47 protein-coding genes (1 of these 47 running past the window's edge) are annotated in these 57,671 nt (G+C 68.6%); 22 read left to right on the top strand and 25 right to left on the bottom strand.

Annotated elements, in window-relative coordinates; all coding sequences use genetic code 11:
* The 3 genes in view from IU459_RS06795 to IU459_RS06785 are tightly spaced (at most 27 nt apart) and all read left to right on the top strand, a layout consistent with a single transcriptional unit that may run on beyond the window.
* A protein-coding gene (locus IU459_RS06795; protein WP_195128620.1) for an urease accessory UreF family protein crosses the window boundary here: on the top strand, positions 1 to 383 show its 3' portion. 283 nt of this gene lie to the left of the window's left edge; only the last 383 of its 666 coding nucleotides appear in the window; its start codon lies beyond the left edge, outside the window; the stop codon is at positions 381 to 383.
* A gap of 27 nt (positions 384 to 410) precedes the next feature.
* Positions 411 to 1,130 (top strand): urease accessory protein UreG, encoded by a 720-nt coding sequence (ureG, locus tag IU459_RS06790; RefSeq protein ID WP_195128619.1) that lies wholly within the window; start codon positions 411 to 413, stop codon positions 1,128 to 1,130.
* 9 nt (positions 1,131 to 1,139) lie between these two features.
* Positions 1,140 to 1,796 carry an urease accessory protein UreD gene (locus tag IU459_RS06785; protein ID WP_195128618.1) on the top strand — a complete coding sequence of 219 codons (657 nt, stop codon included), beginning with the start codon at positions 1,140 to 1,142 and terminating at the stop codon, positions 1,794 to 1,796.
* 140 nt (positions 1,797 to 1,936) lie between these two features.
* On the opposite strand, the gene IU459_RS06780 is transcribed toward IU459_RS06785, so the two are convergent.
* Both IU459_RS06780 and IU459_RS06775 read right to left on the bottom strand, forming a co-directional pair.
* Complete coding sequence (locus IU459_RS06780) at positions 1,937 to 2,797, bottom strand: hypothetical protein (RefSeq protein WP_228837512.1); 861 nt, start codon at positions 2,795 to 2,797, stop codon at positions 1,937 to 1,939.
* Between the two features lie 115 nt (positions 2,798 to 2,912).
* Positions 2,913 to 4,346 carry an NAD(P)/FAD-dependent oxidoreductase gene (locus IU459_RS06775; RefSeq protein ID WP_195128617.1) on the bottom strand — a complete coding sequence of 478 codons (1,434 nt, stop codon included), beginning with the start codon at positions 4,344 to 4,346 and terminating at the stop codon, positions 2,913 to 2,915.
* 229 nt (positions 4,347 to 4,575) lie between these two features.
* Here IU459_RS06775 and IU459_RS06770 point away from each other — a divergent pair, with 229 nt between their 5' ends.
* Positions 4,576 to 6,072 carry a cytochrome P450 gene (locus IU459_RS06770; RefSeq protein ID WP_195128616.1) on the top strand — a complete coding sequence of 499 codons (1,497 nt, stop codon included), beginning with the start codon at positions 4,576 to 4,578 and terminating at the stop codon, positions 6,070 to 6,072.
* Positions 6,073 to 6,194: 122 nt separating this feature from the next.
* Here IU459_RS06770 and IU459_RS06765 read toward each other — a convergent pair whose 3' ends face one another.
* A complete protein-coding gene (locus IU459_RS06765) occupies positions 6,195 to 7,079 on the bottom strand; it encodes a tat pathway signal sequence (protein ID WP_324198774.1) in 885 nt (294 codons plus the stop codon).
* Positions 7,080 to 7,205: 126 nt separating this feature from the next.
* On the bottom strand, positions 7,206 to 7,412 hold the full coding sequence (locus IU459_RS06760; protein WP_195128615.1) for a hypothetical protein: 207 nt from the start codon (positions 7,410 to 7,412) through the stop codon (positions 7,206 to 7,208).
* A 228-nt stretch (positions 7,413 to 7,640) separates the two neighbouring features.
* Here IU459_RS06760 and recC point away from each other — a divergent pair, with 228 nt between their 5' ends.
* From recC to recD, 3 genes are all read left to right on the top strand, one after another.
* Entirely contained in the window at positions 7,641 to 11,015 is a 3,375-nt protein-coding gene (gene recC / locus IU459_RS06755) for an exodeoxyribonuclease V subunit gamma (RefSeq protein ID WP_195128614.1), read from the top strand.
* Between the two features lie 235 nt (positions 11,016 to 11,250).
* The gene (locus tag IU459_RS06750) at positions 11,251 to 14,652 is read left to right on the top strand and encodes a UvrD-helicase domain-containing protein (RefSeq protein WP_440446466.1); all 3,402 of its coding nucleotides are present in this window, start codon (positions 11,251 to 11,253) and stop codon (positions 14,650 to 14,652) included.
* A complete protein-coding gene (recD, locus tag IU459_RS06745; protein WP_195128612.1) occupies positions 14,649 to 16,553 on the top strand; it encodes an exodeoxyribonuclease V subunit alpha in 1,905 nt (634 codons plus the stop codon). Before IU459_RS06750 ends, recD begins: the two co-directional genes overlap by 4 nt.
* Positions 16,554 to 16,730: 177 nt before the next feature.
* On the opposite strand, the gene IU459_RS06740 is transcribed toward recD, so the two are convergent.
* The 7 genes from IU459_RS06740 to IU459_RS06710 are packed head-to-tail and all read right to left on the bottom strand — an operon-like array spanning position 16,731 to position 25,038.
* Complete coding sequence (locus IU459_RS06740; RefSeq protein WP_195128611.1) at positions 16,731 to 18,845, bottom strand: MMPL family transporter; 2,115 nt, start codon at positions 18,843 to 18,845, stop codon at positions 16,731 to 16,733.
* A complete protein-coding gene (locus tag IU459_RS06735; RefSeq protein WP_195128610.1) occupies positions 18,842 to 20,041 on the bottom strand; it encodes a peptide synthetase in 1,200 nt (399 codons plus the stop codon). Before IU459_RS06735 ends, IU459_RS06740 begins: the two co-directional genes overlap by 4 nt.
* A 26-nt stretch (positions 20,042 to 20,067) precedes the next feature.
* On the bottom strand, positions 20,068 to 21,114 hold the full coding sequence (locus tag IU459_RS06730) for an NAD-dependent epimerase/dehydratase family protein (protein ID WP_195128609.1): 1,047 nt from the start codon (positions 21,112 to 21,114) through the stop codon (positions 20,068 to 20,070).
* Positions 21,111 to 21,392, bottom strand: a complete 282-nt coding sequence (locus IU459_RS06725) for a hypothetical protein (protein WP_195128608.1) — start codon at positions 21,390 to 21,392, stop codon at positions 21,111 to 21,113. Before IU459_RS06725 ends, IU459_RS06730 begins: the two co-directional genes overlap by 4 nt.
* A 3-nt stretch (positions 21,393 to 21,395) precedes the next feature.
* Entirely contained in the window at positions 21,396 to 23,069 is a 1,674-nt protein-coding gene (locus tag IU459_RS06720; protein WP_195128607.1) for a fatty acid CoA ligase family protein, read from the bottom strand.
* Entirely contained in the window at positions 23,066 to 23,980 is a 915-nt protein-coding gene (locus tag IU459_RS06715; RefSeq protein ID WP_195128606.1) for a hypothetical protein, read from the bottom strand. Before IU459_RS06715 ends, IU459_RS06720 begins: the two co-directional genes overlap by 4 nt.
* An 8-nt stretch (positions 23,981 to 23,988) precedes the next feature.
* Positions 23,989 to 25,038: a 3-oxoacyl-ACP synthase III family protein gene (locus IU459_RS06710; RefSeq protein WP_195128853.1), complete on the bottom strand. Its 1,050-nt coding sequence runs from the start codon at positions 25,036 to 25,038 to the stop codon at positions 23,989 to 23,991.
* A gap of 584 nt (positions 25,039 to 25,622) precedes the next feature.
* On the opposite strand from IU459_RS06710, the gene IU459_RS06705 reads away from it, so the two are divergent.
* Together IU459_RS06705 and IU459_RS06700 are read left to right on the top strand one after the other, a co-directional pair.
* Positions 25,623 to 27,116: a flavin-containing monooxygenase gene (locus IU459_RS06705; RefSeq protein ID WP_228837511.1), complete on the top strand. Its 1,494-nt coding sequence runs from the start codon at positions 25,623 to 25,625 to the stop codon at positions 27,114 to 27,116.
* A 185-nt stretch (positions 27,117 to 27,301) separates the two neighbouring features.
* On the top strand, positions 27,302 to 28,288 hold the full coding sequence (locus tag IU459_RS06700; protein WP_228837544.1) for a diacylglycerol/lipid kinase family protein: 987 nt from the start codon (positions 27,302 to 27,304) through the stop codon (positions 28,286 to 28,288).
* Here the strand turns inward: IU459_RS06700 and IU459_RS06695 are convergent.
* Both IU459_RS06695 and IU459_RS06690 read right to left on the bottom strand, forming a co-directional pair.
* Positions 28,256 to 28,951, bottom strand: coding sequence for a phosphatase PAP2 family protein (locus tag IU459_RS06695; RefSeq protein WP_195128604.1), 696 nt, complete (start codon positions 28,949 to 28,951; stop codon positions 28,256 to 28,258). The genes IU459_RS06700 and IU459_RS06695 overlap by 33 nt on opposite strands.
* Positions 28,952 to 29,373: 422 nt before the next feature.
* Entirely contained in the window at positions 29,374 to 30,036 is a 663-nt protein-coding gene (locus IU459_RS06690; RefSeq protein WP_195128603.1) for a TetR/AcrR family transcriptional regulator, read from the bottom strand.
* 257 nt (positions 30,037 to 30,293) lie between these two features.
* Here IU459_RS06690 and IU459_RS06685 point away from each other — a divergent pair, with 257 nt between their 5' ends.
* A complete protein-coding gene (locus IU459_RS06685; protein WP_195128851.1) occupies positions 30,294 to 31,223 on the top strand; it encodes a short-chain dehydrogenase/reductase in 930 nt (309 codons plus the stop codon).
* A 13-nt stretch (positions 31,224 to 31,236) separates the two neighbouring features.
* On the opposite strand, the gene IU459_RS06680 is transcribed toward IU459_RS06685, so the two are convergent.
* Positions 31,237 to 31,920, bottom strand: a complete 684-nt coding sequence (locus tag IU459_RS06680; protein WP_195128602.1) for a TetR/AcrR family transcriptional regulator — start codon at positions 31,918 to 31,920, stop codon at positions 31,237 to 31,239.
* Between the two features lie 148 nt (positions 31,921 to 32,068).
* On the opposite strand from IU459_RS06680, the gene IU459_RS06675 reads away from it, so the two are divergent.
* Together IU459_RS06675 and IU459_RS06670 are read left to right on the top strand one after the other, a co-directional pair.
* On the top strand, positions 32,069 to 33,640 hold the full coding sequence (locus IU459_RS06675) for a succinic semialdehyde dehydrogenase (protein WP_195128601.1): 1,572 nt from the start codon (positions 32,069 to 32,071) through the stop codon (positions 33,638 to 33,640).
* Positions 33,641 to 33,672: 32 nt separating this feature from the next.
* Positions 33,673 to 34,503: an SDR family NAD(P)-dependent oxidoreductase gene (locus IU459_RS06670; RefSeq protein ID WP_195128600.1), complete on the top strand. Its 831-nt coding sequence runs from the start codon at positions 33,673 to 33,675 to the stop codon at positions 34,501 to 34,503.
* Positions 34,504 to 34,927: 424 nt separating this feature from the next.
* Here IU459_RS06670 and IU459_RS06665 read toward each other — a convergent pair whose 3' ends face one another.
* Complete coding sequence (locus IU459_RS06665; protein ID WP_195128599.1) at positions 34,928 to 35,782, bottom strand: putative protein N(5)-glutamine methyltransferase; 855 nt, start codon at positions 35,780 to 35,782, stop codon at positions 34,928 to 34,930.
* 47 nt (positions 35,783 to 35,829) lie between these two features.
* Entirely contained in the window at positions 35,830 to 36,699 is an 870-nt protein-coding gene (locus IU459_RS06660) for a YdcF family protein (RefSeq protein ID WP_195128598.1), read from the bottom strand.
* A gap of 451 nt (positions 36,700 to 37,150) precedes the next feature.
* On the opposite strand from IU459_RS06660, the gene IU459_RS06655 reads away from it, so the two are divergent.
* The gene (locus tag IU459_RS06655; RefSeq protein WP_195128597.1) at positions 37,151 to 38,005 is read left to right on the top strand and encodes a bifunctional 5,10-methylenetetrahydrofolate dehydrogenase/5,10-methenyltetrahydrofolate cyclohydrolase; all 855 of its coding nucleotides are present in this window, start codon (positions 37,151 to 37,153) and stop codon (positions 38,003 to 38,005) included.
* A 59-nt stretch (positions 38,006 to 38,064) separates the two neighbouring features.
* On the opposite strand, the gene IU459_RS06650 is transcribed toward IU459_RS06655, so the two are convergent.
* The 3 genes from IU459_RS06650 to IU459_RS06640 all read right to left on the bottom strand — a co-directional run bounded on the left by IU459_RS06650 (position 38,065) and on the right by IU459_RS06640 (position 40,389).
* Positions 38,065 to 38,823 carry a hypothetical protein gene (locus IU459_RS06650; RefSeq protein ID WP_195128596.1) on the bottom strand — a complete coding sequence of 253 codons (759 nt, stop codon included), beginning with the start codon at positions 38,821 to 38,823 and terminating at the stop codon, positions 38,065 to 38,067.
* A 201-nt stretch (positions 38,824 to 39,024) separates the two neighbouring features.
* A complete protein-coding gene (locus IU459_RS06645) occupies positions 39,025 to 39,777 on the bottom strand; it encodes a L,D-transpeptidase (RefSeq protein WP_195128595.1) in 753 nt (250 codons plus the stop codon).
* A 177-nt stretch (positions 39,778 to 39,954) separates the two neighbouring features.
* Complete coding sequence (locus IU459_RS06640; RefSeq protein ID WP_195128594.1) at positions 39,955 to 40,389, bottom strand: winged helix-turn-helix transcriptional regulator; 435 nt, start codon at positions 40,387 to 40,389, stop codon at positions 39,955 to 39,957.
* Positions 40,390 to 40,455: 66 nt separating this feature from the next.
* Here IU459_RS06640 and IU459_RS06635 point away from each other — a divergent pair, with 66 nt between their 5' ends.
* Positions 40,456 to 41,355 carry an NADP-dependent oxidoreductase gene (locus IU459_RS06635; protein WP_195128593.1) on the top strand — a complete coding sequence of 300 codons (900 nt, stop codon included), beginning with the start codon at positions 40,456 to 40,458 and terminating at the stop codon, positions 41,353 to 41,355.
* A gap of 13 nt (positions 41,356 to 41,368) precedes the next feature.
* On the opposite strand, the gene IU459_RS06630 is transcribed toward IU459_RS06635, so the two are convergent.
* Positions 41,369 to 42,028, bottom strand: coding sequence for a cyclodeaminase/cyclohydrolase family protein (locus tag IU459_RS06630; RefSeq protein ID WP_195128592.1), 660 nt, complete (start codon positions 42,026 to 42,028; stop codon positions 41,369 to 41,371).
* 152 nt (positions 42,029 to 42,180) lie between these two features.
* Here IU459_RS06630 and IU459_RS06625 point away from each other — a divergent pair, with 152 nt between their 5' ends.
* Positions 42,181 to 43,218, top strand: a complete 1,038-nt coding sequence (locus IU459_RS06625) for an LLM class F420-dependent oxidoreductase (protein ID WP_067477487.1) — start codon at positions 42,181 to 42,183, stop codon at positions 43,216 to 43,218.
* Positions 43,219 to 43,265: 47 nt separating this feature from the next.
* Here the strand turns inward: IU459_RS06625 and IU459_RS06620 are convergent, their stop codons facing one another.
* A complete protein-coding gene (locus IU459_RS06620) occupies positions 43,266 to 43,604 on the bottom strand; it encodes an STAS domain-containing protein (protein WP_195128850.1) in 339 nt (112 codons plus the stop codon).
* A 737-nt stretch (positions 43,605 to 44,341) separates the two neighbouring features.
* Positions 44,342 to 45,331: an alpha/beta hydrolase gene (locus IU459_RS06615; protein WP_195128591.1), complete on the bottom strand. Its 990-nt coding sequence runs from the start codon at positions 45,329 to 45,331 to the stop codon at positions 44,342 to 44,344.
* 228 nt (positions 45,332 to 45,559) lie between these two features.
* Between IU459_RS06615 and IU459_RS06610 the strand changes: the two genes are divergently transcribed.
* Positions 45,560 to 46,135, top strand: a complete 576-nt coding sequence (locus IU459_RS06610) for a TetR/AcrR family transcriptional regulator (RefSeq protein ID WP_195128590.1) — start codon at positions 45,560 to 45,562, stop codon at positions 46,133 to 46,135.
* A 44-nt stretch (positions 46,136 to 46,179) separates the two neighbouring features.
* On the opposite strand, the gene IU459_RS06605 is transcribed toward IU459_RS06610, so the two are convergent.
* Both IU459_RS06605 and IU459_RS06600 read right to left on the bottom strand, forming a co-directional pair.
* Positions 46,180 to 48,654 carry an FtsX-like permease family protein gene (locus IU459_RS06605; protein WP_195128589.1) on the bottom strand — a complete coding sequence of 825 codons (2,475 nt, stop codon included), beginning with the start codon at positions 48,652 to 48,654 and terminating at the stop codon, positions 46,180 to 46,182.
* Positions 48,651 to 49,349, bottom strand: coding sequence for an ABC transporter ATP-binding protein (locus IU459_RS06600; protein WP_324198772.1), 699 nt, complete (start codon positions 49,347 to 49,349; stop codon positions 48,651 to 48,653). The genes IU459_RS06605 and IU459_RS06600 overlap by 4 nt, the downstream gene beginning before the upstream one ends.
* Before the next feature lie 350 nt (positions 49,350 to 49,699).
* On the opposite strand from IU459_RS06600, the gene IU459_RS06595 reads away from it, so the two are divergent.
* The 5 genes from IU459_RS06595 to IU459_RS06575 all read left to right on the top strand — a co-directional run bounded on the left by IU459_RS06595 (position 49,700) and on the right by IU459_RS06575 (position 54,400).
* Positions 49,700 to 49,870 carry a hypothetical protein gene (locus tag IU459_RS06595; protein ID WP_228837509.1) on the top strand — a complete coding sequence of 57 codons (171 nt, stop codon included), beginning with the start codon at positions 49,700 to 49,702 and terminating at the stop codon, positions 49,868 to 49,870.
* Positions 49,867 to 50,220, top strand: a complete 354-nt coding sequence (locus tag IU459_RS06590) for a cation:proton antiporter domain-containing protein (protein ID WP_195128587.1) — start codon at positions 49,867 to 49,869, stop codon at positions 50,218 to 50,220. The genes IU459_RS06595 and IU459_RS06590 overlap by 4 nt, the downstream gene beginning before the upstream one ends.
* A 296-nt stretch (positions 50,221 to 50,516) precedes the next feature.
* Positions 50,517 to 51,377 (top strand): hypothetical protein, encoded by an 861-nt coding sequence (locus IU459_RS06585; RefSeq protein WP_195128586.1) that lies wholly within the window; start codon positions 50,517 to 50,519, stop codon positions 51,375 to 51,377.
* A 113-nt stretch (positions 51,378 to 51,490) separates the two neighbouring features.
* Positions 51,491 to 52,870 carry an MFS transporter gene (locus IU459_RS06580; RefSeq protein WP_228837508.1) on the top strand — a complete coding sequence of 460 codons (1,380 nt, stop codon included), beginning with the start codon at positions 51,491 to 51,493 and terminating at the stop codon, positions 52,868 to 52,870.
* A gap of 72 nt (positions 52,871 to 52,942) precedes the next feature.
* Complete coding sequence (locus tag IU459_RS06575) at positions 52,943 to 54,400, top strand: MFS transporter (protein WP_195128585.1); 1,458 nt, start codon at positions 52,943 to 52,945, stop codon at positions 54,398 to 54,400.
* Between the two features lie 136 nt (positions 54,401 to 54,536).
* Here IU459_RS06575 and IU459_RS06570 read toward each other — a convergent pair whose 3' ends face one another.
* Positions 54,537 to 55,961, bottom strand: a complete 1,425-nt coding sequence (locus IU459_RS06570; protein WP_195128584.1) for an MFS transporter — start codon at positions 55,959 to 55,961, stop codon at positions 54,537 to 54,539.
* 110 nt (positions 55,962 to 56,071) lie between these two features.
* On the opposite strand from IU459_RS06570, the gene IU459_RS06565 reads away from it, so the two are divergent.
* A complete protein-coding gene (locus tag IU459_RS06565) occupies positions 56,072 to 56,716 on the top strand; it encodes a TetR/AcrR family transcriptional regulator (RefSeq protein ID WP_195128583.1) in 645 nt (214 codons plus the stop codon).
* Positions 56,717 to 57,671 lie beyond the last annotated feature (955 nt).

Here is a 57,671-nt window from a genome sequence, read left to right as displayed (position 1 = left end):
GCGCCCGCGCGGCATCCCGCGCGCAGGGCCGCGGCCTGCTGCGCCTGGCCAAACAGCTGTGGCCCGAGCACGAGTGGTCGCGACTCGGCGCGACACCGCACCTGTCCACGGTTTTCGGTGCGGTCGGCGCGGCCGCCGCGGTGCCGCCGCAACAGATCGCGAACGTTGTCGTCTACACCACGCTCACCGGCGCGGCGACCGCCGCCCAGCGCTTGCTGGCACTGGACCCCGCCGCCATCGCCGCATGCACGATCCGCCTCGCCGACCTGTGCGACCGGGTCGCCGCAAAGGCGGTGACCGGCCTTGCCGCGGTGTCCGATCCACTGCAAGACGTGCTCGCCGAGCGTCACCTGCGCCGCGACATGCCACTGTTCGCCAGCTGAAGCCCCTCGAGCGAAGGAGACCGCGCCATGCCCCCGCACCTGATCGACGGCGAGCCGCACGACCACCGTCACGACCGGCCCAAGCGGACCCGGATCCCCGGCGAGGCGTTGCGCATCGGCATCGGCGGCCCGGTCGGCTCCGGCAAAACCGCATTGGTGGCCGCGTTGTGCAGGCAACTGCGCGACGAGCTGTCGCTGGCCGTGCTGACCAACGACATCTACACGACCGAGGACGCCGACTTCCTGCGCAGGCACGCGGTATTGCCCGACGAGCGGATCACCGCCGTGCAGACCGGCGGCTGCCCGCACACCGCCATCCGCGACGACATCACCGCCAACCTCGACGCCATCGACGATCTGGTCGCCGCCAACCCGCCGCTGGATCTGATCCTCGTCGAATCCGGCGGCGACAATCTCACCGCCACCTTCTCCTCCGGACTGATCGACGTGCAGATCTTCGTCGTGGACGTGGCGGGCGGCGACAAGGTACCGCGCAAAGGCGGCCCCGGCGTGACCTTCTCCGATCTGCTGGTGGTCAACAAGACCGATCTCGCGCCGCTGGTCGGCGCGGATCTGGGCGTGATGGAGCGCGACGCGACGCGGGTACGTGCCGGCCGCCCGACCGTGCTGGTCTCGCTCACCGAGGACCGGGCGGCGACGCCGGTGCTGAACTGGGTGCGCGAGCAGCTACGCGCGATCGCCGAGCAGGACCGGGCGGGCACCGGCGAATCCGCTGTCGCGCACTGAGTTCCGCTGTTGCGCACCGAGGTACGGATAGTCGCCACCGCCGCGGCACTCCCCGAGATCCATGCCGGCGGTGGACTGGCTGCTCGCCGCACCGGCCCGCGGACGGTTCATCTGATCGGCACCGCCGCCACGCCGCTCGGCGGTGACGAACTCGACATCGTCGTGGTGGTCGCGCCGGGCGCCGAACTGGTGGTGCGCTCGGCCGCGGCGACCCTGGCGCTGCCCGGCGCGACGACGCCACTGTCGTTCGCGCGGTGGCACCTCGAAGTCGGCAGCGGGGGAGCGCTGGATTTCGATCCCGAGCCGATGATCGTCGCGGGCGCCGCCCAGCACCACACCGTCACCACGGTCCAGTTGGCCTCTGATTCCCGGCTGCGCATGCGCGAACGTGTGCAGATCGGCCGCACGGGTGAGGACGCGGGCCAGTGGCGGGGAGACCTGATCGCCGATGTCGACGCCACACCATTGCTGCGCCACCGTCTCGAACTGGGCGTGGGGACATCGGCATACGACGCGCTGGCCGCTCCGCGCGCGTTGGAGAGCGAGCTCGTCTACCCCGACGGACGTCCGACGGCCACAACAGGTTTGACACAGACCCGGCTGCCACTCGCGGCCGGTGGCAGCTTGTTCACTCGCACCGGATCACTGCTCGCCGTCTCCGGGTGACACCGTGCCGAGCACGTCCTGTGGAATTCATCTAGTACGGGTGTAATCCGGCCGATCAGGGGAGAAAAGAAAGGGTGGGAGCCCGCCAGCGTCGTCGGGCTCCCACCCTTCCGGCTCGTCCCTGGGATGCGCCGGTCCGGTCAACCGTTGGCCCCCTCCAGGGCCGGATCGACCGGTGCGGTGTCGGTGGACTCCGGAGGTGTGCTGAGGGCCTGCGGTGGCGCGCTGAAGGCGTGCACCGCACCGAGTGCCGCACCGACGCCCGCGCCGATCGCCGCAAGGGGGACGGCCATGAGAGCCGCGCCGTAAGCGGCACCCATCGGCCCCGCGGCGAGACCTATCGGCGCGAACGGCAGGCCGATGGCCCCGCCGAGCGCACCGCCCATGGCGGCCCCGAACAGCGCGAACGGACTTGCCACCGCAGCGCCCGCGGCCGCACCGATCGCCGCGGCGCCCACCGTCTGGCCCGCGATGCGGTCGGACCGGGTGCGCTCCATGCCCACCGAGTCGAGGAATGTCGCCATCTCGGCCTCGACTCGTGCGGCGCCGTCATTGAGCTGGATCGCCTGCTCCCGGTACAGCCACTCCGGTGCGTCGACTTGCACGTCGCCGAAACGCAACTTCCCCGCCGGCGGCGCGATCGGCGGCACCGGGGCGACCGGAACGGGCAGGTGCAGCGACTCGATCGGGGCCAGGTATTTCTTCTCCGGCATCGGCCGCGCCCATTGCAGCGAGCTCAGCGTGTCCTCCGGAATATGCAGACCCTGGTATGGGCGCACATTCGGGGCTTCGGCCGCGGGCCACTCCACTTCGGCGGCCTGGCTTGTCTCGCCGGTCTGCTCCACTTGGTCGGCCGGACCCGCCGGAACAGACCGATCAGGCTCTGCGTCCGCGGTTCCGGGTCCCACCAGCGCGATTACCAGGGGGATCGCACCCGCGACGACGATCGAGCCCATCTTCTGTCGACGCGGGTCGGCTGCCCTGTGCTTGCCTGTGCCCATAGATCACCTTTCATCCGGAAGGAGACTTCGACGCCCCACATTCGGATTCGCTGGCGACCTGGATTGGTCGAGCTCGCTATCACAACACGAATTGAAATAACTGCGTGTTTGCTAGCTAACCCGCTTTGACGTTGGTACCGGCCTTGTCCACCGCGGCCCGGCTGTTGGTGGAGGCACCGAGCGCGGCAGCCAGTTGTTCGGCGTCTTCGTCGTCGCCGGTACTGATGGCCTCCAGGGCTAGTCGCGCGAACACCCACTGCTCGGTGGCCGCCATCTGTCCGCGGCTGCGGCCGAGGAAGGTGACGAACCACTGGATCACGGTGATGATCCGGCTGCGATACCCGACCAGGTAGTACAGGTGCAACGCCAGCCAGGCCAGCCACGCGATGAATCCGCCGAACTCCAGCTTGCCCACCTGGCACACGGCGCTGAACCGCGAGATGGTGGCCATGCTGCCCTTGTTGAAGTACTTGAACGGCTTGCGCTCCTGCGACGTCTGGCCTTTCAGACCGGCCTTGATCTGCTTGGCCGCGTAGGTCGCGCCCTGGATGGCGCCCTGCGCCTGACCGGGCACGTTCGGCACCGACATCAGATCGCCGACCACGAACACGTTCGGGTGGCCCTTGACGGTCAGGTCCGGCTCCACCACGACCCGGCCCGCGCGGTCGACCTCGGTGCCGTCGGACTGATCGGCGATCATCTTGCCCAGCGGGCTGGCCTGCACGCCCGCTGACCAGACCTTGCACGCCGACTCGATGCGCCGGATGGTGCCGTCGGAGTCCTTCACCGTGACGCCGAATGCGTCGACATCGATGACCATCGCGTTGAGCTGGATCTCCACGCCCATCTTCGCGAGCCGCCGTTCGGCTTTGCCGCCGAGCTTGGGCCCCATGGGGCCGAGCACCGCGCCCGCACCCTCGATCAGCACCACGCGTGCGTCGCGCGGATCGATGTTGTGGAAGGTGCCCTCCAAGGTGCGGTCGGAGAGTTCGGCGATCTGACCGGCCAGCTCGACACCGGTCGGGCCTGCGCCGACGATGACGAAGGTCAGCAGCCGGTCGCGCTCCTCCTGGGTGGTGGCCAGCTCGGCCTGCTCGAACGCGCCGAGGATCCGCCCGCGCAACTCCAGCGCGTCGTCGATGGTCTTCATGCCGGGCGCGAAGGTGGCGAATCGGTCGTTGCCGAAGTAGGACTGCTGCGCGCCGGTGGCGACGATCAGGCTGTCGAACGGGGTGACGGTGTCCTTGTCGAGCAGACGCGAGGTCACCGTCTTGTTGTGCAGATCGATGTCGGTGACGTCGCCGAGCAGCACCTGCGCGTTCTTCTGCTTGCGCAGCACGAGACGGGTAGCGGGCGCGATCTCGCCGACCGAGAGGATGCCGGTCGCGACCTGATAGAGCAGCGGCTGGAACAGGTGGGTCGAGGTCTTCGAGATGAGTGTGACGTCGACGTCGGCGCGCTTGAGGTGCTTGGTACCGAACAGGCCGCCGAAGCCCGAGCCGATCACCACCACCCGGTGACGACCGTTCCCGACAGTCTGACTGCTCATCGTGCTGCTCCTCGATGGACCTCGGGGGGCGTCCCCGGCGATGTTCCTGACACGCCCAACCGTAGCCGCCGCGCCGTGCACCGTCACGGCGAGATCCCCGTTCCTGGCGTGTTGCGGTGCGATGTCTCACCGTCGGCGAATCGCCGTGGGGAGGATCGCCGTGCCGGAACCGGCCGAGCGGACGCGGCGGAAAGCCTACGATGGACACTGTCGTTCAGGGAGGTTCGCCATGGTCGCCGGTGACCGCGTGATCGGCCGGAAACCCAGCGTGCAGGCCGAATCGGAGAACGTCGCGCTGATCGAGGTCCCGCACGATCATCTCATCGACCGTGCGCTGGGGTTACTGCCGGAACGGCGCCAGGTGCTGGCCACTCCGCCGCGCGGCAGCGACACCGTCGCCGTGCGCGGCGATGCCGGCCTGCCCTATCTGGGCCGGGCGTTGCATTACATGCGCTGGGGCCCGGCCGAGATGATGGAGCGTTACCGCCGCTACGGGCCGGTCTCGCTGAACACTTCGCTCGGCGTGGACCGGGTGCTGGTCGCGGGGCCGGACGCGCTCGACGAGGTGCTCGGTCACCGGCGCCGCGACTTCGGCCAGGGCTGGGACTATTTCATCGGCCCGTTCTTCCGGCGCGGACTGCTGCTGCTGGAATTCGAGGAGCACAAATTCCATCGCCGGATCATGCAGCAGGCCTTCACCAGGGACCGGCTGGAGGCGCACCTGGCGGCGCTGACCCCGGTGGTGCGCGCAAGCATCGCGCGGTGGGTTCCACAGGGACGCAATGCCGAACGGACCGTGCGGCTGTATCCGACGATCAAAGAGCTCACCCTCGACATCGCCGCGGAGACGTTCATGGCCGTCGACGTGGGCCCGCGCCGCCAAGAGCTCATCGACGCGTTCGTCGACTGCACCCACGCCGGGCTGGCCATCATCCGGCACTCGGTGCCCGGCGGCAACTGGCGCGCCGGGCTGCGCGGCCGGAGGCTGCTCGAGGAGTACTTCACCGCCATGCTCCCGCAGAAGCGTCGCACCGAATCGCCGGACTTCTTCTCCGGGCTGTGTCATGCGCGCAGCGAGGACGGCGGCGTCTTCGGCGACGCGGACGTGGTGAACCACATGATCTTCTTGATCATGGCCGCGCACGACACCACCACGACCACGGCCACCGCGGTCGCCTACTACCTGGGCAAACACCTGGACTGGCAGCAGCGGGTGCGCGCCGAGGTGCTCGGCATGGACGAACGGCTCGGCGACGCGCCACCTACCATCGCGGATCTGGAGGGACTGCGCGATCTGGATCTGGTCGTCAAGGAGAGCCTGCGGTTGATGCCGCCGGTTCCGGGATTGTCGCGCCGCGCGGTGCGCGACACCGAGATCGCCGGGCACTACATTCCGGCCGGCGCCCCGGTCGACCTCGCCTACCAGGTCAATCACCTGCTGCCCGAGCTGTGGACCCAGCCCGAGCGATTCGACCCCGAGCGGTTCGGCGAGCAGCGGCGCGAGGACAAGTCGCATCGCCTGGCCTGGATGCCGTTCGGCGCGGGCGCGCACAAGTGCATCGGGATGCACTTCGGCACCTTCGAGGTCAAGACGGTGACCGCCGCCTTGGTGCGCGAATACGAGTGGCGCATCCCGGCGAAATACCGCATGCCCTGGGGATTCACCACGATTCCCTTCCCCAGGGACGGCGCGCCCATGACGCTGCGCAGGCGTTCGGCCACCTGAGTGGTTCGCACTCGCACAGCGCGTCGGGTGCGAGTCCTACGAGCACCGTTCGCGGCCCGTCTCGGACGCGAGACTTCCCGGGGCCGCGAACACGCAGCGCCGCAGGCGCTGCACAAACACAGTCACCGCCCGGCGAACAGCATCTCCGCGACCTTGGTGTCGGTGTCGGCGCCCTCGGTGTAGCCGCCCGCGTCACCCAGCGCCGTCATGATCGCCAGGGTGTAGCGCTCGCCCGGTCCCGCGAACCCGACCGAGTTGACCACCCAGCCGCCCTCCTCGGCGGACCAGCCGTTCTTCAGGCCAGGACGCATCTTCGCGCCCGCGCCCCACACGCCCCAGTGCTGGTTGGAGTCGACCGCGCGCATCCGCTCCACCAGGTAGTTGCGGTCGTCCGGGTGCATGCGGTTGAGGATGTGGTCCATCAGCCGGTCGAGGTCGGCGGCGGTGCACTTCTGGAACGACCAGTCCGGGAACAACGCGGTATTGGTCGGCTGCGGCACCAACGAGGTCATGCCGTTGGCGCGGAAGGCGTTGTTGAACGCCATCCGGTCGATGCCCGCGTACTTGATCCACAGCATGTCGGCGGCGCCGTCGTTCGAGGTGGCCAGCATCGATTCCAGCAGGCCACGGTCCTCGGGAGACAGCGCGATCGCGCCGATCCGCGCCCGATTCAGCAGATCGGCGGCGATCGCGAGCTTGATCGTGGAGGCGGTCCAGACCGCGTTCTCCGCGTTGCCATTGGCGTAGACCCCGCCGGACACCCGGTCGCGCACGACGTAGCCGGTGACACCGGGACGCTTCTCGAGGTAGGCGTTGACGGCGGCGATGCGGCTGCTCATATCGCAGTCGAAACCGGCCAGGCATCCCTGCGTATGCGCGAGCGGCGCCGCACCCGCGGTCGGGAGCATGGCGGGCAGGCTCGGAGCGAGGATCGCCGTGGCGGCGAGGACACAGGCGGAGGCGGCCACGCGGGGAACGGTCCGGGTGGCGGGGGACGGATAACGCACGAGGGATCACGATCGCACATCGCGGGTCCGGACGCACGTCTTGAGCTCGGGTCCGGGTTGTGCTAATCGCACGTTTCCGAGCTTGCGTCGCATCGGGTTTCGACCGTCGTCGCAGGCCGGAGCGGTTCACCGGAAGGCGGCGCGCAGATCGTCGACTGTCCGTCCGTTGAGGCGGTAGCAGTGCTCGAACGCCTCGGTGTGCCGGTCCCGGGGCCAGGACTGGAGGACGACGGTACGACCGTAGTGGCGCGAGTTGACGAGCTCCCAGCGGTCACCGACCCGGCGGACTGTGAATCCGCCTCTCGGAACCAGCGGAATCACCATCGCATCCATGAACGCGAACCAGCCTTTCGGTGCAGCTCTCGTCCCTCCCCGGTGCAGCACTGTCGCACATCGGCCGCGCGCAGCCCGCGTGACACGACGGAGTAATCCGTTCTCGTGTGGTCTATTTCACTCGCGCCCGGATGGGGTGGTGCGATTGCGCGTCGGTCGCCGGGCGTATAAACGTGCACGAAGTCCGAGGCCAGCGCAGCCCGGCACCCATCGACCGAGAGGGCGCAGATGCCGCTGCACATCCACCGTGCCGAGCGCGCCGACGTCCTTGCCCAGGCGCTGGCCGGGGTGCTGTCGTCGCCGCAGGAGGACCCCTTCGCGGCCGAAGTGGTCGCGGTGCCCGCCAAAGGCGTGGAGCGCTGGCTGACGCAGACGCTCTCGGCGGTGCTCGGGGCGGACGGCTCGGCCGACGGTGTCTGCGCGAACATCGCGTTTCCGTCACCGGCCGTGCTGGTCGCCGAAGTACTGGCCGCGGCGAGCGGGGTGGCGCCCGGGGACGACCCCTGGGCGCCCGAGCGGGCCGTGTGGACGCTGCTTCGGGTGATCGATGCGTCGTTGCCCGAGCCGTGGTGCTCCGTGCTGGCCAGGCATCTGGGCGAGCCGGCCGGCGCGGGTCGTGAGCACCGCCTCGGGAGGCGTTACGCGACCGCGGCGGAAGTGGCGGCGCTGTTCGACAGCTATGGCGCCCAGCGTCCGGTGTTGATCACCGAGTGGGCGGCGGGCCAGGACACCGACGGCGCGGGCGGCGCGGTGCCCGACGACCTGCTCTGGCAGCCCATGCTGTGGCGCAGGCTGCGCGCCGAGATCGGAGCGCCCAGCCCCGCCGAGCGACTCGAGGCCGCCTGTGCGCGCTTGCGCGCGCAACCGGATCTGGTCCCGCTTCCCCCGCGGGTATCGCTGTTCGGGGTGACCCGGCTCCCCAGCGATCAGCTCGCGGTGCTGTCGGCCCTGGCCGCCGGCCGCGACATCCACCTGTGGCTCGCGCATCCGAGCCCGGTCCTCTGGTCGTGCTTGTCGCGGATGCCCGCGGCGCGTACCCGTGCCGAAGATCGCAGCGCCGCGGCCGTGTCGCATCCGCTGCTGGCCGGACTGGCCCGAGACGTCCGGGAGTTCCAGCAGCGGCTGGCCGGGCTCGCGGCCACCGGCTCCGACATCCACCGTTCGCTGGCGGTGGCCGGCACCGATAGCATTGTGCCAGAAGGGTATTCGTCCACGACGTTGCTTCGTGCGTTGCAGGCGGGCATCCGTGACGACCGATGGCCGCCGGTCCCGGGAGCGGTCGGCGCGGACGGCACCGTGCAGGTGCACGCTTGTCACGGTCCCGCACGGCAGGTCGAGGTGCTGCGGGAATGCCTGCTCGGGCTGTTCGCGGCCGACGAGACGCTGGAGCCGCGGGACGTGCTGGTCATGTGCCCCGAGGTGGAGACGTACGCCCCCCTGGTGCGCGCGGCGTTCGGACAGCGGACGCCCGGATCGCCGGAGCCGCAGGCCGATTCGGTGCATCCAGCGCATCGGCTGCGGGTGCGTTTGGCCGATCGGGGACGCGGTGTGACCAATCCGCTGCTCGCGGTGATCGGCGTCCTGCTGGAACTGGCCGACGGCAGGGTGACCGTGACCCAGGTGCTCGACCTCGCGGCGGCCGAAACAGTACGGCGCCGTTGTGGTTTCGACGACGAAGACATCGAACGGCTGCGCGAGTGGGCGGCCGAATCCGGCGCGCGATGGGGGATCGGGCAGCGCCAGCGCCAGGCGTTCGGACTCGCGGACTTCGCGCAGAACACGCTCAACAGCGCGGTGGACCGGATTCTGCTCGGCGTCACCGCGGGCGAAACCTCCGACGATTGGCTGGATCTCGCGCTGCCACTGGACGACGTGGACAGCAACGACGTCGACTTGGCCGGCCGCTTCGCCGAGTTCATCGATCGGCTCGCGGTGTGCCTGCGCGACCTGCGCGGTCCGCGGCCCGCGCAGGAGTGGGCGGCGGTGCTCGGCCGCGCGTTGGATCTGCTGACCGATGTGCCGGATGCCCAGGCCTGGGTGCGCACCGAGGCCAGGCAGGAGCTCGCCGCCGCCACCGAGCACGCGGGCGAGGTGTCGTTGCGGCTGGCCGACGTCGGCGTGCTGCTGCGTTCGCGGCTGGCCGCGCGGCCGACCCGGGCCAATTTCCGTACCGGGGAGCTGACCGTCTGCACGATGGTGCCGATGCGGTCGGTGCCGCACCGGGTGGTGGTGCTGCTCGGCTTGGACGACGAGGTGTTCCCGCGCGCGAGCGGCGCGGACGGCGACGACCTGCTGGCCAGGCAACCGCTGCTGGGGGAACGGGATCCACGCAGCGAGGACCGGCAGCTGCTGTTGGACGCGGTCCTCGCGGCCCGTGACGCGCTGCTGGTGTTCCACACCGGCGCCGATCCGGTGAGCGGAGCGCACCGCCCGCCCGCCATCCCGGTCGCCGAACTGCTGGACGCGCTGCGGGCGCACGTCGGCGCCCCGGCGATGGACGCGGTGGTCACGCGGCATCCGCTGCAAGACTTCGACCGCCGCAACTTCCGGGCCGAGCGTCCGTTCAGTTTCGACACCGTGGCGCTGGCCGGAGCGCACGCGTCCGGTCGGCCCGCGCAGCCGCGTCCCGCGTTCCTGCCCGCGCCCCTGCCGCCGGCCGAAACGGCGGATGTGGCGCTGGCCGACTTGATCTCGTTCGCCGAGCATCCCGTGCGCGCGTTCCTGTGGCAGCGCCTCGGCCTGCGCGTCCCCGAGCACGAGGAGGACATCGCCGACCGGCTGCCCATCGAACTCGACGGGCTCGCCAAGTGGGAACTGGGCGAGCGTCTCCTCGCCGCCCGCCTGACGGGAGCGGATCCGGCGGGGTTGCGGGCGGCGGAATGGCGGCGCGGCACACTGCCGCCCTTCGGTTTCGGCGCGGCCGTCCTCGACGAGGTGGAGCACACCGTGGACCGGTTGGTGCGCGCCGCGCAGGCGGACTACGCGGGCACCCCGCGCGCCGTGGACATCGCGGTGGATCTGGGCAACGGACGCAGGCTCACCGGCACCGTGCCGGAGGTTCACGGCGAAACGCTGGTCCGCACCACCTTCTCCCGGCTCGCCCCGAAACACCGTGTCGCCGCGTGGGTTTCATTGCTGGCGCTCGCCGTCACCGAGGACCGGTCGTGGCGTGCGGTGAGCACCGGTCGTGGCCAATTCGGGCGTCCCGCATGGCGTAGTGAGCTCACCGCACCCGATGCGCCGGTGGCCGGAGAGATCCTGCGCGAGCTCGTCGCGCTGCGCGAGGCGGGGCTGACCGAACCGCTGCCCGTCGCGCCCACTGCCACCGCGGCCTACGCCGAACGCCGCTTCCGTGGGGCGGGTGCCGACGACGCGATCGCCGCGGCGGAGCGGGAATTCAACGGCGGTCCAAACGGTCCCGGACCATTCGGCGATCACACCGACCGCCACCTGCGCTACGTCTGGGGCCCGGCGCCCCGGCTCGACGATCTCATGGCGGCTCCCGCGCCCGCGGGAGAGCGAGGTGAGACCACCCGCTTCGGTGCGCTGGCCCGGCGGATCTGGGCTCCACTGCTTGCCGCGGAAAGCCAGGGACAGCCGTGACCGGTCACGAAGCGCCCGGTCGGCGCCGCCGGTTGCGCGCGATCCTGCAGCGGCCGTGGGAATCCGCCACCGTCATGGCGCGTGTTGGTCGCCCTTGCGCGGTCGGGTACCCGGCAGAATGGCAGCTCGGACAGTCGTATCCGGTTGCTACATCGGACCCGGTCAGCGTGATCCACCGCGCGTTCGTGACGTCCGCAGACCGCGTGACATCCGGCCGCGCAGGAGGGAGGCACGCGTGACCGTCCAGGAAGCCTCCTTCCCCGCGGCCGCGTTCGACACCGCCGCGTTCGAGCCGTACGGGCCCTTGCCGACCGGAACGACCGTGCTGGAAGCCAGTGCGGGCACCGGCAAGACGCATGCCATCGTCGGGCTCGCCGTACGCTACGTCGCCGAGGCGGGTATCGAGGTGTCCCAGCTGCTGCTGGTGACGTTCAGCCGCGCCGCCACCCAGGAACTGCGGGAACGCACCCGCGACCGATTCGTCGCCGTCGCCGCCGGATTGGCCGACCCCGACGGGGCGCGGGCACACGCCGACGAGCTGGTCCGGTATCTGGCCGACGCCGAGGAAGCGGAGGTGCGGCTGCGGCAGCGCCGCCTGCTGACGGCGCTGTCGGATTTCGACGCGGGCACCATCGCCACCACGCACAGCTTCTGTCAGCGCATGCTCGACGAACTCGGGTTCGCGGGCGAACACGATCCCGGCACCCGGCTGGTGGAGACCGTCGACGACCTGGTCGCCACGGTCGTCGACGATCTGTACCTCAACCGATACGCCCGCGCCGAACCCCCGTTCCCGGTCAAGGAAGCCCGCACGCTCGCGCTGGCGGCGGTACGGGACCGGCACGCGGCGCTCGTCCCCGACGACGAATCCGGTGCGAGCGAGCGGGTGGCGTTCGCGCACGCCGTCCGCGCGGAGACCGAACGACGCAAACGGCTTGCCGGGCTGCGCGACTTCGACGACCTGCTGGTGCTGCTGCACGACGTGCTCGCCGATCCGGAGCACGGCTCCCGCGCGTGCCGCCGCATCCGCGCGCGCTACCGCGTCGCCCTGGTCGACGAGTTCCAGGACACCGACCCGCTGCAATGGGACATCCTGCGCCGATCGTTTCACGGGCATGCCACGCTGGTTCTGGTCGGCGACCCGAAGCAGGCGATCTACGCCTTTCGCGGCGCCGAGGTGCTCAGCTACCTGGACGCGGTCGCGCACGCAGGCACCCGCAAGGAGCTCACCACCAACTGGCGCAGCGACGCGGGACTGCTGGCCGCGCTGGACCACCTGCAGGGCGGTGCCGCGCTGGGGCACAAGGAGATCGGCGTGCATCCGGTCACCGCGACCAGGCCGTGGTCGCGGTTGTCCGGCCCGGAGGAGCTGATCACCCCGATGCGCGTCCGATGCCTGCCCCGCACGGGCGCCGGGCCGCTGAACAAGTCCGGGTTCCCATCCGTGGGCCGCATACGAGCGAAAGTCGCCGACGACCTGGCCGCCGACATCGTCCGCATGCTCGAATCCGGCGTGCTGATCGACGGGAAAGCGGAACCCGTTATAGCCACGACGGACTCCAGCGCAGCGGTGACCGGTGACGCGGCGCGCAGGCCGATCGGACCCGGTGACATCGCGGTGCTGGTGCGGACCCGTTCACAGATCGAGGTCGTGCGCGCCGCGCTGGACCGCGTCGGCGTCGCTTCCGTCCTCGCCGGCGGCACCAGCGTCTTCGCGACCAGCAGCGCGACCGACTGGCTGTGGGTGCTGCGGGCGCTGGAACAGCCGCACCGCGGCGACCGGGTGCGCCTGGCCGCGTGCACCCCGCTGCTCGGCGTCACCGCGGCCGAGATCGACAGTGGGGGAGCCGATCTCGTCGGGCGGGTCAGCGCGCAATTGCGCGAGGCCGCACGGCTGTTCACCCGCGCGGGCTTCGCGGCCGTCTTCGAGAAGATCGCCGCCGAAGCGTGCCTGGCGCAGCGGCTGCTCGCCGTGGAGAACGGCGAGCGCCGGCTCACCGACCTGCGGCACATCGCGCAGCTGCTCGACCAGGTCGCGCTCACCGAAGGACTCGGGCTGACCGCGCTGACCCGATGGCTGGCCGACCGGGTGCGCGATCCCGCCTCCGGATCCGTCGCCGACCGCAGCCGCAGGCTGGACCGGGACGCCGCCGCCGTGCAGATCGCGACCGTGCACGCCAGCAAAGGACTGGAATTCCCGGTGGTCTACCTGCCGTTCGCCTGGGACAGCGCGAAGAACCCGTACCCGGCGACGCTGCTGTTCCACGACGACGAGGGAGCGCGCGTGCTGGACGTGGGCGGTCCGGACGCGCCGGGCTACGCCGAGCGCAAGGCCGCAAGCGAATCCGAGGAAGCGGGAGAGGAGCTGCGGCTGTTGTACGTCGCGCTCACGCGGGCGATGTGCCAGATCGTCGCCTGGTGGGCGCCGGCGATCACCACCGCGGCTTCCCCGCTGCACCGGATGGTCTTCGGGCGGGCCGACCGCGGCGCGGTGGTCGCCGCGCGCGCCGCCGTGCCCGCGGATGCCGTTGCCGCCTCGGCCCTATCGGCGTGGGCCGAGGACGCGGGAGCGGCTGTCTCGGTGACGCCGGTGGCCGTGAGCGACGACGTCGCGATCCGGCGGGTGCGTACCGAACCCGTGCTCGGCGAGCTGGCGGCCGCGCGGTTCGACCGCGTCCTGGACCAGCAGTGGCGGCGCACCTCGTACTCGGCGCTCACCGCGTCGGCACACGAACCCGCCGGGCCGGCCACCGACAGCGAACCGGAGGACGTCAGGGGTCCCGGCGACGAGCCCGCGAGTGCACCGTCGATCGGCGCGTCCGGGCCGGAGCCCACCGGCGCCGCCTCGCTGATGAACGCGCTGCCTTACGGAGCAGAATTCGGCACGCTCGTGCACGGCGTGCTGGAACGGATCGACACCGATCGCGCCGATCTGGCGGCCGAGGTACGCGACCGGTGCCGCGAGACAGTGACGGAACTGATGGCCGACGCGGACCCCGAACAGCTCGCCACCGCGCTGCTCGCGGTGCTGCGGACACCGCTCGGCCGCGGCTGCCTGGCCGACGTCGCCCGCCGCGACCGCCTCGCCGAACTCGAGTTCGAACTGCCGCTGGCGGGTGGCGACCGGACCGGCGCCACCGCGGCCACGCTGCGGCGGATCGCCGACCTGCTGCGGGCCCACCTCCCGGCCGACGACGACCTGTACGAGTACGCGGACCTGGTGGCGGTGCTGGAGGACGTACCGCTGCGCGGCTACCTGACCGGCAGTATCGATGCGGTGCTGCGTGTCCCGGATGACGCGTCGCCGCGGTTCGTCATTGTGGACTACAAGACCAACCGGTTGGGTACGGGCGATCTCACCGTCGCGCACTACACGCGCGACCGGATGGCCGCCGAGATGTTGCGCTCCCACTATCCACTGCAAGCGCTGCTGTATTCCGTTGCGCTGCATAGATATCTGCGCTGGCGCCTGCCGGGCTACGACCCGGCGCGTCATCTCGGCGGTGTTCGCTACCTGTTCGTGCGCGGCATGATCGGACCGCAGACGCCGCCCGGTTGTGGCGTCTTCGACTGGCATCCGCCCGCCGATCTGGTCGTCGCACTGTCGGCGCTGCTGGCCGGGGAGGCCGGGCGATGACCTCGATTCAGGTGGCGCAGCGGGGAACCGGCCTGCTTCGCACGTTCAACGAGGCGGGTGTGCTGTCGGCCGCCGACGTGCACGTGGCGCTGCGGCTGGGCAGGCTGGGCCGGGAATCGTCGGAGGAGGTGCTGTTCGCCGCGGCGCTGGCCGTGCGCGCGGTGCGTTCCGGCTCGGTGTGCCTGGAACTGCACCGGATGCGGGAGATCGGCGTCGATGCCGACGAAACCTGGGACGCCGGTATCGATCCGGCGACGCTGCCCTGGCCGGACATCGCGGCGGTGGTGGCCGCGCTTCGGATCAGCCCGCTGGTGTGCGGCGGCCCGGCGGGACCGTTGCGGCCACTGCGGCTGGTCGAATCCCAAGGGCCGGGCGATTCCGGCCCGCTGCTCTACCTGGCTCGGTACTACCAGCAGGAGCAGACGATCCGGCGGGTGCTCACCGAGCGGTCCGCGCACCACCCGGCAGTCGATCCGCGGATCGTGCGGCGCGAGCTGGACCGGTTGTTCGACGCACCGGCCGGCGCGGCGCCGGACCGCCAGCGGCTGGCTGCGGCGCTCGCCGCGACGCACTGGACCACCGTGGTGGCGGGCGGGCCCGGCACCGGGAAGACCCACACGATCGCGCGGATCATCGCGCTGCTGGACGCACACCGCAAGGCCGAGCCGAAGCTGCCCGCGCTGCGTATCGCCCTGGCCGCGCCGACCGGCAAAGCGGCCGCGCGGCTGCAGGAAGCCGTTCGAGAGCAAGCCGATTCGCTCGGGCTCCCGGAACTCACCGCCGCGACCCTGCATCGGCTGCTCGGCTGGCAACGCGGGCGCGGCACCAGGTTCCGGCATCACGAGTTCAACCGCCTGCCGTACGACGTGGTCGTCGTCGACGAGACGTCGATGGTCTCGCTGACCATGATGAGCAGGCTGCTGGCCGCGCTGCGCCCGGACACCCGCCTGGTCCTGGTCGGCGACCCGGACCAGCTCGCCTCCGTCGACGCGGGCGCCGTGCTCGCCGATCTCGTCGCCGGACCGGTCGCCGCCACCCCGAACCCGGTCCTCGACCAGATTCTCGACCCCGAAAAGGCGGCGGCCGCGGATCATTCCGAAGCGCTGACCGCGCTGGAGCGGACCCGTTTGCGCGGCGGCATCGTGCGATTGACCCGTGGCCGCAGGTTCGGCGGCCGGATCGCCGACCTGGCCATCGCGGTGCGGGCCGGTGACGCGGACGCCGCCCTCGAACTGCTGCGCACGGACGGCGGCGAACTGTCGCTGGCCGCGCCCGATGACCTGACCGCGGTGCGCGCCGACGTCGTCCGGGCCGCTGGCGCGGTCACCGGCGCGGCGCTCGAGGGGGACCCGGCGGGCGCGCTCAGCGCGCTCGAATCCCATCGGTTGCTGTGCGCGCACCGTCAAGGCCCCTTCGGCGTCGAACGCTGGGATCGGATGGCCGCCGAATGGGCCGCCGCCGGGGGAGCGGGCCCCGACGCCTACCAGGCCCCGTGGTACCCCGGCCAGCCGCTGCTGGTGACCGCGAACGATCACGAGGCCCGCATCTACAACGGCGACACCGGCGTGGTCGTGCGGATGCCCGACGGTTCACTGCGGGCGGCGTTGCAACGCGGCAGCGAACCGTACCTGGTGCATCCCACCCAATTCCCCGCGGTCGTCACGGTGTTCGCCATGACCATCCACCGCAGCCAGGGCAGCCAGTACGACACCGTCTCCATCGTGCTGCCCGAACCGGAATCGACCCTGCTGACCAGGGAACTGCTCTACACCGCAATCACCAGGGCTCGCCGTCACGTGCGGATCATCGGGACCGACGAGTCCATCCGCGCGGGCATCGCGCGCCGGGTTCTGCGCGCCAGCGGACTATCCCGCCGGGATGGAGAAACCGCGGCCCGATGAGGGAATCCGACGTTCGGGCCATCGGACGGACGAGCTCGGCGTGACCGGCCTGCGAGTTGGGCCGGTCCGCTGAGCAGAGAACGCCGCCCCGATTTGTCCGGGGCGGCGTTCACGCGTTCGGGCCGGTCCTAGCCAACATGGAGTTCGCGGTTATCGGGCGAACGTCCTCCCAGTGCGTCAGGCAGTGGTCGGGGTTTTCTCCTCGATGCGGTCGACGGTGGCCGGGACGAGGCGCCGGCGGCGCGGCGACCACCAGTTGGCCGGGCCCATCAGCTGCACCAGTGCGGGGACCAGGAGCATGCGGACGAGGGTGGCGTCCACTACCAGGGCGATGATCATCCCGAGTCCCAGGAACCGCATGGGGCCCAGCGGGGACAGGGTGAATGCCCCGGTGACGATCACCAGCAGCGTTGCCGCCGCGGTGATGACGCGCGCGGTCTTCACCGTGCCGATTCGTACCGACGCGGCGGTGTCGGCGCCCGCGTCATGTGCCTCGACCATGCGCGACAACAGGAACACCTCGTAGTCGGTGGAAAGCCCGAACACCACGGCGAGGATCAGCACCAGCATGCCCGCGGTGATCGTCCCGGTGCTGACGCCGAGCACACCGGCCAGGTGTCCGCCGCAGAAGATCCAGGCGAGCACGCCGAACGTGGCGGCCAAACTCAGGAACGCCATGGCAACGGCCTTGAGTGGCAACACGATCGAGCGGAACGCCGCGAACAGCAGCACCATCGTCGCGGCCACCATGACGAGGATCATCCATGGCATCCGGTCGACGATCGAGCCCACGCTGTCCACGGTGGCCGCGGTATCGCCGCCGATCCACAGGGCCGTGCCGTCCGGCGGCGAGAGCGCACGCATGCCACGCACCGTCGCACCCGCTTCTTCGGTGCGGTCGGTGCTGTTCAGGAACGCGTGGAACACGACGAAGTCCTCCGCGCGACCAACTTGCACCACCTGCCGCACACCCTCGACTTTGCCGAGCGCTGACGCGGTCGCGTCGACGGCGGCCGACTGCGGTGGCCCGTCGTCTCCGTGCAGCACGGCCGTCACCCCGCTGCCCGCCGCGGGAAACTGCGCGGTGAGTTCCTCGACGGTCGTGCGCATCTCGTTGCCCTCAGGCAGCGCGCGATGATCGATGTCGCCGAGCCGCAATCCGGACAGCGGAGCCGCGAGCAGGAGCAGAATCGCTCCGACGACCACGGTCACCAGACCCGGCCGCCGCAGCACGCGGTCGACCAGGCGTCCCCAGAACCGCTCGGTGCGATCGGTGGCCCGTGCGCTGCCGATGCGCGCGCCGAACAGCACCAGCAGGGCGGGCAGCACGGTGAGCGAGAGCGCGGCGGCCAGCGCCACCGCCGTGATCGCTCCGATGCCGAGCGAGCGCAGCACCGCCTGCGGAAAGACGAACGTGCCCGCGAACGCGCAGATCAGTAGCAACGCCGAGAACGCGACCGTGCGGCCGGCCGTGGCGTAGGTGCGGGTAATCGCGGATTTCAGGTCGTGCCCGGCGGCGACCTCCTCGCGGAATCGGGTGACCAGGAACAGCCCGTAGTCGATGGCCATGCCCAGACCGAGCAGCGAGGCCACGTTCACCGCGAACGTGCTCACCTCGGTGACCTCGGCGAGCACACGGATCGCGCCCATCGCGCCGAGCACCGTCAGGCCGCCGACCACCACCGGGAAGGACGCGGCGATGAACCCGCCGAACACCGCCACCAGGATCATCAGCGTCAATGGCAGCGAGAGTGATTCGGCGCGCACGAGATCGTGCTGGGACTGCTCGTTGATCTCGGTGGAGATCGCGCTGTAGCCGGACAGATCGGTCGTGATGCCCGGAACCCGGAGCTTGGGTTCGAGGTCCGGATACACGCTGACGCGCTGGTTGGCGTCGCCGGCGAGATACACCACCGCGAGAGCGTGCCGATTGTCCGCCGTCCGCAGGAACTGCTTACGAGCGAATCCGGCGTTCCAGTAGGTCTCGATGGGCCGTTGCAGCATGGCGGGGTCGATCCGGGCCAGCGACTCTTGGACGCGGGGGCCGATATCGTCGACTGTCTGCCCCTCCGGTGCCGTGTAGCGCACGACCACGTCGGGATTCTGCGGGCCGAAGTGCTCGCTCACCAACTCGTCCACTTGCGCCGACTCGCTGCCGGGATCGACGAATCCGGCCGCAGTGACCTTGTCGGATGCGCCGAGTCCGACGTAACCGGCCAGCAGCATCACCCCGGCCACGATCGCGAGCACGATGCGGGGCCGGGCGAGGACAACGCGGATCGCGGCGCTCATCGCACAACCACCTCGGGCGTTGCCAGCTCGGCCTCGAGCCGCGCGGCGACCTTGTCCAGCAGCGCCTCCAGCCGGGACTCGATGCCGGCGCCATTGCGGCAGGAGACGGTCAGCTCCAGCTTGCCGTCCACTTCGACCATGGTGAACAGCAGCGGCATGGCGCCGCTGTGCTGAGGCAGCAACCGCACGCTGGTCGGCGTCCAGCCGGGTACTGCCATCTCGTCCAGATCGAACCTGCCCATGTGGGACACGGTGGCTGACACCATGTTCCGATTCAGTCGCGCCCCGAGCCAGTTGCTCGTGCGCAGCACCCCGCGGATCACGCCGGGTGGGAATTTCGACAGGCGGCCGTTGTCGAGCTGGTTCAGCTCCCGCCGTTCCCGCAGCCCGCTGCGCATCCGGCCGCTGATCGTCTCCCAGCTCTCACCCGGGGTGACATCCAGGAACAGTGGCAGCGCCAAATTGGCGGTTGAGCGCAGGGCGGGGTCGTGCCTGCGCAGATCGACCGGAATCATGAAGCGGGACTTGGCGTCCGACTCCGCGGCCAGGATCGCCGCTATCCGCGCGACGATGCCCTTGCCGGTCGCGTTGATCGTGCGGTGGCGCAGCAGCCAGCGCACGGCGGCCGGATTCTGCCGGCCGCGCCCGGTCGGCGCCTTGAAGGTGGGCAGCACCAGGGTCGGTTTGCCGGGCGCGCCGATCCGGTTCACAAGTTCGGCATCGGCGATCGGATCGGGTGCGCCCAGCGGCGGGTATCCACGCAGCGCGCGGAATACGTCGTCCACCCACAGGCGCATGCCCATTCCGTCCATCACGCCGTGGAAGGCGCGGAACACGATGGTGGTCTGTTCGCCGGTGAGCAGCAGCACTTCGGTGGTCCGGTCCGGCGTCGGACCGATCGGTGTGTTCAGCACCGCGTCGTTCTCCAGCGCGGCGTAGTGCAGCGACCAGCCGGGCACGTGGCGCACGGCGGCGGCCAGGCCACCGTCCACCCAGTCGGCGCCGTCGCGGACCAGGCGTGCACCAGGGTTGGCCGCCGAAGCCACGTCGACGGCCCGCTGCAACGCCGCCGGGTCCAGGCTGCCGTCGCCGTGGACGGCGATGTGCATGACGAACGGTGGAGTCACCGCGCGCGTGCAGAAATACAGTCGTTCGGTAGGGGTGATCTTCCTGCGGAAGACGGTGGCGTTGCTCATGCTGGCCTCCGGGTACCGGTGGGTGTTCAGCCCAGATTCCGAGTGAGTTCGACCGCGCCGCCCTGGGTTTCCAGCCATGCGAGGAGGTCGGCCAGTCCGCTGTCGCGGTCCACGATCGGCTGGTAGCCGAAATCTCTTGCGGCGGCGGAGGTGTCGTAGGTAGCGCTGCGGGACAGCAGCGCGACGGTGTAGCGCGACAGCGGAGGCGACCAGCGGGTCGCGACGGCCGGGATGCGCCAGATCGTCTCGACGACGCGCACCGCCGCGTTGATCACCGCCGGGTTGGGCTTCCGGGTCGGTGGCCGGTACCCGAGCCGGGTGCTGATCTCGCGGAGGAAGCCCCAGACATCGGTCTTCTCGGCGTCGGCGATGAAATACGCCTTGCCGCCCACCGCATCCGACTCCGCCGCCTTCACGCAGGCGTCGACGATGTTCTCGACGTGGCACATCGAGGCGTAGACGGTACGGCCGAAGGACAGGTCCGGCAGTGTCCCCATACCGGCGCGGCCGAGCATCCGCACGATCGGACCGGACCGGTCGCCCGCGCCCCAGATCGCGCGTGGGCGCAGGGCGCAGGTGCGGAAGCCCGGGGTGTCGGCGGCCAGGACGGCTCGCTCGGCCGCGGCTTTGGTCTCCGCGTACAGATTCAGGTAGCGCCGTGGGTACGGCACCGATTCATCGACGTCGATCTGGTCGCCGCCGTGGTAGTCCATCATCGCGCTCGGGCTCGAGATGAACACGAACCGTCCGGTCCCGCCTCTGCGGGCGGCTTCGAGCAGCCGCTCGGTGGCCCGGACGTTCTCGTTCCAGAACTGCTCCCTGGTGCCGCGCTCGTCCACCCGCGCCGCGCTGTGGAACACGATGTCGACGCCGCGGGTCGCCTCTTCCAGCGAGGCGGGGTCGGTGAGATCGCCGTAGATCAGCTCGATCTTGTCGATGTCGTCGCGCAGGTCGGTCAGGTTGCTGGTGCGGCGCACCAGGATCGACACGTCGTGCTCGCCGTCGCGCACGAGCCTGCGCACCAGCGCCCCGCCCAGAAATCCGGACGCGCCGGTTACCAGAACTTTGCTCATTGCTCTATCTCCTTGCCGGGCTGGGTCCGCCACCAGGTCAAGCCGAAGATCTGCGTCAATGCCGCGGTCTCGAGCCGGCTGCGGCCCGAGCCTTCGGCAGCGCGCAGGGCCGCCGGAATCTGGGCCGCGTGCACCACGATGCTGAGGAAAGCGTCGATCCACCACACCGTGCGCAGGAGCTTGCTGTCCGGGACACGGTCGGTTGCCGCGGCCAGCGCACCGCCGGCCAGATACAGCCACCCGAGGACGGGAATTGCCCGAAATGCAGTCGTTTTCATGTGTTATGTGTCCGTTCCGAGCCGTTTGGCCGCCCACACCGCGAGGCGTTCGCGTCCGATCTTGGCGTTGTGCCGGATATCGACCGGAAAGGACGGATGGACCAGGAAATCGGAGATCATCCTGGTGAGGTCGAACTGTGCGCCATGGGCCCGCAGCGCGGGCTCGACGACTTCCGGGTCGGCGCCCGGCTGCAATTCGACGCAGAGCACCGGCCGCTGCGCCCCACGCGGGCCGATCCCGACCAGCGCCGTGCGGGCCACGCCCGCGACGGTGTTGAACACCTGCTCGATCTGGACGGTGAACATCGGCCCGTGCGCGGTGACCACCCGCTGGCTCTTGCGTCCGCAGAACCAGATCCGTTCCTGTTCGTCGATCCACGCCAGATCGCCGGTGCGGTGCCAGATCCGATCGCCGTCGACGATCTTGCCCTGCGCGTTGGCCTGCTCCGGCCAGTGGTACCTGGTGCTGACGTTCGGCCCGGCGACTACCAGTTCGCCGATGCCGCGGGTCGTTTCCAGCTCGCCGGCCAGTTCGTCGGCCCGTGCCATGGTCGGAAGAGGTTCGTCGGTGATCGCCACGATGCGCGCTTGCACCTGGTAGGACGGTCTGCCGATACAAGTTCCCTCGCCGCGGTGCGCCCGCTCCACCAGTCCGTCCAGCAGTTCGCGGGATTCGATGGTGGACATCGGCAGCGCTTCGGTGGATCCGTATCCGGCGACGATCTGCACGTCCTCGTGGAGCACCTCACGCAGCCCCGCGATGCACCAGTCCGGCACCGGAGCACCGCCGGAATAGATGCTCTCCAGCGACGTCAGCGTGGCCGGGTGGGCACGCAACTGTTCGAGCAGCGGGATCAGCACGGCGGGGGAGGCGAACATGGTTCGGACGCCGAACTTCTGGATCGCGTCCACCACATGCGCGGGATCGGTCGCGCCGACCTTGCTCGGAATCAGCGGCGGCAGCACGCAGCGCGAGCCGAGCAGCAGGTCGAGCACGCCGACCAGCGGCAGGGTGATCAGCGAAGCCTCCGGCGTGACCTCACCGCGCGCCATGTGCACCTGGTCGACCGTCGCCGCCAGGTTGCCATAGGTCATCCGCACGGCTTTGGCCGGTCCGGTGCTGCCGGTGGTGAACGCGATCAGCAGCAGGTCGTCCTCGGTGACGGGACGGCCCTGCGGAACCGGGCCCACAGGGGTCCGGCCCCATGCCCGCAGCGATTCGCCCCGCCAGAACCAGCGTCTGCCGACCGTGACCGCGGTGTGGACGGTGCGGAAGCTGCGCGGGAACAGCACGCGCAAGGCGTGGGCCTGCGGGATGCCGATGAACGCTTCGGCCTCCACCGCACGCAGGCAGCGCAACATCTTTCGCACGCCCATGCCGGGGTCGATCACCACCGGCACCGCCCCGATCTTGAGCAGCCCGAACATGATCGCGTAAAGCTCCGCGCTCGGCAGTACCAGCACGATCGTGCGTGTGCCGGTACCGACTCCCGCCGCGGACAGTCGCTCGGCGATCGTGTCCGACCACAGGTCGAGATCGCGATACGTGAGGTGCCGGTAGGCCGGCAGGCCATCGGGGCCGACCCCGTCCGCGTAGCGCACCGCCACGCGGACGGGATCGGTGCGGACCACCGCACGAAACCGATCGATGGCCTGCCAGTGGGTACCCGTTGTCACGCAGGCGCCCCGGCGAGTACGGGCAACCGGTACAGCACCGCCGCAGCCGTCGGGCCCGCGCCCGCCGCGACGAACAGCACCTGGCGGTGCTCGGTGAACCCGTCCTCCGCGATCGCCAAGTCGTATGCCGCGGTCAGCGCGGCCGTGTGCGGGTCGCCGTAGCGCAGATCCGGTGTGCGGACCGAGTTCTGGTCGATGCCGAGTGCGTCGGCCAGCTGCTTCGGAAACTCCGGGCTCGGCGTCGACGCGATCAGCGCGATCTCGCTGAGCGAGGCATGATCCGACTCGGCCAGCGCTTGGCGCGCAGCGTCGACGGCCACCTCGAGCAGGCGGTCTTCGAAGCCGGGCTCCCGGACCACGGTGATCGCGCCGCGCCCCTGGTTGCCCATCGTCGTGGTGTCGAGATAGCCCTCGACCGCAGGTGTGCCTTCACCCTTCACGCTGTGCACCGTGCCGAAGCCGACCGGTTCGTCGGTGCGCTCGAGCAGCAGTGCCGCGCCGCAGACGGCGTACGGGAACTCGTCGTCGGCGATGTAGCGGGTCATCGACGGATGGGTGTCGCCGGACACGATCAGCACGTGCTCGGCGCTGCCGGTCTCCAGGACCGAGGTCGCCACCTGAACCGCGTTGAGCACGCTGACCGCCCCGTTCATCAAATCGAACGAGAAGGTCCTCGGGTCGTCTTTGGCGTATTCCAGGCCGATGCCGGCCGCCTTCTGGATCAGCGCCGACACCGCGGGTTCCATGATGTTCGAATCGCGGTAGATGTTCGCGTTGATCAGCAGGCCCACCTGATCGGCACGGATTCCGGCGCGCTGCAGACTCTGCTTGGCGGCGCGGGCGGTGTGCTCGACGATGCTGTGGGTGTCGCCTGCCCGGCTGATGCCGGTGGACTTGATGCGCACGCTCATGACTGACCTCAGACCTTCAGCGACGAGATGGTGGTGGACACGAACCCGGTGACGATGCCGGAGGCCGCCGGGACCAGCAGCAACTTCGACCCCGCGGGGAGGCTCTGCTGGCTGAGCTGGTCGTGCAACACCATGAAATGCGAAGTGGTGGAAGTATTTCCGAGCTTGTCGATGACCCGGAGATCCGGCGGCATCGGGCTGCCGAACTCGCGCTCGGCGATGGCGTTCATCCACGGAATGGCGGCGGCGCCGAACTGGTGGTGGATGACGTAGTCGAACTTCTCGTCGGCGAAGCTCTTGCCCTGCGCCTCGAGGAATTTCCGCTGGGTATTGGTGCCGAGCAGGAAACGGTCCTCGTTGTGCATGGTGCGGTTGTCGGTGTACATCGCCACGCCCTGGGTTTTGCCGCTCGGCATGCCGAGGCACAGGTGCGAGTATTCCGCGGCCGTCATCATCTCGATGTAGTGGATAACATCGTTTTCATCAACCGCCTGATCCAGCACGATGGCGCATCCGGAATCGCCGACGGTCAGCGAAGCGAACTGTCGGTCGTATTTCTCGGAAATCTCGTCGACCGCGGTGTCAGCGATTGCGGAAATCGCTTCACCACTGACGACGATTCCGTTCCGGACGGCGCCGGAGCGGATCATCCGGTCCAGGATGTAGGTACCGGTGAGCATTCCGGCGCATGCGTTCGAAATATCGAACGCAATGGCGTTCTTGGCGCCGATAAGACGGCTGATCGACGAGGCGAACGAAGGCTCCATATACACGCGAGTGCCATGTTTGCTGCGGGAGATCGAGGCGGAGATGATCACGTCGATATCCTCTGGACCATACTGTGACCTGGACAGACAGTCCTCGACGGCCTTCATGGCCAGAGTGAACGAATCTTCGTGATTTTCCGGGCGAGTGTCACGCCGCCGGCGTTCGCGAACGCCGGTGATTTTCTCCAGATCGAATGAAGGGGGCTCCTTCATCCGGGACAACAGCTCATCGGTCGTGACGACATTCGAAGGCAGATAGGCGCCGATGGATTCGAAGCGAGAATTGGACACGAGCGCTCCTGAAATCGTTGACATATACGGTTCCGGATCGACTCTGATCGTCGGTGGGATTGACACTACCCGACAGTAACAACGAATGGCTATAGCTGTGGTGACCACTCCGTCTGAGACGGGAATCACTTCCCAGTATAGATGTTTCGTGAGGTATCACCAACCGGTGATCGACTGGCTATGGCGTTCGCACCATTGCGACTCGATGGGGCATACCGGTGTATCGCGGTGTTTCGCATTCGTGACCGACCGTGTCGCTCCGGGGTGGCGAATCCGCGGCTTTCGGAATGGCTACCGACCGGCTATTGCCGAATGGCGGTTGTTCATGGACGCTCGACCGGTTGTGTCCACCGGTGGATGTGAGTGACTTCACTATGAATCTCGCATCGCGGGACCGGTTGGTATCGCGTGGTCTGTTCGGCCTGTCTGATTTGCGAACTATGGTGCGGCAGAGGGAAACCCGGCGCTGCCACCCAGGCCGGCATGCACCGTGTCTCGAACCCTCCACCTGGGGCGATAGGGTTGGTAACAGGCGAGCGCCGCCCGGTCCGCCAGGACGTTCGCGACGACGGAAGGGAGAGGTGATGACGACCGTGGCCGAGCATGTCGACGTGCTCATCATCGGCGCCGGGCTCTCCGGCATCGGCGCGGCGTGCCACCTGCGCCGGGCCTTCCCGCAGCGCACCTACCTGCTCCTGGAGAGCCGAGCGGCCCTGGGGGGAACGTGGGATTTGTTCCGGTACCCCGGCATCCGCTCCGACTCGGACATGTACACCCTCGGCTACCGGTTCAAGCCGTGGCTGGGTGAGGAGTCGATCGCCGACGGCAGCGCCATCCTCGGCTACCTGCGCGAGACCGCCGCCGAATACGGCGTGGACCGCCGTATCCGGTTCCGGCACCGGGTCATCCGCGCCGAGTGGTCCAGCGTCGACAGCCGGTGGACGGTGCACGCCGAGCGTACCGACACCGGCGAGAACGTCACGTTCACGGCGGGATTCCTGTTCTCCTGCGCTGGTTACTACCGCTACGACGCGGGGTACACCCCGGAGTTCCCCGGCGCCGAGCGGTTCGCCGGTTCGATCGTGCACCCGCAGTTCTGGCCGGAGAAACTCGACTGCGCCGGCAAGCGGGTGGTGCTCATCGGCAGTGGCGCCACCGCGGTGACGCTCGCTCCAGCGCTCACCGCGCAGGGTGCGCACGTGACCATGCTGCAGCGCAGCCCGAGCTACATCATCTCCGCGCCTTCCCGCGACCGGCTGGCGCTGACCGCTCGCCGCGTCCTTCCCGTGCGGGCCGCGTACGCGCTCGCGCGCGCCGAGTACGTCGCGATCTCCACCGCGCTCTACCAGTTCAGTAGGCGCAATCCGGCGGTGATGCGCAAGCGTATCCACGGCTGGCAGCGGCGCTGGCTGCCCGCGGGCTACGACATCCATACCCACTTCACGCCGCGGTACGAGCCGTGGGACCAGCGATTGTGCCTCGCGCGCGACGGCGATTTCTTCCGCGCCATTCGGCACGGCATGCTCGACGTGGTGACCGACCGGATCGAGACCTTCACGGACACCGGTCTGCGCTTGGCCTCCGGGGCGACGCTGGAGGCCGATATCGTCATCACGGCAACGGGTTTGAACCTTCAAGTCTTCGGCGGTGTCGAGCTCGTGGTCGACGGTGCTCCGGTGCGGCCGTCGGCGACCATGGCCTACAAGGCGATGATGCTGTCCGGGGTGCCGAACTTCGCCTTCGTCATCGGGTACACGAACGCCTCGTGGACGTTGAAGGCGGATCTGGTGTCCGAGTACGTCATTCGGCTGCTGAAACACATGGATGAGCACGGATATGTGCGCTGCGTGCCGGTTCGCGACCCGTCGGTCGGCGCCCAATCGCTGTTCCCCGGCTTCACCCCCGGCTACGTACGCCGCTCGGAGAGCCTGTTCCCCGTCCAAGGTGACCGCGCCCCGTGGCGGCTGCGGATGAACTATCTGCGCGATGTGTTCACGCTGCGATACGGCCGGATCGCCGACGGCGCCATGTTCTTCGAGCGGGCGCCGCGACGTGCCGAGGCCGCGGCCCGGGACTAGCCGTGCAAATGGAACCGAGACGTAAGATTGGCAAGTGTCCGGGTCAGCAACCTGCCAATGGGGGCTTGACGTGTCAGTCCGATGTCGGCGAGCGGCCGACGGTCCTCCGCGGAACCCAGCCAGCGGGTCCAGGAGGGGGACATGAGGTCGGCATCGGTAGCTCGTAGCTGCTGGAGGGCAGCGTGATGACCGTCCCCTTGGTTCCCCGGCCGAGTAGTGGTCTGGCTGGGCAGAGATCGACCCGCTATGGCTGGAGTGCCGCCGCCCCGCCTCTACGGCCGGTGTTGTTTGTCAACCCAAGATCGGGCGATGGGGCGGCCGACCGTGCGAGGGTTGCCGAAAAGGCACGAGATCGCGGAATCAAAGTGGTCATCCTCGATTCGGGCCGAAGCCTCACCGAGCTTGTCGACGAGGCGGTGAGGCAGGGCGCGGATGCGCTGGGGATGGCTGGCGGCGACGGGTCCCTGGCGGTCGTGGCAGCAGCCGCCGCCGCACATGGGGTGCCGTTCATCTGCGTCCCTGCCGGGACACGTAACCACTTCGCGCTCGACCTCGGAGTGGACCGCAAGGACGTGGCGGGCGCGCTCGACGGGTTCACCGATGGAGTGGAGCGGCGGATCGACCTGGCAGAAGTGAACGGCCGCGCATTTGTGAACAACGTTTCCCTCGGGATCTACGCTGAGGCGGTCCGCCATCCGGCCTATCGCGCCGCCAAGGTACGCACCCTTGTGGAGACGGCCGGGCGGGTGGTCGGCCCCAGTGCAAGGACACCGGCGCTGCGCCTCGTCGATGACGAAGGGCGGCAGCACACTCAGCTCGCCGTTGTGCTGGTCTCGAACAACCCTTATGCGTTGGGCTTCGGCAGTCGGCCCTCGCTCGATAGCGGCCTTCTGGGCATCGTCGTTCTCGATACACCGGATAGTAGGCGGCATCCTCCCGGGCGCGCCTGGAGCGCTCCGAACTTCGAGGTCCTCGCCCCCGCGCCCGTGCACGCGGGTATCGACGGGGAGCCAGTGGTGCTGAGTGCACCGCTCAGGTTCGCCATTCGCCCGGCAGTGCTTCGCGTGCGCATCTCGTCCCGACATCCTGGCGCCTCACCCTCCGGCCGCCTCCGACCTGAAACGTCACCGAGGAACGCTTCACCGGCCGCCCGCCAAGAGGAGTCGGAGTAGTCGGCGGGGTGCGACGCGTGCCCGCCCTGGCGACCGATATGTGCGGTCGCGTGCGCCGGCCACCATGGCTGACGTCCCGGCTCCGAGGACGGAGCCGAGCACCACGTCACCGGGGTAGTGCACGCCGGTGTGAACCCTCGAATAGGCCACCCCACTGGCGAGCAACCGGATCGGCACTGCCAGCGCCGGGTAGTGTCGGCCTACCGTATAGGCGAACGCAAACGCCGAGGCGGCGTGACCGGACGGAAAAGACGCGGACTCCGGCATGGGAACAAGACGGGCTTCGAACGGGCCCGGGTCAGGTCGCTGCGGACGCCGCCGGTGGGCCATCGGCTTGATGCCCAGATTCACGGTCGCGGACGTCGCACCGATCGCGAGCACACCCTCGAACGCCACCTGGCGTCCACGTCTACCTCCGAGGGCGGCGATCAGCGCAGCGAGGCCAAGCCACAGACGAGAGTAGTTCGCTGCCTTCGAGAGCCGGCGAAAGGCATCGTCCAACTGAGGCGTGGGAGTCACCGCCACGGCCTGGTACGCCGCTCGGTCGATCGCCCCCACCTCGCGCAACGCCTCACCCCACGGGGACCTAGCACCCCACCGGTCCGCGACCCTCCTTGCGAGGGCGTCCTCGACCGTCTGCTCCCTGTCGATCCGCTCCGGCATACGGCGATCGTAGGTCGTGGGGCCGGCATCAACCGAGGGGGCGCCTCCAGCGGGGCCAGCCAGTTTTACACCGTCGGCGGAGCTGTGGACCTGCGCCACCGGGTCGAGGCACTGGAGCAGCAGCGGATGCGGTGCTGGTGGCAGCGGCCCCGTTCGAATGCCCGGCCGCCCGTTCGGGGCCGCGTTTCTGCCGACCGACCAGGCTCGATGAACAGTTCGCCAGCGGTGCCGTGTGGGTGGATGTCTTCACGCCCGACCCGATGCCGCTGCCGGTGGCCGAGCTGTCGTCGGTAACGCCCTCGTGGCGATGATGGCGGCAAAGGGCATGGGCTCCGCGCGGGACCTCCGTCACCGCGGCGTACCTGCAAGCCTTCGCTGCGGCCGTGGGCGGGTTGCGGACGGACCGCCTCCGGCAGTGCCTCTTATGCCTCGGTGCCCAGCGACGAGCGCGCCGTCGCGATCCGCTCGATGACATTGGCGGCGTGCTCGTCGAAACGCTGCCGCGATACCGGGATCTCCCCGTCGAGCCACGGCCGGTAGAGGTAGGCCAGCGCACCGAAGATGGCGTTGGCGTTGAGGGCGAAGTCGTGCTCGTCGGACACCGGATCGGCGTAGTCGCCCGCGCCGATGATGAGCGCGATCGGCGCCGTGAACAACACGATGAGCTCGTTCGCCCGTGGCATCAGCACCGGCGTGGCCTGCGATTCCACGAACATGATGCGGCCGCGACGGCGGTCCGCCACCAGGTAGTCGGTGAACACGCCGACCATGTGGCGAAACATCGCGTCGCGCTCCGTCGGTGCGTTCGGCAGCTCGGCCAGCAGCTGGTCGCGCGCGCCGAGGACCACGGTGTCGAGCACGATCGTCAGCAGCGCGTCGAGGTTGGGGAAGCTCTCGTAGAAATAGCGCTCGGTCAGCCCGGCCTGCCTGCACACGCCGCGCATCGACGTCTCGGCGGCGCCGATGGTGGCCATCAACTCCGTGCACGCCTCGATCAGCTGTTCCCGGCGCGCGGCGACGCGATCGGCGGGCGAGCGTCCGCGCCAGCGACGCATACCCGGAATCGACCCGTCCGCTTCGGTCATGCGGTCATCCTCTCACAGCGATTGAATTGACATCATGCGATGTTGACAGCATTTGATGTCATCAATACATTGCGAAGACGCCGATCGACGACGAGGGGTGCGAGATGGGGTCTGCCGCTTACGCCGGACGTGGCACTGCACTCGACCTGGACTTGTGAGAGAGCCGGCAACACAGCTCGGCGGGCAACGGCGCCCGCGTGTGGGAGGAAGGCATGACTGTGCAGATCCAGCCGGTAGTACTACCGGCTGCGGGTCGGATGAGCGCCGGGGTCGTCGGCCTGCTGCGCCGGGTGCTTTCCCGGCCCGCCCAACCCGTCGCGGACCGGCTGGATGTCCGGGATCGGGTGGTGGTGATCACCGGCGCGGGCACCGGCATCGGCCGGGCGCTCGCCGAAAAGCTCTACGCCTCGGGCGCTTCGGTGGCGCTGATCGATATCGACGAGGCTGCCGCCGCGGCGGTCGCCCGCTCGATGGGGGAGCGCGCGCTCGTCGTGCGCGCGAACGTCTCCGATCGAATCGGCATGCGCCAGGCGATATCCCGGGTGCGTGAGCGATTCGGCCGGATCGACGTGGTGGTGGCCAACGCGGGCGTGGTGCCGGAGCCTGCGACGATCAGGACGATGAATCCAGGGGATTTCGATCGGGTCATCGGCATCAACGTCACAGGCGTGTTCAACACCGTGCACCCGGCACTGGACGACATCGTCGCCGCGAAGGGTCACGTCGTGGTCGTCTCCTCCGCCGCGGCTTTCGCGCCCGGGATGGGCGGCTCGCCCTACATGGTGAGCAAGGCCGCGGTGGAGCAGTTCGGGCGAGCGCTGCGGGTCGAGCTGGCGGCCGTCGGGGCCACGGCGGGCGTGGCGTACTTCGGTGTCGTGGACACCGCGATGACGCGAGGCACACTCGACGAGGACGAGCTGGGCGCCGACCTGGGCGGCCTGCTGCCCTGGCCGCTCAACCAACGGATCACCGTCCGCGACGCGGCCGACTCCCTCGCTGAGGGCATCGCTCGCCGGGCGCCGCGCACCGTCGCGCCGCCGCAATGGGAGCCCTACGCGCTGTTGCGCGGCGTGATCAACGTGGTGCTGGATGGCAGACTCGTGCGCGACCCGCGAGTGCACGACCTCATCCACCGCATCGAACAGCGCAGGAGCGCCGGCCACCCCGTGACCCCACTTCCGCGCTGACGCGCGGATTCGCCTACGGCTCCGCGGGAAAGATCGTCTCCAGCGTCAGCGCGTACTGCAGATCGGCCCTGGTGCCGAGGGTGGTGAGCAGCACCCGGATCATCGTCAGGCGCGCGGCGGCGACGGTGTCCGCGTCTGGTTCGCCGCCGGGCGCGGTGCCCGCGGAGATGCGGTAGACGACGTACTCGCACAGGTGCAGCGCGGCATCCAGGTCGAGCGGGCTCGGAACGGGACGACCCAGCTCTGTGAAGGTCTCGCGCACCAGGGCGCGAATGTCGTCGAGCGCGCGCTCACGATATGCCGAGACCGGCGAGCCCGGGTCGTGCAGCTCGGCGAACAGCGGCCGCAGCATGGGGCCATGACCGCGCGCCCAGTCCAGATAGGCGTCGATCAGCCGGATGCCCAGCTCGACGGGTTCGTCGGTGCCGGTCAGCGCCGCGCGGATGCCGCCGACCAACCCGTCGTTGGAGCTGTCCAGCACCGCGAGCAGGGGTTCGGTCGCATTACCGAAATAGCGGTAGAACGTCGGCCGCGCCAGTCCCGCCTGCTCGATGATCTGCGCGACGCTCAGCCCCCGGGAACCGGTGCGGGTGAACACTTCCGCGGTGGCGAGCACGATGCGGGCGCGCACCTCTTCGGCCTGTTCCAGGGTCTGCCGCGGTCGCCCGCGCCGCGCGTTCGTGGTCTCAGCCGACATCGTGCCGCCTCACAACACCGCGCTCGGCATGCCTGTGTCCCACGACGAACAGCTTGACACGAGGTGTGACATAGACATTAATCTAACACCACTGTTCATTAAATGGTGCTTGCGTGCGGCGCAGCACACGTCCTCGAGAGGGCCGACCATGACGACCGCTCCCCAGCTGGCCCCCGCCGACGCGCTGCCTTCGTCGCTGGTGCGGCCGTTGCTCGCGCACGCCGTCGCGGGCAGCGCACCCGCGGTCGAGGTGGCCGCGCCCGCGACCGGCGCGAAGATCGTCGATCTGCCGCAGTCCTCCACCGGAGACATCGAGACCGCGTTCGCGACCGCGCGGGAAGCGCAGCGGCAGTGGGCGCGGCGGCCGGTCCGGGAGCGGGTCGCGGTGCTGCGCCGGTTCCACGACATCGTGCTCGCCGAGCAGGACACCATCCTCGACATCGTGCAGACCGAGACGGGCAAGTCGCGCGCCCACGCGTTCGACGAGGTCGGCGACGTGGCCGTGAACGCCAGGTACTACGCCTCGGTGGCCGACCGGCTGCTGGCCACCCGCAGGCCGCGCGGCGTGCTTCCCGTCCTCACCCGGGTCGACGTGCGGCACCGGCCCAAGGGCGTGGTCGCGGTCATCTCGCCGTGGAACTATCCGCTGGCCCTGGCCGTCTCGGATGCGCTGCCCGCCCTCGTCGCTGGCAACGCCGTGGTGGCCCGCCCGGACAACCAGACCGCGCTCACCGCGCTGTGGGCCATCGACGCCGCCGTGCGCGCGGGCTTGCCCCGCGGACTCTGGCAGGCAGTGCTCGGCCGCGGATCGGTGATCGGCGGCGAGGTGATCGCCCGCGCCGACTACGTCGACTACACCGGTTCCAGCGCCACCGGCCGGACCATCGCGCAGCAGGCGGGCGAGCGGCTGATCGGGTACTCCCTCGAACTCGGCGGCAAGAACCCGCTGCTCGTGCTCGCCGACGCGGATGTGTCACGCGCGGCCAAGATCGCGATCCGCGCCTGCTTCGCCTCGGCCGGGCAGCTGTGCGAGTCGATGGAACGGATCTATGTCCACGACGGCGTGTACGACCGCTTCGTCACCGAATTCGTCGGGCATGTCGAGAAGCTCGAACTCGGCGCCGGTCTGAACTACGACAGCGACATGGGATCGCTGACCTTCCAGCGACAACTCGACACGGTCACCGCGCACGTCGGCGACGCGGTCGCGAAGGGCGCCACCGTGCTGGCGGGCGGTCGCGCGCGCCCGGACCTCGGCCCGTACTTCTACGAACCGACGGTGCTGGCCGGGGTGCGGCCAGGTATGACGGTCCACCGCGAGGAAACCTTCGGTCCCGTGGTGTCGATCTACCGGGTGAGCAGTGACGATGAAGCCATCGAACAGGCCAACGACACCGCCTATGGCCTGAACGCCAGCGTGTGGACCAAGGACACCGCCCGCGGCCGTTCGGTCGCGGCGCGGATCAACGCGGGTTCGGTGAACGTCAACGAAGGCTTCATCGCCGCGTGGGGCAGCGCCGACGCGCCCTCCGGCGGGCTCGGCATCTCCGGCACCGGGCGCAGGCACGGTCCCGAAGGCCTGCTGAAGTACATCGACACCCAGACCATCGCGGTGCAACGGGTGCTGCCGATCGCGCCGCTGCCCGGCATGTCCGAAGCGATGTGGGCGAAAACCATGACGCTGTACTTCGGCGTGATGAAGGCGCTGCGGCAGAAGTAACTCGCACGACTCACGGATCAGGAAATAGACGGATGAAACTGAACACGGTCGCGGGCAAGCGGGTCCTGGTGACAGGAGCCGCGATGGGGCTCGGCAAGCTGTTCGCCGAACGCGCGGTCCGCGAAGGCGCCGCCGCGGTGGTGCTGTGGGACATCAACGAGACCGCGCTGAAGGAGACCGCCGCCGAACTGACCGGCCGCGGCGGCACGGTGCACCACCACGTGGTCGACGTCTCGGCGCCGGACGCGATCGCCGAGGCGGCCGCGACCGTGCGGGAGCAGGTCGGCGGCATCGATATCCTGGTCAACAACGCGGGAATCGTGCGCGGCAACAACTACTTCTGGGAAACCGAGAATCGCGCCGACATCGACAAGACGATGGCGATCAACTCGCTTGCCCCGATGTACGTCACGCTCGAGTTCCTGCCCGCCATGGTCGCTGGCTCCGGCGAGGCGCGGGTGCTCACCATCGCCTCGTCGGCGGGCCTGGTGTCGAACCCCCGCATGAGCGTCTACGCCGCGTCCAAATGGGCGGCGCTGGGCTGGTCGGACTCGGTGCGCATCGAACTGGAGCAGGCGGGCCACGACCACGTGAAGGTCACCACCGTGTGCCCGACCTACATCAACACCGGAATGTTCGAAGGCGCCAAGGGATTCTGGTTCACCCCGATCCTGGAACAGAACGAGGTAGTGGACACTTCGTGGCGCGAAATGAAGAACGGCACCCCACTGGTCGTGCTGCCCTGGACTTCCCGCCTGAACAAGGCGCTTTCCGGCCTGCTCCCGATCAAGCTGCGCGACCTGTTCCTCGACACGGTCGGCGTCTACCACTCGATGGACAAGTTCACCGGCCGCAAGAAGTAGTTCTGCACAGTGCGTCGGGGGACGAGGGATTTGCGGTCAGGTCCTGCGTTGGCTACCGCTCGGGTTCCGAGGGTGGCCGACGAGTGACCCCCGGAGTCCGGGCGCCCCGATAAGGTGCGCGATAAGACCGCAGTCGTCCAGTTCCAGCGCTCTGCGTGGTCGAAGCGATCTGTTCGGGCAATGGAGAAGAACGCTGCCTCATCGACAGCGAAGGCCAGTGGGTGGGGATTCACCTCAGCGCTTGGACTCCGAACAGCGACAAGTGGCAATCGCGATCCGGTGATCCGGCAGGCGTCACGCAAGAAGTCATACGACGATTTCCCCGCTGGAACTGATTTGCGGCCAGCTCGCAGAGGGACGGGTGCTGACGCCCTGGCCCGATTCGCGAAGTGGGCCGACGTCAAGATTTGAGCTGGCGTTGGAATCAGTCGCCGTGTGCTCGGGGACGGGTGCCGATCACGACGGTCGCGTAGTGCTCGCCGGATTCCGCGACGTCGCCCACGATGCCGTGCTCGCTCAGGACCGCCAGCGCGAGCGGCGCTTGGTCCTCGCTGGACTCGACCAGCAGGTGGCCGCCGGGAGCCAGCCAGGCGGGGGCGTCGGCGGCGACGCGGCGGAAGATGTCGAGGCCGTCGGATCCACCGTCGAGTGCGGTGCGCGGTTCGTGGTCGCGGGCCTCCGGAGGCATCTGCGCGATCATCGCCGAGGGAACGTAAGGGGTGTTGCAGAGCAGGATGTCGATGCAGCCGCGCAGTTCCTCCGGCAGGGCCTCGAACAAGTCGCCCTGGTAGACGGGAGCGCCGAGTGGCGTGAGATTGCGGCGGGCGCACTCGACCGCGACCGGATCGACATCGGCGGCAGCCAGGGTCACCGTGCGGCCCTCGGCCGCGACGATTGTGGCCAATGCCATGCCAAGAGCGCCGGAGCCGCAGCACAGGTCGACGATCACCGGGTGACCCGTCCTGGCGCGGACCAGCTCCACCGCGCGGTCGACCAAGAACACGGTGCGCTGGCGCGGCACGAAAACACCGGGGGACACGGCGACCCGCAGCCCGTGGAACACCGCCCAGCCGAGCACATGTTCCAGCGGGGTGCCCTGCACGCGCTGGGCGACCAGCGCCTCGACCGCGGCGCCGGTCTCCGCTGCCGCGGCGATCAGCAGCCGCGCCTCCTCCTCGGCGAACACACAGCCCGCCGCGCGGAGCTGGGCGACCACATCGGTTCCGGCTGACGTCACCGCGCCATCCTGCCGTGTTCGCGGGTGATTCCGCCAACGCATTTTCCGGGTGATCGGGACCCGCACGCGGTCGGGTCCCGATTCACTGGTCAGCGTGACGTACTCAGCTGGAAAGTGCGTGTGGCGTCGAGGTAGATGCCGCGCTGCGACGGCCTGCCGGGCGGGGGTAGCTGTGACACCAGCTGCTCCAACGAGGTCGTCGCTCCGACCACGCGGGTGCCGGCGACGATGAAATCGGCGACAGCCCGGCGAATGTGGTTCGGCGAGGTGACCACGATGGCGCTCGTCGCACCGACATCCCGCAGCATCCGGGTGCTGAACAAGGCGTTCTGTACGGTCGAGCCCGCGCCGCCCTCCACGTGGACCCGTGCCGCGGGCACACCGTGGGCGACCAGCCAGTGGCGCATGGCCTCGGCCTCGGTGATGCCGTTCTGCGGATTGCCGCCGGTGACGACGATCGGCGAGAACGGCGCGGCGATCGACTGCAGCCACGCCGCGGTGAGCCGGTTCACCAGTTCCGGTCGCGGCGACCCGTCTGGGAGCAGGCCGTAGCCGAGGACGACGATGCCCGTGTGCGGCCCGGCCAGCGCGGGCAGCGGGTTCGGCAGGGTGCCGATCGCGGCGCGGACGGCGCCGAGCACGTTCTCGGTGCCCTGCGCCATGGCCGGATCGACGACGCGCAGCCGTGCGATGGCGTCGATGAGCGCGGGCAGATCACCCGCGTAGTCGGACCAGATCGCCTGCAGCGACAGCGCTTCCGCGTCATTGGGGTCGGCGCCGATAAGGGCGCGCAGGTCGGCGCGGCCCGCCGCGTCGTCGCCGTTGGTGAAGTGGCGCTGGGCGGAGTTGTAGAGGTCGGCGGTGTCCGCGGCGTGCGCGGGAACACCGGCAAGACCGGTGAGGGAGAACGCGGCGAACGACGTCGCGACGAGAAGTTTCACATGCCTCGAGATCTTCACTACAGTCGACACCTTTCCGCTGGGAACGGGTTGGCACGCACTAGCAGTCAGTTGGGGCAAACAGAGATCACGATACGGGCGATCGAACCCGGCATATGGGAACTGCCCGACGGATTCGCGCTGGTGTTGCGCGTTTCTACGGCCATCTGCCTCACGGGTGCAGGTGACTCGTCCCGGAGGGGCTGAATAGGCGGCTGCCTGGCCTCCGCTCGGCGCGGACCAGGGGCGAATTCGTTCGCCCACGTCTTCCGCGGCTATCTTCCCGTTCGCTCGCCGACGCGGGCTTTAGATGAACTTCGTCCGGTTGTGCATTCCTGCGGCTTCCTTCGCTCGGCCCGGCGGCCACGGACGTACTTCTCCGGCTGCGTCTCACCGGCTGGCTCGACGTGACGCGGCCCGGCGCGGGCTGGGGAGCAACTTCGGGCGGGCGCGCCCATTAGGCTGTGTCGACGTGGATACCGTTTCGCTGTCCGGCAAGGAACTCGCCGCCGCCATCAACGCCGACACCAAGGCTCGCGCCGCCGCGCTCACCGACGGCCCGGGCGCGCCGCGTCTCGCGCTGGTCGTGGCGAACGACGACCCGGCCAGCGCCTGGTATGTGAACTCGCTGCGCAAGGCGGCCGAACGGCTCGGCATCGTCTGCGACACGGTCGATCTCGGTCCGGACGCGACCGCTGCGGCGATCCGCGCGGAGCTCGCCGCGCGCGGCGAGGATCCGGCAACCGACGCGATCATGCTGCAGACCCCCCTTCCGGCCGGTGTCAGCCTCGACGACGTGAGCTCGGCGATCGTCGCGACCAAGGACGTGGACGGCGTGAGCCCGCTGTCGCTCGGCCTGCTCGCGGCCGGGTTGGACGGCTTCGTCCCGGCCACCTCCGAGGCCGTGGTGGAGCTGCTCGACCACCACGAGATCCCGCTCGCCGGCCGGCACGTCGCGGTCGTCGGCCGCTCGAACATCGTCGGCAAGCCGCTCGCCCAGCTGCTGCTGGCCAAGGACGCCACGGTCACGGTCTGCCATTCCCGCACCGCCGACCTGGCGGCCGTCACCGCCACCGCGGACGTCGTCGTCGCCGCGGCGGGCCGCATCGGCCTGATCTCCGGCAAGCATGTCCGCGAGGGCGCGGTGGTCATCGATGTCGGCACCAACGAGGCGCCCGACGGCAAGATCGTCGGCGACGTCGACGCGGACTCGGTGCGCGGCAAGGCCGCCGGACTGAGCCCTGTCCCGGGCGGCGTCGGCCCGGTGACCACCGCCCTGCTCATGCGCCACGTGGTCGTCGCCGCAGAAAACCGCCGCAAGAACTGAGTCCTCGCGCCCAGACCCTCGCACCGGCCCGCACTGCGAGGGTCTAACGAGCGCGGGACTCAGCCGCGACCGATGGCGCTGATCAGTGTGCGGTCGCCGTCCTTGGTCGTGGTGACGATCTGCGGGTTGTAGGTGACCGGAGGTTGTCCGGGACGATGCTCGGTGACGACCACGACGTACTGGCCCGCGAACGCTCCGGGGGTGATGGCCACGCAATGAGTGGTTCCCGCGGGGATGGTGTCGATGCCCCGCTGGATGGCGTCGGCGGTCTGCACGGCCGCGTCGGCGGTCGTGGTGGTGCGGACGTCCTCGCCGGAGCGGGTCACGTAATAGGCGTGCTGAAAGGCGAAGATCACTGCGGGACCGGAATCGAAACCGCCCACCCCGTTGCCCTGGATCCGGTTGCCGACCCGCTCGGCCGGGCACTGCGCGATCGGCGCCGCCGCCGACGCGGTGGCCTGGGCGGATGGCGCCGGTACGGTCGGCTGGCCGGAGTCGCCGGTGGCGAACTGCATGTAGGCGGCGAAGCCGAGAGCGGCGACGCCGAGCGTGCCGAGCAGCGGTACCGCCCACCGACGCCTCGCCCGCGGCGCGCCCGAGCGATCGATCAACCCGCTGAATTCATCCTCGTAGGGCGTGCGCTCGGGTGCCGGTGCCGGTGCCGGTGCGGGTCCGGGTGGCGGCGGCTGCACGGCGCCGGGTGCCTGGTCGACCCAGGCGGACCACTCACCCTGGTAGTCCTCGCCGTCCCCCGGCGGATTGCCATGTCGCCCGGGTATGCCCCGATTCCCGCGGTCGTAGCCAGGTCGTGCGCTCATCTCCGGTCGATCCATCGCCCCACCCTTCATCAGGTCCCGGTCAGGTTATCCGCATGCTCGGGTTGCGGGTACGCGGTGCCGCGTCCTTACGCCGAGCCGCACGCACCCGGAGAATACTGCCGGGTTCCTGATCGGGACACATCCGCGCGCGGAGTTGCAGCGGGCCTTCAGCCGAAAGCCTTGCTGCACTGCGGATCCGGATCACCAGTGCGTGACCACCGGGTCCCCGATGCCGAGGGTGTGATAAACCCATTCGGCGTCATCGGGGGCGAGGTTGATGCAACCGTGGCTGACGTTCGCATAACCCTGCTGATCGACCGACCACGGGGCGGAGTGAATGAAAACGCCGCCCCACGTGAGGCGTTCGGCGAATTCACCGTTGATGATGTAGCCCTCCGGCGAACTCAGCGGAATGCCGATGGTCCGGGAGTCGAACACGATCGAACGGAACTTCTCCAGAACCGGCCACGTGCCGGACGGCGTTTCATAGCCCGGCTTGCCCATCGATGCGGGCATGGTCCGCACGACGGTGCCGCCGATGGTGACGGTGAACGTGTGCGCCGACATGTCGGCGTCACCGAAAACACGTGCGTTGGTGCGGAATTCCGTGCGTGTGCCGCCGACCGAGACGACGATGCGGGCATTGGCGGGCAGGAACCCGCTCGGCGTCCACACCGCTTCGCGATCACTCGTCCACGCGAGCGTGCCCGCGAGTGGCTGGGTTGTTCGGATGTCGATGGATTGTTCGGTCCGTGCGCGATCCGTCACGGGCGCGGCAAAACGAATGGTCACGGGATGAGCGACACCCACCACCTGGCCGTTCGAAGGTCCGATCGACGCCACGGCGGGTGCCGATGGCCGTCCGATCACCGTCGCTGCCGCCGCGCCCGACCCGAACGCGGCCAGTGCCACGATCACGGTCGCGAGGAACAGGTACCGAATTGCGCTCCTCATGGCGTCCACCCCTTCGAGATGGTGTGGTAGGCAAGGAAACATTCTAAGCCCGCATGATCAACTCGGCCACGGATGGATGCGGTCCGTGGTCCGGTTGTGACCGGAGGATTCGCCTACCACTGGTCGCCTACCCGTTCGGCCGCGAAGAAAACAGCGGCCGGTGCCGGGACGGCTCGGTCAGCGGGCGGGACGTACGGGCAGCGGCTCCGGTTCGGCCGCCGACCGGGCGTCGAATTCCGCTCGTGCCGCGAGGATTTCATGCTGGTGCTCGACGGCCCACACACCCATGGCGTGGCTGAGTGCGCCGATGCTCGAACCGAGTTCGGTGAGGGAGTACTCCACCCGCGGCGGCACCGTCGGGTAGACCGCGCGGCGCACTAGCCCCTCGCGTTCCAGGTTGCGCAGCGTGCGGGTGAGCATCTTCTGGGTGATGCCGTCCAGGCGGCGGCGCAGATCGTTGAAGCGGATCGGCCCGTCGTTGTCGCGCAGGACGCTCAGCACGAGCATGACCCACTTGTCGGCGAGGACGGCCAGCACTTCCCGTGCGGGGCAATGGTGCAGGTAGCTCTCGACCAGACTCGAAGACTCGGACCGGTAGCAGGCAGTATCCATCGGGTACCTCGATATCAAGAAGGTGCCTTCTTCCCAGAAGGTACCAGGCTCTCGCAGAATCGTCGCATGCTCGCAATCACGCAGAATGTGTTCGGAGGTCCGGAAGTTCTTCACGTGGTGGAGGTCGATCGGCCGCAGCCCGGACCCGGGGAGGTCTTGGTGCGGGTCGCCGCGACCAGCGTCAACGCGGCCGACTGGAAGGTGCGCGCCGGGCTGATCGGCGGGCTGGGTGATCCGCCGCTGACTCTGGGGCTCGACGTGTCGGGTGTCGTGGACGAACTCGGTCCCGGCGTGGACCGCTTCGCGGTTGGCGATCCGGTGTACGGCATGGTGTTCGGCGGCGGTAACGCGGAATACGTTGTGGCGCAGGCTGATACATTGGCACTGAAGCCGAAGGTCATCGACTTTGTGCATGCGGCGGCACTGCCGACGGCAGCGCTGACCGCCTGGCAGGCGCTGGCCGGGCTCGGTGCGGGGCAGCGTGTGCTCGTGCACGCGGCCGCGGGCGGCGTGGGGCACCTAGCGGTGCAGATCGCCAAACACCGCGGCGCATTCGTGGTCGGCACCGCACGCGCCGCCAACCACGCGTATCTGCGCGGGCTCGGAGCCGATGAGGTGATCGACTACACCGCGGTCGATTTCGCCACCACGGTCCGTGATGTCGATATCGTGCTGGATTTGGTCGGCGGCGAATACGGTTCCCGCTCCGCGGCCGTATTGCGCCCCGGGGGCAGATTGATCGACACCCAGGGATCGGACGCGGAGGCCGACCCGCGTTACGAGCGCTTCTATGTCGAACCGTCCGGTGCCTCGCTGCGCGAGATCGCGACCATGGTCGAACGCGGGCATCTTCGTGCCACGATCGACCAGGTCCTGCCGCTGGCGGAGATCGCTGAGGCGCATCGGATCAGCGAGTCCGGCCGGGTGCGCGGCAAGATCGTGCTCGCCTGGAACCCGCCCGCCTGAACGCGCTGCGGAATTATTTGCGCAGCGCGTGCACGACGTCGGCGTGCAGGGCGTCGGCGCGTGCGGTCAGCTCTTCGATGCGGATCAGCACGGGCGCGAAGCGGTCGCCATCCGCCGCGGGCAGTGCCGACACGTTGATCTCGATGTTGAGCTGCGAGCTGGCGGCGGCGGCACGGCAGGCGTCGGCGGCGGCGCCGATATCGGTGACCACATTCGGGTTTCCGATCGGGAACAGTTCCGCGGCCAGCGACAGCACCTCGTCGGCCTCGTCGACGACCGCGGCCGGGACGCGCGCGGCTTCGATCAGCGCGGCGTTGATCGCCGCGGTGCGGGCGGCGCGTTCATCCGGAGCGTCTTTGGGCAGCTTGTAGGCGGCGCCGACCGCCGTGAACGCGGCGGCGTCGGCGTCGGCGAGCGCCAGAGCCCGCTCGCGGGCGGCGTCGGCGGCCTCGATGATGCGGTCGACCACGGGACGGTTGTCCGCGTCCTTGGCCCGGGTGGTGTAGCGGGCCACCATCGCCACCAGCGCGGCGGCCTGTGCGGCGTGCAGCGCGGCCACCGCGCCGCCGCCCGGCGCCGGAATCTTGGCAGCCAGATCGTTCAGGTACTGCGCGAGGGTGGCCTCGCCGAAGGACGGCGCAGTGTCCGTGGACGACGTGCTGGGCTGCGACACGGGGATGTTGCCTTTCGTTCTACGGCGAGAGTGGGACTACGGGTAGACGCTACCTCGTCGCATCCGCGAATACGGCCGCGACCACGCCCCGACGGGGCGTTCTTGCCTGGCCGGTGCGCGGGCTGTGCATAGTCGCCGTTATGTTGAGTGCTATGCGGATCGGATTGAGCATCAACTACTCGGGGGGCTTCAAGGAGGCGGCGGACGAAGTCGCCGACCTCGAGCGGGCGGGGCTGGACATCGTGTTCGTCCCCGAGGCGTACTCGTTCGACGCGGTGAGCGCGCTCGGCTACCTGGCGGCCAAGACGACGCGTCTGGAGCTGGCCTCGGGCATCCTGCAGATCTATACGCGCACCCCGAGCCTGACCGCGATGACCGCGGCGGGCCTGGACTTCGTCTCCGACGGCCGCTTCCTGCTCGGCCTGGGCGCGTCGGGCCCGCAGGTGATCGAGGGCTTCCACGGCGTGCCCTACGACGCGCCGATCGGCCGTACCAAGGAGCTGGTGGAGATCTGCCGGAAGGTGTGGCGGCGCGAGCGCCTGGAATACCAGGGCAAGCACTATCAAATCCCGCTGCCGGCCGGGCAGGGAACCGGTCTGGGCAAGCCGCTCAAGCTGATCAATCACCCGGTCCGCGACCGTATTCCGGTGCTGCTGGCCGCGCTCGGGCCGAAGAACGTGGAGCTGGCGGCCGAGATCGCCGAGGGCTGGCAGCCGATCTTCTTCCTGCCGGAGAAGGCGCGGGAGGTGTGGGGCGATTCGCTCGACGCGGGCCTCGCCAAGCGTGACCCCGCCCTCGGCGACCTCGACGTGTTCGCCGGTCCGGCGCTGGCCATCGGAGACAACGTCGAACCGCTGCTGGAATTCGTGAAGCCGCACCTGGCGCTGTACATCGGCGGCATGGGCGCCAAAGGCAAGAACTTCTACCACGCCTTGGCCACGAAGTACGGCTACGGGGCCGAGGCCGACCGCATCCAGGAGCTGTACCTGGCCGGTGAGAAGGAGGCCGCGGCGAAGGCCGTCCCGGACGCGCTGGCGCGGGACATCTCCCTGGTCGGTCCGGCGGGCTACGTCAAGGAGCGGGTGGCGGCCTTCCGGGAGGCGGGCGTCACGGTCTTGAATGTCGTCCCGATGGCGGCGACCCCCGCCGAGCGGGTCAAGCTGATCGAACAACTGCGCGAACTGGTGTGAACCACCGTCGCCGCCGTCGCCGGGTGCGACGGCGGCGACGGTCCTGGTCAGCTCGGTCGCAGCGCCTCGAGCGCGGCGTCCAGTGTGGAATGTAGCGCGAACACCTGATCCAGGCTGGTCATCTTCAGCTGGCGGCTGGTCGCCGGGCCTTCGGCGACCACGGCGATCGCGGTCGTCGTGCCCGCACGTTGATGGGCGGCGACGAGCGTCGCCATGCCCGCCGAGGCGAGGAAGCTGACCGCGGTGAGGTCGATGATCAGGGCCGCGGGCTTCCCACTGAGAATGGCCTCGATCGCGTTCTCCAGGGCGGGGGCTGTCGCCAGATCGACCTCCCCGGCCACCGTCAGCACCGTCGCGCCGTCGTGCGCCGCGACCGTGGTGGTCATCGTGTCCGCGAGGGGATACGCGTCTCCGGAAGTGTTGGTCACCCCTTCACAACACACAAATCGCGGCAGATTCGCAACATTTGAGTGTTCATACGGCTGACCATACCTTGTTCGCCGACCGGCCTGCCTGGACGGCGGCGGCGCCGTCGGGACCTGTCGATTGCTCTGCATGAGCGGGTGGGCCTCGCCGGTGAGCACGGAGACCGCTTCCGCCAGCTCGACCAGTGCCGCGCGGACGTAGGTGAAGGTGGCCGAACTGTGACTCGAGGTGCGGTCGGTGCGCCCGGCGCAGGCAGGGGCGACGGCGACTCCGAACTCGCGTTCGACCCACGTCAGCGTGGTGTGCCGGATCCACTGCGCACTCGCCCTGAGGGCCGCGGTCCACGGCAGATGCGCGCCGAGAGCGTGTCGTACCGGCGGCGCGAGATCGGCCGCCCGCCGCGCGAGCGCAGTACACGATCGGTCGCCTTCTCGCCACCACGCCGCACCAGGAATTCGACCGCACCACCGCCTGCGCGCGGTGTGCCTGCACCAGCTGTTGGATCTCGGTGGCCGTCAGCTCGTCGAGTGGGCGATCCGGCCACAGGCCTTCGATGACCCGCCCCGGGGGAGACTAGCGAACAGCCGCTACTCGGTGCGGCGCTGCTCGGTGATATCGGCACATGCGTGTCTGCATCGCTCGTCTGGGCAACATGTCCCCCGCTCGCTTCCCGGGCGCGCAGTCAGCGTAGCGCTGGTCACGAGCCCAAGGGGTGGTCGCCGTCTTCCGGGTTCTGGCTGCCGGGTGATCCGACAGCACGCAGGACTGCGGATGCGAGGAGCTCCACGAGTTCGCGGGTCTCGTCGAGGACCCCGGAGAACAGGTGGAACGGATGGAACATGCCGTCGAAACAACGTTTGGTGACGGGGACGCCTGCGGCGGCGAGCCGCTGTGCGTATGCCTCGCCTTCGTCGCGGAGCACGTCGCACTCGGCGGTGATGATGGTGGCAGGGGGGAGGTTCGACAGGTCGGGTTCGCGGTACGGCGCAACCAGGGCGTTGTCGCGTTCCGGCCACCCCGGGCCGAGATACTGGTCGAAGTACCAGATCATGTCCGCCGCTGTCATCGAGAACCCTTCGGCGTACTCGGCGTAACTGGGCCACTGAGATGGATACGAGTCCACCACAGGCAGTACCAGTAACTGGTGGGCGATCGTGATGCCGGATCCCCGGAGCCGAAGACAGCTGGCGGTGGCCAGGTTTCCGCCTGCGCTGTCGCCGCCGACCGCGACTCGGTCTGGATCGATGCCGTATTCGGCTGCGGCCGGGGAGCATGCCCAATCGACGGCTGTGCACACGTCATCGAGCGGGAGGGGGAATCGGTGTTCCGGTGCCCGGCGATAATCTACCGATGCGACAGCGCACTTCGCGTACGCCGCAATCGTATGGCAGATCCAGTCGTGGGTGTTCACATCACCGATCGTCCAGCCACCCCCGTGCGCGTATACCAAGCAGGCCAGCTGGTCCCGGGTGGATGGCCGATAGAGGCGCACGCTCACCGTGGCGCGCTCACGGCTCGGCGGGACCACCAGATTTCGGACATCAATACCTGGAGCACGTTCGGCTGCGCCGAAATTCGACACCAGTACCTGCATCCCGGCACGGTTCTGATCGACCGAGAGCTCGCGTCGCGGGGGACGTGGCGGCACCGCCGCCAGTACTTCTTGCGCGTTTTTCGTCAAGCCCACGGAAGCCCCCTGCCGAGTGCGCGGGGTTGTTCCCGGCCGGTTCTCATTGGACCACGCGGCGATGTGGCATGCCACTCCCTATCACACCGTCGGGCGCTGGCCAGTTGTCTCGATCACCGGCGTAGCGTTACTGTCCCGACGCGCCGTCACTTAAGTTCTCGTCCCATAGCCGGGAGGCATCGGTTTGCGCAGGCAGGAGCTATCGCGTGACCTCGATATACTTCGCTGGTGCCCAAGCTGTGGAATGACACCATCACCGCGCACCGGCAAGCAGTGCGGGATGCCCTGCTGGACACGACCGCCGCGCTTGTCGCCGAGCATGGTCTTGCCTCGGTGACCATGACTCAGATCGCCGAGGCGACGGGGATCGGACGCGCGACGCTCTACAAGTATTTTCCCGACGTGGAGTCGATTCTCTCGGCGTGGCACGAGCGCCGGATCGTTGCGCATCTGGGCCAACTGGCCGAAATCGTCGAGCGCGGAGGCGATATCGAGCAGCGGATCGAACGGGTACTGACGACCTACGCTCTGATCGACTACGAGCACCACGCGGGTGAACTCGCACCGCTGCTGCACCAGGGCGGCCATGCGGAGCACGCCGAGCGCCACTTGCACGAAATGGTGCGCAATCTGCTGGCAGAGGGGGCCGGCGCAGGTGTGGTGCGCATCGATGTCCCCCTCGACGAACTGGCGCGGTACTGCCTGTCGGCGCTGGCGGCAGCACATACGCTGCGGTCGAAGGCCGCCGTGCGCCGACTGGTCAGGGTCACCCGGGCCGGTCTGCGGCCACAGGACGACGACTAGTCGACCAGTCGGCGCACAATGTGTCGAAATCATGACGTCGTGTCTCACAGGTAGGCGAGTGCCTCGCGGACCGTCACGCGGGAAGCGCGTGACGCGGCCGCTTCGGTTGCCAGCGCGGCACCGAGGATCGCGAGTAGCGTCCAGATGAGCACGGCGGGCAGCGAGATCCGGAAGGGCAGCGGAGCGGAGAAGAACAGCGTCCCCAGTCCATTGCCCAGTAGTGCGGTCAGGCCGAGCGCGGGGAGTGCTGCCACCAGGCAACTGGCCAAGGCGAGGAAGATGCCCTCGGCCACCACGATGCGACGGACCGTCCGTGGTTGAGCGCCAATGGCATGCATTACACCGAATTCGCGGATTCGGTCCAGGATGTTGGCACTCATGGTGGAAGCCAGGCCGATCGTGCCCACGATGCCCATCGCGATGGCGATGGCCATGATGATCGTCACCAACGGGCCCATGTGCCCCGCGGTGGACTTGTTGGCCGCGCTGACCGATTGGGACGCTTTCACCGCGATACCCGCATTCGACAGAGCCTCCCCTGCCGCACGGGCAACGGCGCCGCGGGTGTCCTCGTCGTGTCGGTCGGTAGCGATGCGCAACAGGTTGACCTGCTGCGGCTTGCCGAGAGCCGTGGCGAAGCCTTCGGGCGTTGTGTACACGCCGCTGCCGTGCCCGGTTTCCTCGGCGACGCCGACGACTTGCCAGCTGGTGAACTTGCCGCCGACCGACAGCTGAATGGTGTCTCCTGCGCCGACATCCGGCAGCGTGTTCTTACGTGTGATCTGGTTGAGCACCACGCCGCCGGTTTCCCCGGGCTGTAGCCAACGACCTTCGAGCATCTTCGTCGGGATGGTGAGCAGGGTCGCGTCGGCGGGCACGACACGCACCGCTACGCTGCCGTGCCCCTGGTCGGGATAGGTCTTTGTCAGCGGTACCGCCCCTGGACCGGCGACGCCGGTCTGGGCGCCGCCCAGTCCCTCGAGCTTGGTTATGCCGGGCACCGGCTGGAGCAGGTTGCGCAGCCGATCCATGGAATAGCCTTCGTCGAGCTGGATCTCGACGTCCCACTTGCGCTGCGCTTGCTGTTCCTCGGTCACCGCGTCCACTCCGGCACTCGAGGACATGCCGGCGACGAAGACGATGCCCGCGGCCGCGAGCAGTCCGACCGAGAGCGCGAACCGGGCGGGGCGCCGAATCGTGTTGCGCAGCGCCATGATCAGACCGCGGTCCAGACGACGGATGCGGCCGAGCCGAGTCATCAAGCCCGCCGCGGCGCTGGTCCGAGCGGTGCCGCCATGGTGGTCGATCGCGGCGCGGACGGTGATCCGGCTGGCCTTGACCAAAGGGATCAACGAGATCAATGTCGGCAGACCCAGTCCTGCCGCGATGATCACCAGATAGGTCCATGCTGGAGCGGCGAGGCTCGCGGCTTCGATGCCGAGCAGCGAGGAGACCAGCAGCCTGCCGACCCAGGCCGAAATCGGCAGCGCGATGATCGTCGCGACCGCGGCCACCAGCAGAATCATGACGAGATACGCGCGGGCGATTCGGCCGGTTCCCGCGCCGATCGCCTTCATGATGCCGATTTGCGGGATCTGCTGGGTGAAGAGGTTGTTGAGCATATTCGCGACGAGGATGGCGCTGAGCATCAACGCCGCGGCGCCGCCGGCAAGCAGGGAAAGCAACAGCGAATCGGCTTGCCACTGGTGCGGGTGGGCATACGGCGGCGGAACCTGCACCTCACGTATCGCCACGCCCTGGTCGCGCAATGCGGTGGCGACCTTGCTGGCCACGGCGATGATCGCAGTGCGGTCGCGGCTGGGTTCGGTCTGTCCCGGATCCGCGACGACGATCTTCAGCTGGTCGAACAGCATCGGCTTGTCCGGCAGTACGGCCGAGGAAACGTAGCCGCGACCGCGCTGTTCCTGCGGAGACGGAGACAGGCTGGGATCGTAGACAGTGTCGGTGACCCGCAGCCGGACCGTGGCTCCGCCGGCGGCCTCGCTGCCGTCGGCGCGATGTTCTCCGGTCGGCACCGTCAGGGTCATCGTGTCACCGACCGCGACCCCGAGCATGTTCAGCGAGTCGCTGCCCAGGTAGATCTCATCCGGCGCCGGTGGCCATGCGCCTTGTTGCGGGAAGAATTTCGCCATCCGCATCGGATCGTCCGGTGCGGCGACGAAGATCTGCATGGGCATCTCCCGGTACTGGTCGTTGACCAGTACCTCGCTGTCGAACTGGGTACGCCCGACCGCCTCCATCACGCCGGGCTGAGTCCGCGCCTGCCGGACGTAAGCATCCATTTGTGCGCGGTCGACACCTTCGTCGAACAGGATGGTCGCCGAGGCGGGCTCGGTGCTCATGTACGCGGCGCCGGTTTCCCGGCCGGTGGTGGCCCACCCGGCCAGCACGCCACCGAAAACCATGAGGCTCACTGTGATCGCGACCACCATCAACGCCAGCCGCGACCAATTGGCCCGCAGATCCCGCAGGACCTTCACGGCCATCAGATTCGTCATGATCGCACCACCGCGTCTTCATCGGTCACGATGCGCCCGTCCTGCAGCGTCACCTGGCGGCCGGCGACCGAACGGATGTCGCGTTCGTGGGTGACCACGATGATGGTGCGCCCCTCGGAGTTCAGCTCCACGAACAAATCGAGCACCGCGTCGGCGGTGTGCGAGTCCAGGTTTCCGGTCGGCTCGTCGGCCAGTATGAGCGGCGGATCGTTGGCCAGCGCCCGTGCGATCGCAGCACGTTGTTGCTGGCCGCCCGACAGGGTGGCGGGCAGCTTGTCGGCTCGAGCGCCGATGCCGACTCGTTCCAGCAGCGTGCGGGCACGATCTTGCCGTTCCGTGACGGGGATCTTCTTGACGAAATCCATGGCTAGCATGACGTTTTCGGCGACCGTCAGCGTCGGCAGCAGCTGGAAGAACTGGAATACCAGCCCGACATTGGCACCTCGCCAGGCGGCCAGGCCGGATTCCGACAGTGAGCCCAGGTCTGCGCCCGCGGCCCGGATCGTGCCCGAGGTGGTTCGGTCGATGCCCGCGAGCATGTTCAGCAGGGTGGTCTTCCCGCTGCCCGAGCGTCCGACGATCGCGACGAACTCACCTTCGGGAATCTGCAGGCTGATGTGGTCGACGGCGACGAACTCTCCTCCGGCGACCGGATAGGTCTTGACGACGTCATCGACATCGATTGCGTTTTTCACTGTGTTCTCCCAGACTTTCGGCGATGCCGGGTGGAGGTCAGCCGTGCGCACCAGGCGGCGGGACATGACCGGGCGGTGGGGTAGCGGCGCCGGTCTGCCCAGAGCCATTCGTCGGCGGAGCGATGTATTGCTGGGACGCACCTGGTACGACAGATCGGGATGGGGGTACTCCAAGCGGTGGCGAGGTGTGGTGCACACCCGCGGGCGGGTGCCCGCCACCGCCGTGCCTACCGGGCCCATGGCCACCGCTTCCGCCGGTCGCGAGCATCATCACCACCGCCAGGATCGCCACGACTCGCGAATAATCTTTTCTAGACAGAGTGTCTATATCAATACATTTCGTCAAAAGCGTGTCGCTTCGTATAATCAAGATTACGCCCAAGCTATGGAACGACACCATCGAGGCTCATCGCCGGGAGGTCCGTGAGGCGATTCTCGACACCACCTGGGGCTTGGTGAACGAGCGCGGGTCGACGTCGGTGACCATGTCGGAGATCGCGGAACATCGCCAGTGCAAATGAATTCTCTCGGGATCGCGATCGTCGGCAAGTTCCTCGGCGCCGGGCTGGGTGGATTGGCAAGCGGGCTGACCCGCGCCGAATGCGTGGCCCTCGGCGCGGGGATGAACGCTCGGGGGGTCATAGAAGTGATCATCGCCATGGTCGGGCTGCGCTTGGGCGTGCTCGGCGTCGAGGCCTACACCGTGCTGATCTTGGTCGCGATCGTGACCTCCCTGATGGCGCCACCCATTCTGCGACGGGCGATGGCCGGCGCCACCGTCACGGAGGAAGAAGCGCAGCGCGCCCGCAAAACCATGGCGCTCACACAGCCGACGCCGGAAACCGCACGTCCCGAGCGGGAGGCGGGTTAGTTCCATTCGATCCCCGCGGTGAATGCGCCGCGACGGTGGGCGGTCGATACGGCCGCTGAAGACCGTGCGGCGAGGAGGTGGTGGGCGCCGGCGGGGATCGAGTCGTCGCAGACTCTCCGAGGCGTACGGCGACCTCATTGCGGTCTATGCCACATGCAATGCCCGCCGACGGGGATACCCCTCGGGGTGGGGTCGGCTTGCGGGTGAGGCGCGTCACGCTTGCTCCAGTGGCCCATATACCCCCCAGGGGTATATGTTCTCCGTGTCGGAAGAACAAGATCAGAAAGGCTGGGGCGATGACCACGCAGACTCACACCAATGACCACGGCGTGCATGGCGATCATGCAGGGCATGGCGCGCACGCTCAGCATGCGGCTCACGCCGCTCATGCGGGTCATGCTCAGCACGGAGGCCACGAAGCGCGCGACGGAGGGCTGCCGGGAGGACTGCAGATCACGCAGGATGGTTACACCCTGGCGCTCGCGGAGCCGGTCGTGCGCCCGGGTCAGGTCGACTTCCGGTTCCACATCCTCGGGCCGGACGGCGCGCCGGTCACCGAGTACGCCCCCATCCATGACCGCGAACTGCATCTGATTGTCGTGCAGCGCGAGTTGACCGGTTTCTGGCACGTGCATCCCGAACTCGCCGCGGACGGAACCTGGACCGTACGACTGAACATCCCCGCGGCGGGCGCCTACCGTGTCTTCACCGACGTCGCCCCACGCGCACTTGGCAAGACGATCACCCTCGGAGCGGATCTCGCTGTCGCGGGAGCGTACGAACCGCGCCCCACGCCGGAGGCGCCGCGCACCGCGACCGTGGACGGCTACGAGGTGACCCTGGACGGTGACCTGGTTCCCGGCGCAGGCCGGCTGCTGACCCTGACCGTGCGCAAAGACGGCCGACCGGTTACCGATCTGCAGCCGTACCTGGCCGCCTACGGCCACTTGGTGATTCTGCGTGCGGGCGACTTGGCCTACGTCCACGTCCACCCGAACGGCGAACCTGGTGACGGAACGACCGCGCCCGGCCCGGACATCACGTTCCACACCGCCGTACCGGGACCGGGGACGTACCGCCTGTTCCTTGATTTCCAGCACGGTGATGTCGTACGTACCGCCGCCTTCACCCTGCCGACGGCTACCGCCGGACACTGAAATCCACCGAGCCAGAGCACACTCCGACCACTTGCCGAAGGGGAGCCACCATGTGCGCGTGCCACTGTCCCAGTACCCGCGATCCACCGAACCAGATCCAGAAAGTGTTTCTCATGATCACCTCACTGTTCGCCCACCGGGACTATCTGAGACTTTTCATCGCCCAGGTATCGGCGCTCTTCGGGACCGGATTGACAACCGTCGCCCTGGGATTGCTCGCCTACGAACTCGCCGGCGCCGACGCGGCCGCCGTGCTCGGCACCGCGCTGACCATCAAGATGCTGGTCTACGTCACTGTCGCGCCGGTCGTGGCCGCGTACGCCGACCGCTTCCCTCGGCGTTCGTTGCTGGTAGGGCTCAATGGTGTGCGGGCAGCCGTAGTGCTGGGATTACCGTTCATCGACCAGGTGTGGCAGATCTATGTGCTGATCGCTGTGCTGCAGACGGCCTCAGCCGCGTTCACCCCCACCTATCAGGCGATCATCCCCGACATCCTGCCCGACGAGCGCGAATACACCCGGGCGCTGTCGGCCGCGCAACTGGCCGCGACCATGGAGACATTGCTCAGTCCGATGCTGGCCGCGGCGGCACTGGCTGTGATCAGCTTCCACTGGCTGTTCGTCGGCACCGCGATCGGATTCGCCGTCTCAGCGGCCCTGGTTGTTGCGACCCGCATTCCGGAAGCCGGCGCGACGACGTCGGGCAGCTTCCGCGACCGGGTCACGGTGGGCATGCGAATCTTCGCCGCCACACCGCGACTGCGCGGACTGCTCGGCCTGAACCTGGTGGTCGCCGCCGCGGGCTCGGTGATCATGGTCAATACCGTGAACTACGTGCGCGACACGCTCGGCGGAACCCAGTCCGGAGTGGCGATGCTGCTGTCGGCCAATGGTTTCGGCACCATGCTGGTCGCGCTGTCGCTGCCCCGGGTACTCGAACGGCTCGATGCGCGGCCGGTGATGCTGACCGGCGCGGCCACCCTGCTCGTCGGACTCGGCGCGGCCGTCGCCCTGTCGACCGCTGCAGTGGGCGATTGGCGCTGGGGTGCGGCTATCACGGTATGGGCGCTGGTGGGCGCGGGAACCGCGGCAGTGCTCACCCCGACCGGGCAGGTGCTGCGGCGCTCGTCGCGGCCCGCCGACCGCCCCGCTCTGTTCGCCGCCCAGTTCTCGCTGTCACACCTGGCCTGGCTGATCGCCTACCCCATTGCCGGTTGGCTCACCACCACCGCGGGTTTCACCATCACTTGGGCCACGCTGGCCGTCATCGCAAGCGTCGGCATCACGATCGCGCTGCGTACGTGGCCCCGCCACGATCCCGAAACGTTGACCCACCTGCACGAGGTCGGCACCATCGACCCGATCCGCCTGGCCGACGCCGTGCGTGTGAACGAACGCTTCTACCAGCACACACACCCATTCGTTATCGACGCCGACCACCAGCGCTGGCCGACACGAGTGGAGCGGCAACGGCAAACGGTAGCGGCGGCATAGGGGTCGAAACTGCTCGAGGGCGCCTCACAAGGGCGCCCTCGTCGTCATGCAAAGGTGTCTTCTCGTAAAGAAATGTCTACGCAGACTTGGCCAACCACGCGAAAGTGGTCGGCACTTGCGGTGATTGCCGCCGCGCAATTCATGGTCATCATGGACACCTCGATCATCGGCATCGCACTGCCGAAGATGCAGGCCGAACTGGGCTTCTCGCAGGAGAACCTGAGCTGGGTGTTCAATGCCTACGTCGTCGCCTTCGGTGGCCTGCTGCTGCTCGGCGGCCGGTTGTCCGATCTGTTCGGAGCCCGTCGTGTATTCGGCGCGGGATGGCTGGTGCTGTTGGCAGGTTCGGTGATCGCCGGTGCCGCAGGCAATATCGGCATCGAGCTGGCAGGCCGAGCGATTCAGGGTGGCGGAGCGGCGCTGATCGCACCGTCGGCGCTGACATTGCTGATGATGCTGTTCGGCTCCTCGCCGCAGGAATTGACGAAGGCGCTGGCGATCTACGGTGCGGCGGCACCAGCGGGTGGCACGGCGGGCGTGTTCCTCGGCGGCGTCATCACCGAATACATCAGCTGGCCCTGGGTCTTCTACATCAATGTCCCGATCGCGATCCTGGCGCTGATCGCTGTGCCGGCCCTGATGCCCAACGCCGCGGCACGGTCCGGATCCGTGGATCTCCTCGGCGCGACCACCGTTACCGCCGGTCTAGCCGCAGCGGTTTACGGAATCGTCCGTGCCCCGGAAGTCGGCTGGGTTTCGGGGCAAACGTGGGGAGTGCTCGCCGTCGCGGCCGCACTGCTGGCCGGATTCATCGTCATCCAGTCCCGCCGCAGCCGACCGTTGATGCGACTCGGCATCTTCCGCGCGCCGAATCTGGCCGCTGCCAACGTCGCTCAGCTGCTACTGGGCGCGGCGTGGGTGCCGATGTGGTTCTTCCTGAACCTGTATCTCCAGCAGGTCCTCGGCTACAGCGCCTTCCCGTCCGGCGCGGCCCTGCTACCGATGACCACGCTGATCATGCTCGGCATGGTGGTGCTCGCACCGCGCGCGATGCAGCGCTTCGGCGCCAAGCCGATGATCGTGACCGGTCTGACGGTACTGGGCCTCGGCCTGGGCATCATGTCGCTTGTCCGTCCGACCGGCAACTTCTGGATCGACGTGCTGCCCGCTTCACTGGTCGCCGCCGGCGGTATGTCGCTGGCCTTCATCCCTTCGCTCGGCACAGCCATCTCCGCGGCGCGTCCCGAAGCGGGCGGGTTGGCCTCCGGCATCGTCAACGTCAGCTATCAGGTCGGTTCCGCCATCGGACTGGCCGCGATGACCGCCGTGGCCACCGCATTCGGCGCCGACCGGATCGGTGATCTGCCCGAACTCACCAACGGGTTTTCGGCGGCATTCCTCGGAGCGGCAGCCATCGCCCTGGCAGGCGCCGGCATCACCGCGGTGACCATGCGCACCCCCGCCCCGGAGCCCGTGCTCGAGGCCGCTCGAGACGCCGCGGCCGCGGGATTGCGGCAAGCACCAGGCTGAGCCCGTCATCAAGGCGGGCTCAGCCTCACGTCGACGTCTTCGACGTGCCAACCTACCGTCGCCGCGCCCGCGTACGGCGGGTTTTTCGTTATGACGTTCTCTCGAAAACCCTTCGCCGACAGCCATTGCCGCGCGGTCAGTGAGCGCTGACTCGCAGCCCGGCGGGTGGCTTACCGGCCGGGACGAATACCGCGGCCGCGAGCGCGACGACGAGCGCGGTCACGGCACTGAATGTGAACGCATTGGTGAATCCGCTGGTTTCGACCCCAAGGCTGCGCAGGCTGGTGGCCGCGATGGTGGAGATCAGCGCGACACCGAGCGCCGAACCGATCTCATGGAAGGTGTTCACCAATCCGGAAGCGACTCCGGCGTGGGCGGGATCGACATTCGCCAGCGCGGTCGTGGTGGCGGTGACGATCACCGCACCCTGCCCCGCGGCGGCGACCGTGAGTCCGATGATCAGAGCGGTCGTTCCGCTCCACAGCGCAGGCACGACAGCTCCGGCCCCGGCGATGGTCAGCCCGACCACACCGACCGGGCGATAGCCGAACCGGCCGATGAAATGCCCGGCGTTGTGCGCGCCGAGAATAGTGCCGAGCGCGACCGGGACGAACAGCAACCCTGTCACCAGCGCCGAATTCCCCTGAGCCTGCTGCAAATAGAACGACCCCAGGAAGAAGCCGGTGATCAGCAGGCCGGTAGCGACCAGCATCAGCACCGCACCCGCAGCTACCGGACGACGGGTCAGCAGTCGCGGATCCAGCAGCGGCGCGCTGACCTTACGCTCGTAGACGACGAATGCCACATACAAAACCGCGGCGGCTGCCAGCGGCAGCAGCGTGAGTGGATCTCCCCAGCCATCGTCACCAGCATTGATCAGTCCATAGATCCCCGACCCGGTCGCGGCTGTGGCCAGAATGGCTCCGAGCACGTCGATTCCGCGTTCGGGTTCGGCCGTCCCGGCCGGGACCAACTTGACTATCGCGGCCAGTAGTAGGACTCCGACTGGCACGTTGACGAAGAAGATCCACGACCACCCCGGCCCGGCCGTCAGCAGGCCGCCGACGAGCACACCTATTGCGGCACCGGTACCGCCGAGCGCTCCCCATACGCCGAGCGCCTTGTTGCGTTCGGCGCCATGGAAGGTCGTCGTCACGATCGACATCGCCGCGGGCGACAACAGCGCGGCGCCGATTCCCTGCCCAACCCGGCCTGTCACCAGCATCGGCGCGTTCACCGCCAGACCAGCCAGCAGCGAGGACCCGGTGAATACGGCCAACCCGGTCATCACCATCCCGCGCGCACCGCACAGATCCGCCGCGCGACCACCGAAGATCATCAGCCCGCCGAACAGCAGCGTGTAGGCGGTGACCACCCACGTCGTCGCGGAGCGGCTCAGATCCAGATCGCGACCGATATCCGGCAGCGCCACCGTCACCACGGTGATGTCGAGAATCAGCATGAACTGCGCGACCGCGAGCACCGCCAACGCACGCCAGCGACGCGGGTCGGGCGGAGCGGTCGAATAGGGCGCGTGCTGGGCATCTGGGTGGGCATGCATGTCCTACCTCCTGCTTGTGGTTCGCGAACCGAGCCGTGCACTACCACAGATGTGGTACCCCATTTGTGGTACCACTAGAGTGGTGCCATCGCAACAGGGAGGTTGGACGAGTGGCCGGAAATCGAGCGCGACGCGAACTCCTGCAGGACACGGCTATCGCCGTTCTCGCGGCGAAAGGATCGCGTGGGCTGACCCATCGGCAGGTCGACACCGACGCCGGTGTCCCCGAGGGCACGACCAAGAACTACTTCCCGACCCGTGACGCCTTACTGGTCGCGGCCGCCGAACGGCACTTCCAGCTCTACCTCGCCGACATCGCCCGCCTACGGGCCGCGGCCGCACCTGCCGACCGCGAAGGGTTCATCGCGCTGCTGGCGCAGATCATGCGGCGGATACCGGAGGGCGCCCGCCCCGGGGCCGATGTCTTCGTCGAAATGCACGCCGAGGCTCTGCGCAACCCTGCTGTGAGCAATCTGCTCGCCGACATGATGTACACCGATTTCGGCGTAAACGAAGAACTCCAGCGCGCCGCCGGCCTGCCCGTTACCCTGGCCTCGGCGCGAGTATTCACCCGTTGCCTCCACGCCGCCACCCTCAACCTGCTCACCACACCCGCCGAAGACCTGGCCCGCATCGGCCTCGACGACCTCGATGCGTTCGCTCGCGAACTCGTCGATGTGGTCTATCCGGCACCGACCGGCCCAGTGTTCGGCCGGTCCCAAACCAGCCACCGCAGCAAAGGGCCGGGGAGGTGATGATGTCGCCCACCGATCGCCTCAGCGGTGGCTGCGATGAGCGCCAGCTGTCAGCGCGGTCCCACTGTGCGCGGCCCGTGCTCTGTTCGGCTCACGTTCGTATCCCTCGAGACTTCAAGGAGTTGGTGATGTACTCGGGATCGAGAATGTACAGGCGGGGCGGTGCCATCCTCGCGTTGCCACGATTGCCCTGGTCAGTTGCGGCACAGCAGGCCGAAATCGACCAGATGCAGGGCATGCTGCAGCAGAGCTGACCGAATGTCGGCCGCGCAGTCGGGCCCGAGGCTGCTCTCCCGCCACGCAGCGCGTTCGTTCGGCGCTGTCGGCAGTTGTTTGCTAGACGTGAACTGTCAAGCGTAACGACGTCAGCAGGGCCATGGGGTGGCCCGTACGCCGAGCATGGTCACGTTGGGTGTGCTGATTCAGGCACGGTGTGTTGCGTCGGCGATCCTGAACTCCACCGGGACCATGGTTTCGATCACATGACTTCAGCTGAGTACGCCCGCAGATAGTAGATTGATGCCAAGAGATGTCCCGCGTACGCACGTGGTGTCGTGGGTATCACGGTCGAAAGCGCCGTTCAGCTCCTCTATGTTCGGCGGGGTGGAAATCCCGGGAAGTCAGGAGAACGGCCTGCATACTGAGCAGCGCGGTATGTCACCCAGCAATCGGGCTGTGCCGCACGAACACCTACCGCGCGGCGTTGTCGCGGACAGCGAATCTGCCGCGTGCGGATTCATGGGCTGTGCGGGCGGCGCTCGGTACGAGCTTGTCGCTAGAGTGGCTGCACTGTGAAACTCATCGGTTGGTTGCGGACTGGTGGCTTAGTACTGCAACGACACTTGGTCGGGTTGGTGCTGGTAGATCTGTTGCGTGTTGTTGGATCGTGTTGTGGCCGAGTTGGATTCGTTGATGTGCCGGGTGGGTTGGCGGTTCGCGCGGTCGGAGCCGCGGG

Origin of the sequence: Nocardia amamiensis, assembly GCF_015477605.1 — a bacterium.
In the GTDB taxonomy this organism is placed as follows: domain Bacteria; phylum Actinomycetota; class Actinomycetes; order Mycobacteriales; family Mycobacteriaceae; genus Nocardia; species Nocardia amamiensis_A.
The sequence above is the reverse complement of the archived record's forward strand: the minus strand, read 5'-3'. Positions and strand labels throughout refer to the sequence as shown.

Coding starts and splice junctions, on each gene's coding strand:
- IU459_RS06700 (WP_228837544.1), top strand. CDS start 27,302: ATGACCGTCCCCTTGGTTCCCCGGCCGAGTAGTGGTCTGGCTGGGCAG.
- IU459_RS06685 (WP_195128851.1), top strand. CDS start 30,294: ATGAGCGCCGGGGTCGTCGGCCTGCTGCGCCGGGTGCTTTCCCGGCCC.
- IU459_RS06760 (WP_195128615.1), bottom strand. CDS start 7,412: ATGGATGCGATGGTGATTCCGCTGGTTCCGAGAGGCGGATTCACAGTC.
- IU459_RS06620 (WP_195128850.1), bottom strand. CDS start 43,604: ATGACCACCACGGTCGCGGCGCACGACGGCGCGACGGTGCTGACGGTG.
- IU459_RS06770 (WP_195128616.1), top strand. CDS start 4,576: ATGGTCGCCGGTGACCGCGTGATCGGCCGGAAACCCAGCGTGCAGGCC.
- IU459_RS06695 (WP_195128604.1), bottom strand. CDS start 28,951: ATGCCGGAGCGGATCGACAGGGAGCAGACGGTCGAGGACGCCCTCGCA.
- IU459_RS06665 (WP_195128599.1), bottom strand. CDS start 35,782: ATGCGTTGGCGGAATCACCCGCGAACACGGCAGGATGGCGCGGTGACG.
- IU459_RS06590 (WP_195128587.1), top strand. CDS start 49,867: ATGAATTCTCTCGGGATCGCGATCGTCGGCAAGTTCCTCGGCGCCGGG.
- IU459_RS06605 (WP_195128589.1), bottom strand. CDS start 48,654: ATGACGAATCTGATGGCCGTGAAGGTCCTGCGGGATCTGCGGGCCAAT.
- IU459_RS06575 (WP_195128585.1), top strand. CDS start 52,943: ATGTCTACGCAGACTTGGCCAACCACGCGAAAGTGGTCGGCACTTGCG.
- IU459_RS06675 (WP_195128601.1), top strand. CDS start 32,069: ATGACGACCGCTCCCCAGCTGGCCCCCGCCGACGCGCTGCCTTCGTCG.
- IU459_RS06670 (WP_195128600.1), top strand. CDS start 33,673: ATGAAACTGAACACGGTCGCGGGCAAGCGGGTCCTGGTGACAGGAGCC.
- IU459_RS06635 (WP_195128593.1), top strand. CDS start 40,456: ATGCTCGCAATCACGCAGAATGTGTTCGGAGGTCCGGAAGTTCTTCAC.
- IU459_RS06680 (WP_195128602.1), bottom strand. CDS start 31,920: ATGTCGGCTGAGACCACGAACGCGCGGCGCGGGCGACCGCGGCAGACC.
- IU459_RS06730 (WP_195128609.1), bottom strand. CDS start 21,114: ATGAGCAAAGTTCTGGTAACCGGCGCGTCCGGATTTCTGGGCGGGGCG.
- IU459_RS06735 (WP_195128610.1), bottom strand. CDS start 20,041: ATGAGCAACGCCACCGTCTTCCGCAGGAAGATCACCCCTACCGAACGA.
- IU459_RS06780 (WP_228837512.1), bottom strand. CDS start 2,797: ATGGGCACAGGCAAGCACAGGGCAGCCGACCCGCGTCGACAGAAGATG.
- IU459_RS06775 (WP_195128617.1), bottom strand. CDS start 4,346: ATGAGCAGTCAGACTGTCGGGAACGGTCGTCACCGGGTGGTGGTGATC.
- IU459_RS06625 (WP_067477487.1), top strand. CDS start 42,181: ATGCGGATCGGATTGAGCATCAACTACTCGGGGGGCTTCAAGGAGGCG.
- IU459_RS06725 (WP_195128608.1), bottom strand. CDS start 21,392: ATGAAAACGACTGCATTTCGGGCAATTCCCGTCCTCGGGTGGCTGTAT.
- IU459_RS06640 (WP_195128594.1), bottom strand. CDS start 40,389: ATGGATACTGCCTGCTACCGGTCCGAGTCTTCGAGTCTGGTCGAGAGC.
- IU459_RS06585 (WP_195128586.1), top strand. CDS start 50,517: ATGACCACGCAGACTCACACCAATGACCACGGCGTGCATGGCGATCAT.
- ureG (WP_195128619.1), top strand. CDS start 411: ATGCCCCCGCACCTGATCGACGGCGAGCCGCACGACCACCGTCACGAC.
- IU459_RS06645 (WP_195128595.1), bottom strand. CDS start 39,777: ATGAGGAGCGCAATTCGGTACCTGTTCCTCGCGACCGTGATCGTGGCA.
- IU459_RS06705 (WP_228837511.1), top strand. CDS start 25,623: ATGACGACCGTGGCCGAGCATGTCGACGTGCTCATCATCGGCGCCGGG.
- IU459_RS06570 (WP_195128584.1), bottom strand. CDS start 55,961: ATGCATGCCCACCCAGATGCCCAGCACGCGCCCTATTCGACCGCTCCG.
- IU459_RS06650 (WP_195128596.1), bottom strand. CDS start 38,823: ATGAGCGCACGACCTGGCTACGACCGCGGGAATCGGGGCATACCCGGG.
- IU459_RS06740 (WP_195128611.1), bottom strand. CDS start 18,845: ATGAGCGCCGCGATCCGCGTTGTCCTCGCCCGGCCCCGCATCGTGCTC.
- IU459_RS06580 (WP_228837508.1), top strand. CDS start 51,491: ATGATCACCTCACTGTTCGCCCACCGGGACTATCTGAGACTTTTCATC.
- IU459_RS06690 (WP_195128603.1), bottom strand. CDS start 30,036: ATGACCGAAGCGGACGGGTCGATTCCGGGTATGCGTCGCTGGCGCGGA.
- IU459_RS06715 (WP_195128606.1), bottom strand. CDS start 23,980: ATGAGCGTGCGCATCAAGTCCACCGGCATCAGCCGGGCAGGCGACACC.
- recC (WP_195128614.1), top strand. CDS start 7,641: ATGCCGCTGCACATCCACCGTGCCGAGCGCGCCGACGTCCTTGCCCAG.
- recD (WP_195128612.1), top strand. CDS start 14,649: ATGACCTCGATTCAGGTGGCGCAGCGGGGAACCGGCCTGCTTCGCACG.